The sequence below is a fragment of the Aeromicrobium duanguangcaii genome (genome assembly GCF_024508295.1).
In the GTDB taxonomy this organism is placed as follows: domain Bacteria; phylum Actinomycetota; class Actinomycetes; order Propionibacteriales; family Nocardioidaceae; genus Aeromicrobium; species Aeromicrobium duanguangcaii.
This window is the reverse complement of sequence record NZ_CP101990.1, coordinates 112,171-169,841: the sequence shown is the minus strand read 5'-3', so window position 1 is coordinate 169,841 and position 57,671 is coordinate 112,171. Positions and strand designations below refer to the sequence as shown.

Here is a 57,671-nt window from a genome sequence, read left to right as displayed (position 1 = left end):
ATCGAGGTCGACGGTGAACCGATCGGCATCGCCACCGAGTCCGCCGACGGCAAGAGCCTGTCGGTCTTCACCGCGGACGCCTCCGTGGTCGACGCGGACGACGTCGAGGCCGGCTGGTTCAGCAAGCCGTCGAACGCCCGCGTGAAGATGGCCACCGTCGACGAGATCGCCCAGGCCGATCCTGAGGCGCTCGACGCGAACCCCGCCTCGCTCGGCAGCTACGCGCACACCGAGGCCGTCTACAACTTCGGCGCGCAGTCGATCCCGCTCGCGGGCATCGGCGGCATCCGCGGCGAGCTGCAGGGCAAGGTCTACCTGCCCAAGACCGGCGGCCCCCGCCCCGTCGTGCTGCTGCTGCACGGCCGCCACACCTCCTGCTCCACCGGCACGGCCAACCCGAACCGCTGGCCCTGTGGACCGAACCAGATCAACATCCCGAGCTTCGCCGGCTACGACGACACGGGCCGCGCGCTGGCCAGCCACGGCTACGCCGTCGTGTCGATCTCGGCCAACGCGATCAACTCCAACGACAACCAGCTCGCGCTGGACCAGGGTGCCCAGGCCCGTGGTCAGCTGCTGCTCGACACCCTCTCGATGCTCAAGAAGGCCAACGAGGGTGCGGCGGTGAGCTACTACGACGCGCAGAAGGAAGCCGACGTCACCCTCGCGCAGGCGCTCGCCGACCAGAGCCCGCTGCCGGGCCTCTCCGAGGGCACCGAGGGCCTGGCCCCGGCCGACCTCGTGGGTCGCTTCGACTTCTCGAACATCGGCATGATGGGCCACTCCCGCGGCGGTGAGGGCGTCACCTCGGCCGCGACCCTGAACCAGGGGCTGGAGAACCCGTGGAACATCACGTCGATCCTGCCGTTGGCGCCGGTCGACTTCGCCCGCATGACGGTGCCGGACGTCGCGATGAACGTGATCCTGCCCTACTGCGACGGTGACGTCTCCAACCAGCAGGGCCAGCACATGCTCGACGACTCGCGCTACGCGTTCGACGACGACGTGCTGCGCAGCGGCGTGTGGATGATGGGTGCGAACCACAACTTCTACAACACCGTCTGGACGCCCGGGAAGTACGCCTACTCGGTCTCCGACGACTGGGGCGCGACCTCCACCGACGCCGTCTGTGGTCCCCGCTCGAGCACGAACATCCGCCTGAGCGCCGACGAGCAGTACGACGCGGGCACGGCCTACATGGCCGGCTGGTTCCGCCTGACCATGGGTGACGAGAAGCAGTTCCTGCCGATGTTCGACGGCTCCGCCTCGGTCCCCGAGGTGCTCGGCTCGGCCGACATCCGCAGCGTCTCCACGGCTCCGGCCTCGGCGCGCAAGACGATCGCGACGTTCGAGAAGGCCAGCTCGCTGGTCAAGGTCCAGGGGGCGGCCACGGCCACCGTCTGCGCCAGCGCCGCCGGCCGCACGACGACGCAGACCCTCCCGGCCTGCCCGTCGACCTCGATCGGCACGAGCGCCCTGCCGCACTGGACGCCCGCGTCCAACGGTGGGAACGTCCCGGCCACCCCGGTCACGAAGTTCTCGTGGACGGGCCTGGGCACCGCCTCGACGCCCAGCGAGGTCCGCGTGAACGTGCCGGCTTCGGCGCGCAACGCCTCCGACCTGGAGCGTCTGTCGGTCAAGATGGCCGCCGACGACACGGTGGCCTCGCGCACTGCTCTGTCGATCACCGTCGTCGACGGCTCGGGCAAGACGTACACGGCCCCGGTCGACGAGCTCAACCCGCTCGCGACCACCCGCCTGCCCGCCTCGACCAGCGCGCTGCTGAAGAAGATCGTCCTGCAGCAGGTCGACCTCCCGGTCGCCACACTGAAGGACGCCGGCCTGAACGTGTCGGACCTGCGTGAGGTCCGCTTCGGCGCCCTCGCCGGTCCGGACGCCCTCGCCGCCGGTGGCGTGTTCCTGTCCGACCTCGCATTCGAGAAGTCGGCGCTCGGCACCCTCGGCAGCAAGACGATGCCGACGATCAACGTCGACGCCCCCGTCGTCGATGAGGGCAACGCGCCGGGCACCGCGGACGTCGCGGTCTACCTCGACCGTGAGGCGTCCGTCCGGGTCACGGGCTACGTGTCGGTCCTCGGCTCGGCCACGGGTCGCGCCGGCATCGCCATGGAGAAGGTCACCTTCGCCCCCGGCGAGACCTGCAAGGTCGTCACGGCGCCGATCCTCGGCGACACCGCGACCAGCACGGCCAACTCCGCGTCGGTGAAGACCTCGGTCATCAACACGCAGGGCGCCGTCATGGGGACCAACGCCCTCGACTGGATGATCGTCCAGGAGGACGACGGCGTCACGGGCTCGGCGACGGCGCTGCCGTCGGCGGGCGTCCAGGGCGACGCGTGCGCCGAGCTGGCCGCCAAGGACGAGGCCGTCGAGGTCTCGGTCGGCGACAGCACGCCGCAGCCCGGCGAGAGCCTCACGGTGACCGCCGGCGGGTTCCGCTCCGGCGAGGGCGTGACGATCACGGTCGACGGCCTCGACCCGGTCGTCACGGCCGCCGACGCCACCGGCGTCGTGACCGCCGCGATCGCCATCCCCGACACCGCGACCCGCGGCGCCGCGACCGTCTCGGTCACGGCCAGCGGCACCGGTCGCACGGGCGAGACCTCGGTCTCGATCCTGGACGCGAGCGCGACGAGCCTGTCGATCTCGCCCGAGGCCCCGGCGATCAACGAGGCCGTCACCCTGACGGCGACCGTCACCGGCGGGGACACCACGGGCACCGTGGAGTTCCTGGACGGCGACACGTCGCTCGGCACCGCCGAGGTCGTGGACGGTTCGGCCACGCTCGAGGTGCCCGGCTTCAAGGCGGGTGCGCACACCCTCGTGGCGCGCTTCGTCGAGACCGGCGTCACCGCGGCTTCGGCCTCCAACCCGGTCGCCTTCACCCTGGTGAAGGGCAAGCCCACGATGGTCATGTCGCTCTCGAGCGCCTCGACCGTCTTCGGGAAGGCCGCGAAGTTGTCGGCGCGGGTCGGCGACGCGGACGGTGGCACGGTCACCTTCCGCTACGGCTCGGTCACCAAGGTGGTCCCCGTGGCCAAGGACGGCTCGGCCGCCCTGACGCTGCCGGCCACCCTGAAGCCCGGTCGCCACACGGTCTCGGCCGCGTACGACGGCACGGACCGCACCGAGGCCAGCGCGAGCATCTCGACGTCGCTGGTCGTGGCCAAGAAGGGCACCTCGGCGTCCGTCTCGGCACCGAAGTCGGTCAAGCCCGGCAAGGCCCTGCGCGGCAAGATCGCCGTCCGCGGCGGTGTGGCCGGCGTGGCCCCCACGGGCACCGCCAAGGTCTACGTCGCGAAGGCCAAGGGCGGCTACAAGCTGGCCAGGACGGTCCGCGTCCCGGCCTCGGGCAAGGTGTCCTACTCGGTGAAGGCGCCCAAGAAGCGCCAGAGCCTGCGGGTCAAGGTCGTCTACTCCGGTGACGTCAACTACGGGTCCAGCAACTCCACCGTCAAGGCGGTGCGCGTGCGCTGATCCCTCACGACGAGGCCCCGGCAGCGATCAGCTGCCGGGGCCTCGTCATGTCCGGGGACGGGATCGAGCGGGCCCACCCACGGGAAACGCCCCGGTCGCCGAGGCGACCGGGGCGTCCTGGGGACCGGCGACTAGCGCAGGACCCGCACCGAGCGCGGCGTGTACTTCACGACCGTCGTGTAGCCCGGCTTCTTGGCCGTGACCTTCACGCGGAGACGCTTGCCGGCGTCGGCCTTCTTGACCTTGTACGACTTCTTCGTCGCACCCGCGATGGGCTTGCCGCCGCGGTACCAGCGGTAGGTCAGCTTGGTGCCCGGGTCCCAGGTGCCCGCGTCGACCTTGAGCGTGCGGCCGACCTTCGGCAGCCCGACCTGGAACGGACGCGGCGAGCGCGTCATCCGGCCCGGAGCGGCCTTGACCGCCTTGCTGACCTTCGCGACCGGCGCCCAGCCGGACTTCGTGCCCGTCACGGCGACGGTGACGACCTTGCCGACGTCCTTCGCGGCGAGGCGGTAGGACGGCTGCGTGGCACCGGCGACGACCTTGCCGCCGACCGACCACTGGTACGCCAGCGCGGTGCCGGCCGGCCACGTGCCGGTCTGCGCCGTCAGAACCGTGCCGACCCGGCCCGCTCCGGTGACCGTCGGGACGGGCGCCGGGGTGAGGGGCTTCAGCGCGACCGCGTGGGTGAGCGTCGGCTCTCCCGTGCCGCCGGCCGTGGCCGGGGCCGCCGAGAGCGCGAGCGTTGCGCCGGACACGGCGTCGACCTCGACCGTGAACGATGCACGCGCCGTCTTCTCGCTCAGGACCCGCGGCACGGACCACGTCAGCGTGGTGCCGTCGAGCTCGAGACCGTCGCCGAGGGTGACGATCGACGCGTCGTCCAGGACATCGGACAGGTCGATCGTCGCCTTCGCGCCGCTCAGCGCGTGGACCGCGCGGTTCGTCGCCGAGACGGTGTAGGTGATCGCGTCACCCGTGTCGACGCTCCCGGGCACCGGGTCCGAGGACAGGCCCACGGCCCAGGCGTCGGGCTGCTCGGCCGTGGCGGTCGAGACGCTGCACGTGCCACAGAACGAACCCAGCGCGGTCGTGCTCGTCGTGATGGCGATCGAGCCGCCGGACGAGCTCTGCTTGACCACGGCGGGGATCGCGATCGTCGCGCTTTGGCCGGCCGGCGTCGCCGGAATCGTCCACGCGAGCTTTCCGCCGAGGTTCTTCACGCCCTCCGGGAGTTCACCGAGTCGAGCGTCGTCGAGCAGGTCGGCGACGTCGATCGTGACGGTCTGGCCACCGAGGGCGACCTTGCCGGTGTTCTGCGCGGTCACCGTGTGGACGACGGTCTCGCCGACGGCCACGGGCCCCTCGGAGTCCGAGGTGACCGAGAGGTTCCACTTCGACGGCCACGCCGGCTTGCTCGTCGCGTACAGCCACGGGTTCATCACCGAGGTGAGGTCCTTGCCTGCGATGCGCTGGGCCAGCTCCATGAAGTCGGCCGTCGAGGCGTTCGAGCCGTTGTTCTCGGCCACCCACGTCCGCAGGATCTCGCGCCACGTCTCGTCACCGACGATCGTGCGCAGCACCTCGTACGTCATGCCGCCGCGCGAGTAGACGTAGTTGAACAGGATCGTCGGGTCCGTGAAGCCGGCCAGCGGATAGCGCCACTGTGCGGCCGTCGCCGAGCTGGTGTTCCACGAGTTGAAGGACGTCGTCTCGGGCACCGCCGTCGCCGCGCCCGTCTCGTAGTTGTAGTACCGCGGCGCCAGATCGCCCGCGCCCTCGTTCAGCCACAGGTCGCTCCAGTCGGTGGGCGAGACGGCGTTGCCGAACCACTGGTGGGCGATCTCGTGGATGAGCGTGTTCTTGCTGACCGAGTTCTGGTAGAACGACCGGTCCTGCGTCTCCAGCGCGTAGCCGACGTTGATCCGGTCGACCACGGCGCCGGTCGCGACACCCGGGTACGGGCCGAAGTTCGACTCCATCCACCGCATGATGTCCTGCGTCTGCGCCAGGCTCGCCAGCGTGGTGTTGCGCTGGCTCGTCGTCATGGCCGCGTCGAGGAAGGTCCAGTCGCGGTACGTACCGCTCTCGAGCTCGATCACGGACTCGCGCACCTCGTACTTGCCGATGGAGACCATCGACAGGTACGGCACCATCTGGTTCGGCTGCTTCCAGTGCCAGGTCTCGAGAGCGCCGTTGCGGGTCTTGGCGTGCAGCGTGCCGTTGCTGGCCGCAGCCATGGACTCGCCGTCCATCTGACGCGGGATCGTCAGCTTGATGTCGTACTTCGCCTTGTCCTTGAGCGAGTTGTTGACCGGGTACCAGGTCATGGCGCCGACCGGCTCGTTCACGGCGGTGGCGCCGTCGTCACCGGCGATCCAGCCCTCGGGCGAGCCGTCCGGATCGATGTGCTTGACCGGGGTTCCGGAGTACTCCACGACCGTGGTGAAGTCGCCCTCGACCGGCTCGGCCGGCGTCACGATGAGCTTGTACTTCGTCACGGCGGGGTCGATGTCGCGCTCCCAGGTCGCCGGGACGCCGTCGACGGTGATCGAGTCGACGGTCAGCCCTTCGAAGTCCAGCGAGAACTCCGACAGCGGCGTCTTCGCCTCGGCGGTGATCTTCGCCGTCGCGTCGATCGTGCTGTCGGTGGCGACGGACGCGCCCGGCGTCCACGCGATGTCGAGGTCGTAGTGCAGGACGTCGTAGCCGCCGTTGCCGACGTGGGGGAACAACGAGTCGCCGGACGTGCGAGCACCCGGGACGGGATCGGCAGCGGAGGCCGTGGCGGTGGTCGTGCCGAGGGCGCCGACGCACAGGGCGCCGCTGAGGACGACGGCGGCGAACGCTCGGGCCGGACGCAGGGAGGGTGGTGAGAGGGACATCACAACTCTTTCGTGGGAGGAGAGGTGCGCTCATCCTGTCCAACTCCCGACCCGCGCGCCACGAATGTCGACAAGTTTCACGAGTTCGCAATATCCGAGGCGGCCGGACGCCCCTGCCTGAGATGCGAGAAGACCCCATTCGTGTTGGCATGGAGGGACGCAGAATCAAGAGGAAGGCTGAAGTCATGGGACTTGATGACAAGTTGAAGAACACCGCTGAGGACCTCAAGGGCAAGGGCAAGGAAGCCACTGGCAAGGCCAGTGACGACAAGAGCCTCGAAGCCGAGGGCAAGGGCGACCAGGCCAAGTCCGACCTCAAGCAGGCCGGCGAGAACGTGAAGGACGCGTTCAAGCACTGAGCACAGACCAATGACGAGGGCCCCGGGAATCATCAGATTCCCGGGGCCCTCGTACGTGGCGCTGGTGCGCTCAGATGGTCGGCGGCACCGTTCCGGTGGCTCCGGCCTCGCCCGTCGGGTACGTGGTGCCGGTCGTCGGCTGTCCCGGCGTCGTGTAGGTGGACGCGGTGTACGTCGGCTCGTCAGCCATCTTGGCCTTGACGAACGCGGCGATGCCCGCGATCCCGGCGGTGAGGAGCCCGACGAAGGCCACCTTCTTCACACCGGCGAAGCGCTGCTTCTTCTTGATGGGCAGCTTGTCGCTGACCTCGTCCGGCAGCTTGTCCACGAGACCGTCGCGCAGGTCGAGCAGCTCGGACTTCTCCGGCAGCTTCTCGAGCAGGTCGTCGCGCAGGGCCAGCCATTCGGCCCGGTCGGGGAGTCGATCGATCAGCTGGTCCTTCAGGTCCCGCAGGTCAGCGCCGTCCGGCAGCTGCTCCACGACGGTGTCCTTCACGCTCTTCTTGCCCTTGCCCACAATGGCTCCTTCGCACAGATGTCGTCGGACCCCCATCGTTGCTCACGACGGAGTCGTACGCACCTCGGAAGAACCTTCGAGCACGACCTCGGCGGCGTCCTTGTCGGGCCGCAGCCCCCGCCAGCTGGCGTGGCGCAGGTGCCCGGCGGGCGACCAGTCGCCGTAGACGACCTCGCCCACGACCTTCGGGGTCACCCAGGTCGCGTCGCGCGCGGCGGCCGACTCGACCTCGTCGACGAACGGCGAGGTCTTGCGGGTCAGCGGGTCCAGCAGCTGGCGCAGCCGCAACCGCTCGGCCTCGGTGAAGCCGGTCCCCACCCGGCCCAGGTACTGCAGTCCGCCCTCGACGGGGACGCCGAGCAGCAGGGAGCCGATGCCGCGGCCGCCCTTGCTGGGACGCCAGCCGCCGATGACGACCTCCTGGGCGTCCTGGTTCTTGATCTTCAGCCAGTCCGTCGACCGGGCCCCGGTCTCGTAGGGAGCCTTGCGCCGCTTGGCGACGACACCCTCCAGCTTGTGGCGGCGGCTGAGCGCGACCGCCTCGTCGAGTGAGCCGCCGTGCGCGGGCGGGACCTGGACCAGGTCGCCGTCGAGGTCGAGATTCTCCAGGGCCTCGCGGCGGTCGTCGTAGGACCGGTCGCGCAGGGACGTCCCGTCGTGCTCGACGAGGTCGAACACGAGCAGCCGCGGGGGCACGGTGCGCCGCAGCCGCTCGACATCGGCGGCCTTGGTGACGCCCATGCGCTGTTGCAGCCGTCCGAAGCTCGGCACGCCCGACGCGTCGAGCGCCACGATCTCGCCGTCGAGCACGGCGTCGAGCCCCAGCTGCGAGAGCTCCTCCACGAGCTCGGGATAGCTGGCGCTGACGTCGTTGTGGTTGCGCGAGAACAGCCGCACCTTCTCGCCGTTGACGACGGCGACGCACCGGATGCCGTCCCACTTCAGCTCGTAGGCCCAGTCGTCGCCCGCGGCGTCACGGGTGCCCGCCAGCACCGCCAGCATCGGCGACACGAACCCCGCGCGCGCGGTCTCCTCGGACTTCTTCGGCGCCCTCCCCTGCTTCGAGGCCGTCTTCGCCTTCTTCGGCGTGGGCTCGTTCTGCTCCTTCATGAGGTGGATCAGCCAGTTCTCACCGGTCTTGATCAGCGCGAGCCGCTTCGATCCGCCGAGCCCGCCGTCGCGGCTGCCGTGCAGCGTCGCGATGACCTCGTGGTCGTTCCACTTCTCCAGGTCGTAGTGACCGTGGTCCCAGATCGTGACGTGCCCGGCGCCGTACTCGCCCTTCGGGATGTCCCCGGCGAACGTGGCGTACTCCAGTGGATGGTCCTCGGTCTGCACCGCCAGGTGGTTGCCCGAGGACGACTCGGGCACGCCCTTGGGCAGCGCCCACGACACCAGGACGCCCTCGCGCTCCAGCCGGAAGTCCCAGTGCAGGCGGCTGGCGTGGTGCTCCTGGATGACGAAGATCGGGTCACCCGTGCGCCCGACGACGACGGAGTCCGGCACCGGCTCGGGCGTCTTCGCGGCGTCACGCATCGAGCGGTAGGTCGCCAGCCGATCGGTCACCGGCGCCGCCAGCGCGGCCATCGGGTCGCCGCGCTCGGCCAGCCGCGCGGGCACCTCGTCGATCGTCAGGTGGCGCAGGTTCTCATCGAGCTCGTCCCACTCGCGGGGCACGGCGACGGTGGGCTCGTCCCGTCCGCGCAGCGAGTACGGCGAGATGGTCGTCTTGGCGCCGTTGTTCTGGCTCCAGTCGACCAGCACCTTGCCCTGGCGCTTGGCCTTGGACATGTCGCTGACGACGAGCTCGGGCATGACCCCCTCGAGCGCCTGCGCGACCTGCTTGGCGAAGGCGTTGACGTAGTCGGAGTCGTGCTGGCCGTCCAACGGCGCGTACAGATGGATGCCCTTGCTGCCGCTGGTGACGGGCACGCACTCGAGACCGACGTCGGCGAGCAGCTCACGGGCTGCGTGGGCGACCTCGACACACTCGGGCAGGCCGACCCCCGGTCCGGGGTCGAGATCGATCACGAGGCGGTCCGGGTTCTGGGCCACCCCGGTGGCGTCGACCCGCCACTGCGGCACGTGCAGCTCGAGCGCGGCCACCTGGCCCGCCCACGCGAGATCGGCGACCGATTCGAAGATCGGATAGGTGTTCGTGTGCGACTTGTGCTTGATCGTGACCCGGCGGATCCAGGACGGCGCCGAGTCGGGCAGGTTCTTCTCGAAGAAGACCTGGGCGTCGTGGCCGGTCCCGTCGACCCAGCGCTTGCGGGTGACCGGACGGCCGGCCAGGTGCGGCAGCAGCCACGGGGCGACCTCGACGTAGTAGGCGATCACCTCGGCCTTCGTCGTCCCGGTCGCGGGATAGATGAGCTTGTCGCTGTTCGTGAGCCGCAGCAGACGCCCGTCGACCGTGACCGTCTGAGGAGCCGACCCCGCCATGACCTGCACCCCCTGCGTCGTACGCTTGACTTTCCACATTCTGAAGGAGCGAGCATGAACGTGCCCGATTTCTTCTCCGAGGTCGCTCTCGATCTGCACCAGCAGCCGACGACGGAGAAGACCGTCGATCTCATCACCGAGTACGCGAAGACCGCTGCGGACTGCAATGACGCGGGAATCATGCTCGTCCACAGCCGCGCTCGCATCGAGACCGCGGCGTCGACCTCATCGCGGGTCGCGCGCTCCCACGAGCTGCAGTTCGAGCTCGACGAGGGTCCGTGCCTCGACGCCATCGAGTCCGGTGGCAGCTTCCTCTCGTCCGACGTCGAGAACGACGACCGGTGGCCCCAGTGGGGTCCCTCCGTGGCCGAGCTCGGCATCCACAGCGCGATGAGCGTCCTGCTGGAGACCCGGGAGCGCCGCTACGGATCGTTGAACCTGTACGCGAATCGACGGAACGCCTTCGATGGCAACGACCTCGCCACCGCGATGATCTTCGCGCGCCATGCGTCGGTCGCGCTGGCGAACGCCCACCAGGAGGCAGGACTGCTCACCGCCATCGACGCCCGCAAGGTGATCGGCCAGGCGCAGGGCATCTTGATGGAGCGATTCGACATCGAGGCGGACCGGGCGTTCGACGTGCTGCGCCGCTACTCGCAGAACCACAACCAGAAGCTGCACTCCGTCGCGAACTGGGTCGTCGAGAACCGCAAGCTGCCGGTGACCGACTTCCCGCACACCGTCAAGGTCGAGCTGCCGGCCATGCCCAACGGCGACATCCAGACGATCTGAGTCAGGCCGAGGACTTCTTCTTCGCCGCCTTCTTCTTCGGCTTCTCGTCGCCCTTGCGGGCCTCGACGCTGCGCCGGAGGGCCTCCATGAGGTCGACGACCTCGCCGCCCTCGTCCTCCTGCTCGCCGAAGGTGGCCTCGCTGTCGATGCCCTCGCCGGCCTTCTGCTTGGCCTCGATCAACGTCTTCAGCTGCTCCTGGTAGTCGTCGGTGAACTGGCTCGCGTCGAAGTCGCCGGCGAGCGACTCGATCAGCTGGCCGGCCATCGCGAGCTCCTTCTGCGTCACCTTCGCGGTGTTCTCCAGGACCGGGAAGTCGGCGGTGCGGACCTCGTCGTCCCACAGCAGCGTCTGCAGGACGAGCACGTTGTCGCGCACCCGCAGGGCCCCGAGCCGGGTGCGCTGGCGCAGGGCGAAGGTGACGACGGCCGTGCGCTCGGTCTCCTCGAGCGCCTGCCGCAGCAGCGAGTACGGCTTGAGCGCCTTCTCCTCCGGCTCGAGGAAGTACGGGTTGCCCAGCCGCAGGACGTCGATCTGGTCGTCGGGCACGAACTCGACGACGTCGATCTCGTGGCTGCGCTCGGCCGGCAGCGACTTGAGGTCCTCGTCGGTCAGGACGATCGTCTTCTCACCGTCGTCGAAGGCCTTGTCGATGTGCTTGTAGGGCACGATCTCCTTGCAGATCTCGCACCGGCGCTCGTAGCGGATGCGTCCGCCGTCCTCGTCGTGGACCTGATGCAGCGACACGTCGTGGCTCTCGGTGGCGGAGTAGACCTTCACCGGCACGTGGACCAGCCCGAAACTGATCGCGCCCTTCCAGATGGCTCGCATCTGGCCAGTATCGGTCCTCAGCGGCGCCAGCGCGAGCGCTTGGACCCGTCGGCCACCGGTCGTTCGATGGGGACGTAGCCCGGCGCGTAGGGCTCCAGGTCCGGAACGCGCTCGTCCAACTGGTCCAGCGCGCGGGGCAGGTCGTCGAACGCCACCCCGGCCAGCTGGTTCGGTGAGAACCGCCACCAGGCCAGCTCCTGCAGCCGCTCGCGGGTCTGCGGATCGACCCGGTCGCGGATCGGGCGGGCGGGCACTCCACCCACGATCGAGTACGGGGCGACGTCGTCGGCCACCACCGCTCCGGCCGCCACGACGGCACCGTCGCCGATCGTGACACCGCGCAGGATCACGACCTTGGCACCGATCCACACGTCGTTGCCGACGACGGACGGCTCGCCGCGGAACGACGGCCGGCCGCCGGCCTCGGGGTCGATCACCTCGGAGCGGTCGGCCGACGGGTGCCACCCCCAGGTCGCCGCCTTGTACTGGAAGGAGTTCACCCCCAGCCAGGTCAGCGGATGTCCGGTCGCCCCGATCAGGACGTCGGGCGCGAACTCGCAGTAGCGACCGATCGTGGCCGACTGTGACTCGATGCCGTGGGCCAGGCTCGTGAACGCGCCGACCCGGGTGACGCCACCGCGGACCAGCAGATCGCCCAGCATCCGGATGGGCGGCTCAGCCAGCAGCTGGGACGACCCGACGACTCGCAATCCCTCGGTTCCGCGCGCGTGCTCGACCACGTGCGCCAGCCTAGGGCGTCGGTGGGCCGGCGACGCGTCGGTGGACCGCGTTACCTCCTCGCAATCCGGACACGGAACAATGACGGCCATGGCGTTTCTGCTGCGCGTCGAGCTTCCTGACGTCCCGGGCTCCCTCGGCGCACTCGCGACGGCTCTCGGTGGCGCCGGAGCCGACATCGAGGCGATCGAGATCGTCGAGCACCGACCCGACGGCGTCGCGGTCGATGACGTGCTCCTCGAACTGCCCCACACGGTCATGCCGGATGCGCTCATCACGGCGTGTCAGGGCCTCGAGGGGGTCCACGTCCACTGGATCAGCCGGTACAACGCGGGGGCCAACCTCAGCATGGACCTCGAGGCCGTCGAGGCGTTCACGAACGAGCCCGATCAGGCCATCGCCCGCCTGATCGAGGTCATCCCGTCGACGTTCCGCACCGACTGGGCGCTCGCGATCACTCCTGGAGAGGACGGCGCGCAGCTGCTGCACGGTTCGTCCGCCGCCCCGATGATCCTTCCCGACTGCGACGCGTGGCTGTCCGTCGAGCACGCGAGCCCGCTGCCGGACGTAGCCGCCTGGGACTCCACGGTCCTGGCGGGGTCGCCGGCCGTGACGCGCTCGGGCGCCCGGTTCTTCGTGGCCGTGGGTCGCCACGGCGGACCCGAGTTCCTCCCCTCGGAGATCGCCCGGATCGGCCACATGGTGTCGCTGGCCGCGTCGGTCCAGACCGACGGCGACTGACCTATTTCTGGTCGGTGACCGGCGTGTGGGCGTGGTGGAAACGGCCCAGCGCGTCCACCTCGGCCTCCATGGCCGGCACCGTCTTGCGGGTCAGCAGCCGCACGTAGGGCGTGGTGGCCGGCGAGTTCACGAACGCCTTGGTCCAGTTCGCCAGCAGCACGGCCTTCGGCACGTAGACCCGGCTCTTGCGCTTCGCCAGGCCGATGAGGATCTTCTCCGCACAGGTCTCAACGTCGGTAGTCGTGTTGGCCGGGTAGGGCAGCTTGGTCCGGATCGCCTTGAAGGACGGCAGGTCGGCCTCGGCGTTGCGAACGATGTCGGTGTCGATCCACGAGGGATGGCACAGGCCGACCTTGATGCCCAGGTGCGCGACCTCCTGCCGCATGGCGATGCCCAGCGCCTCGTTGCCGGCCTTGCTGGCCGCGTAGGCGCTCAGGCCGGCGATGTTGGAGAACGCCGCCAGCGACGAGACCACCAGGAGGTAGCCCTTCGTGCGCTCCAGGTGCGGGATGGCGTACTTGGCCGTGCGGAAGACCCCGTTGAGGTTGACGTCGATGACGCGCTCGAAGGCGGCGTCCTCGATCTGACGCACCGTGCCGTACGACGCGATGCCGGCGTTCGCGACGACGTGGTCGAGGCGGCCGAAGTACGTGGCCGCGGCGTCGATCGCGGCCTTGACCTCCTCGCTGCTGCGGACGTCGGCCTCCCACCAGGCGGCCGACTCGCCCAGCTCGTCGCTGAGCGAGGCCAGCAGATCGGGCTCGAGGCCGACGAGCGCGACGCGCCCGCCATGGGACACGTAGGCGCGGGCGACGGCTGCACCGATGCCGCGAGCCGCCCCGGTGATGAGGGCGACCTTGCCGGCGAAGTGCTGGGGCTTCAGAGAGGACATGGCGTCAAGATACCGCCGGTATGTGGAATGTGTCACCCGCGATGTCACATTCGGTGCCGTTCCCACGCGGATCACGGAGCCCGGTGCTCACGTGACGTACCTCATGGTCAAGGGGGAATCCGGGCGGGCTATCCTCTGCGAGATGAGCACCCCTCCACCCGAGCTCGGCTCGATGCGGATCGGCGTCGTCAAGGAATCCGCCCCCGGTGAGACTCGTGTCGCCGCGACGCCGGCGACCGTGAAGCAGCTGATCGACCTCGGTTATCTCGTCACCGTCGAGCACGGCGCCGGCGAGGCATCGAGCTTCACCGACGCCGCCTACGAGGCCGCCGGCGCGACGATCAGCGACAAGCCCGACACGTGGGCCAGCGACGTGATCTTCAAGGTCAACGCCCCCACCGAGATCGAGATCGCCCTCATGCTCGACGGCGCGACGCTCATCAGCATGATCAGCCCGGGCCTGAACCCGAAGCTGGTCGACACGCTGGCCTCGCGACCCATCACGGTCATGGCGATGGACGCGGTCCCGCGCATCTCCCGTGCCCAGTCGATGGACGTCCTGTCCTCGATGGCCAACATCGCCGGCTACCGCGCCGTCATCGAGGCTGCGCACGAGTTCGGCCGCTTCTTCACCGGCCAGGTCACCGCCGCGGGCAAGGTCCCGCCGGCCAAGGTCCTGGTCGCGGGCGCCGGCGTCGCCGGCCTCGCCGCGATCGGCGCCGCCTCCAGCCTCGGCGCCATCGTGCGCGCCACGGACCCGCGTCCCGAGGTCGCCGACCAGGTCAAGTCGATCGGTGGCGAGTACCTCGAGGTCGTCGTGCCCGACGAGGACAAGGAGGTCTCCTCCGACGGCTATGCCAAGGCCACCAGCGAGGCCTACGACAAGCGCGCCGCCGAGATCTACTCCGAGCAGGCCGCCGACGTCGACATCATCGTCACGACCGCGCTGATCCCGGGCCGCCCCGCGCCCCGCCTGATCACCGCCGCAGACGTGGCCACCATGAAGGCCGGCAGCGTCATCGTCGACATGGCGGCCGCACAGGGTGGCAACGTCGAGGGCTCGGTCGCCGGCCAGAAGGTCGTCACCGACAACGGCGTCACGATCCTGGGCTACACCGACCTGGCCGGGCGCCTGCCCACCCAGGCCTCGCAGCTCTACGGCACCAACCTGGTGAACCTGATGAAGCTGCTGACCCCGGGTAAGGACGGCCAGATCGTCCTGGACTTCGACGACGTCGTCCAGCGCGGCGTCACCGTCGTGCGCGACGGCGAGAAGACGTGGCCCCCGCCGCCGGTCCAGGTGTCGGCCGCGCCGGCCCCCGTGGCCGCCGCCGAGCCGGCTCCGGCTCCCGAGCCCAAGAAGCCCGTCAACCCGGCGGTCAAGGTCGGCGCGATCGCCGTCGGCGTGCTCGCGTTCCTGTGGATCCTGGCCAACGCGCCCGGGCAGCTGCCGCAGCACTTCACCGTGCTCGCGCTGTCGATCGTGATCGGCTATTACGTGATCGGCAACGTCCACCACGCGCTGCACACGCCGTTGATGAGCGTCACCAACGCGATCAGCGGCATCATCGTGGTCGGGGCCATGCTCCAGATCGGCGATTCCGACGCGGTGATCCGCGCCCTGGCCTTCGTCGCCGTGCTCGTCGCCAGCATCAACGTCTTCGGCGGTTTCGCCGTGACCCGACGCATGCTCAGCATGTTCTCGAAGTGAAGGGCTGATCCGTGACTGCCTCCTCCCTGGCCAATGCCGCGTACCTCGTCGCGGCGCTGCTGTTCATCCTCAGCCTCGCCGGCCTGAGCAAGCACGAGACGGCCCGCCGCGGTGTCGCGTTCGGCATCTCGGGCATGGCGATCGCGCTCATCGCGACGTTCATCCTGGTCGTCGACGGTGAGCCCGGCATCGGCCTCGTGCTGCTGATCGTCGCCATGGTCATCGGCGCCGCGATCGGCCTGTGGCGCGCCCGGCTCGTCGAGATGACCGGCATGCCCGAGCTGATCGCCCTGCTGCACTCGTTCGTCGGCCTGGCCGCCGTGCTGGTGGGCTGGAACGGCTACCTCGCGCACGGCGACTTCGCGACCCAGTCCCTCGAGGACATCCACAACGCCGAGATCTTCATCGGCGTGTTCATCGGCGCGGTGACGCTCACCGGATCGATCGTGGCCTTCCTCAAGCTGAGCGCCCGCATGAAGAGCGCCCCGCTGGTGCTGCCGGGCAAGAACTGGATCAACCTCGGCGCGCTGGTGCTGTTCGTCATCCTGACGATCGCGTTCGTCATCAACCCGTCCCTGTGGCTGCTGATCGCCGTCACGATCGTCGCGCTCGCCCTGGGCTGGCACCTCGTGGCCTCGATCGGCGGCGGCGACATGCCGGTCGTCGTGTCGATGCTGAACAGCTACTCCGGTTGGGCCGCGGCCGCGTCGGGCTTCCTGCTCGGCAACGACCTGCTGATCATCACCGGCGCCCTCGTGGGCTCCTCGGGCGCCTACCTGTCGTACATCATGTGCAAGGCGATGAACCGCTCGTTCATCTCCGTGATCGCGGGCGGCTTCGGCATCGAGGCCGGACCGTCGGACGACACCGACTACGGCGAGCACCGCGAGACCACCGCCGAGGCCGTCGCCGAGATGCTGTCGGACGCCAAGTCCGTCGTCATCACGCCCGGCTACGGCATGGCCGTCGCCCAGGCGCAGTACCCGGTCGCGGACCTGACGAGCCGCCTGCGCGAGAAGGGCGTCGACGTCCGCTTCGGCATCCACCCCGTCGCCGGTCGCCTGCCCGGGCACATGAACGTGCTGCTGGCCGAGGCCAAGGTCCCGTACGACATCGTCCTGGAGATGGACGAGATCAACGACGACCTCGCCGACACCGACGTCGTGCTGGTCATCGGCGCGAACGACACGGTCAACCCGGCCGCCTCGGAGGACCCGACCTCGCCCATCGCGGGCATGCCGGTCCTGCACGTCTGGGAGGCCAAGAACGTCATCGTGTTCAAGCGCTCGATGGCCGCCGGCTACGCGGGCGTCCAGAACCCGCTGTTCTTCCGCGAGAACAGCCAGATGCTGTTCGGCGACGCGAAGGACCGGGTCGAGGACATCATCAAGGCCCTCTGAGAACGGCCCGCCCCCGGCGGGCGAGATGTGTAGCGATGCGCACCCTTTCCGAGCGGAAAAGGTGCGCATCGCTGCATTTCAGCTGCTGACGGACTCGATCTCGGCGCGCAGCCAGGACTTCAGGTCGTCGGGAGCGAAGCTGGCGTCGACCGCGGCCGTCGCCAGCGCCCGGAGTCCTGCCTCATCGAGCCCGAGCAGCTCGGCGGCGATCTCGTACTCGGCGTTGAGCGTGGTGCCGAACATCGGCGGGTCGTCGGAGTTGATCGTGACGGTCACCCCGGCCTCGACGAGCGTCGGCAGCGGGTGCTCCTCCAGCGAGGCCACCGAGCGCGTGCGCACGTTCGACGTGGGGCACACCTCCAGCACGATCCCGTCGGCGACGAGGCGCTTCATCAACGCGGGGTCCTGCGCGGCCGCGATGCCGTGACCGATGCGCTCGGCGCCGAGGCCGTCGATGCTGTCCCAGATCGACTGCGGGCCGGTCGACTCGCCGGCGTGCGGCACGCTGTGCAGCCCGGCAGCGCGGGCGGCCGCGAAGTGCGGCGCGAACTGCGGCCGGGGCACGCCGATCTCGGGTCCGCCCAGCCCGAAGCCCACCAGGGCGTCGGGCTGCAGGCGCAGCGCCGTGTCGAGGGTGACGTCGGCCGCCGGCAGCCCGGACTCGCCGGGGATGTCGAAGATCCACTGCAGGGCGGTGCCGAAGTCACGCTCGACGGCGCGCCGGGCGTCCTCGATGGCCTCGACGTAGGCCTCGGCGGCGATCCCCCGCGCGATCGACGTGTACGGCGTCATCGTCAGCTCGGCGTACCGCACGTTCTGGGCCGCGAGGTCACGACCGACCTCGTGGGTGAGGATCCAGATGTCCTCGGGCGTGCGCAGCAGGTCGACGACCGAGAGGTAGACCTCGATGAAGTGCGCGAAGTCCGTGAACGTGAAGTACTCGGCCAGCGCCTCGGGATCGGCCGGCACGGGCGAGTCCGGGTGCCGCGCCGCCAGCCGCGCCACGGTGTCCGGTGCGGCTGAGCCCACGTGGTGGACGTGCAGCTCGGCCTTGGGCAGCGACGCGACGAAGTCCTGCATCAGTCGACGATGCCGTACAGCCGATCCCCGGCGTCGCCCAGCCCCGGCACGATGTAGCCGTTCTCGTCGAGGCGCTCGTCCAGGCCGGCGCTGAAGAGCTGGATCGGCACGTCGATGTGCGCCGTATCCCGCTCGAGCCGCTCGATGCCCTCGGGAGCGGACAGCAGGGTGATCGCGATGATCTCCTTGGCGCCGCGCTGCACGAGGAAGTCGAACGCCATCGCCAGGGTGCCGCCGGTGGCCAGCATGGGATCCAGGACGTAGCACTGGCGGCCGTCGAGGCGATCGGGCAGACGCTCGGTGTAGGTCTCGGCCTGCAGCGTCTCCTCGTTGCGGATCATGCCCAGGAAGCCGACCTCGGCGGTGGGCAGCAGCCGCTGCATGCCCTCGAGCATGCCCAGCCCGGCGCGCAGGATCGGCACGACCAGCGGACCGGGGCTGGTGAGGCGCACACCCTCGGTCGTGACGAGCGGCGTGGTGACCTCGATCGGCTCGACGCTGACCTCGCGCGTGGCCTCGTACGCCAGCAGCGTGACGAGCTCCTCGGTGAGGCGACGGAAGGTCGGGGAGTCGGTTCGCGCATCGCGCAGGACCGAGAGCTTGTGGGAGATGAGGGGGTGGTCGGCGACATGGACACGCATGGGTCGAGGGTAGCGGCCGCGTGCGGACGTCTGTCACCATCGCAGGGTGGCCGAGGACGATGTGGACTTCGTGATCGCCGCGTACCGCGACGACGGGGCGTGGACCGTGGTCGAACTCCCGGCCCGACTGGGCGAGGACTTCGAGGCCTTCTCCGACGCCCTCAACCGGTTCCCCTCCGACGTCGGCGTACTCGGCATGGCGTCGGTCAACGACGACTTCTTCGTGATCGTGCGCCGCAGCGGCGACCACGTGCGCGCCCTGCTCTCGGACGCCACCGCGGCGTGGGACTGGTCGATCGCCGTGGACCTGGCCGAGCTGGTCGACGCGCCCGACGGTGACGAGGAGCCCGTGCCCGTCGGCGATCTCGAGATCGTCAGCGACCTGGGCCTGGCGTCGGTCGAGCTGGGGCTGCTGTGCGACGACGACGACCTGTTCCCCGACGAGGCGCTCGCCTACCTGGCCGACAAGCTCGGCTTCGGCGACCAGTTCGAGGCGATCGTCGGGTGACCTGGGTCCCGTTCATGCAGCGGGCGCTCGAGCTGGCCCGCGAAGCCGCGGCCGGCGGCGACGTCCCCGTGGGTGCGGTCGTGGTGCACGACGGCACGATCATCGGCGAGGGCCGCAACGTGCGCGAGCGCGACGCCGACCCCACCGGTCACGCCGAGGTCGTGGCGCTGCGCGAGGCCGCCCGCCACCTGGGCCGCTGGCGGCTCGACGGCTGCACGCTCGTCGTATCGCTCGAGCCGTGCACGATGTGCGCCGGCGCGCTCGTGGCCGCCCGGGTCGACCGCCTCGTGTTCGGCGCCTGGGACGACAAGGCCGGGGCCGTCGGGTCCCTCTGGGACGTCGTGCGCGACCGGCGCCTCAACCACCGCCCCGAGGTCCTGCCCGAGGTGCTCGCCCCCGAGTCCTCCGTGCTGCTCCGTTCGTTCTTCGGCCGCTGACGGACCGGTCGGAATATCCAGCGCCGCCGTGCGTTCATTAGTTGAATCTTTAACTATATGCTGGGAGACTGGACCCATGAGCAGCATGCAGATCGGCATCTTCACCGTCGGCGACGTCACGACCGACCCCACCAACGGCACGACGCCGAGCGAGCACGAGCGCATCAAGAACACCGTCGCGATCGCGAAGAAGGCCGAGGAGGTGGGCCTGGACGTGTTCGCCACGGGCGAGCACCACAACCCGCCCTTCGTTCCCTCGAGCCCGACCACGACGCTCGCGTACATCGGCGCGCAGACCGAGCGCATCATCCTGTCGACCTCGACCACGCTCATCACCACGAACGACCCGGTGAAGATCGCCGAGGACTACGCCGCGCTGCAGCACCTCGTCGACGGCCGCATGGACCTCATGCTCGGCCGCGGCAACACCGCTCCGGTGTACCCGTGGTTCGGCAAGGACATCAGCAAGGCCGTCGAGCTGACGATCGAGAACTACCAGCTGCTGCGCAAGCTCTGGTCCGAGCCGGTCGTCAACTGGGAGGGCAAGTTCCGCACGCCGCTGCAGGGCTACACCTCGACGCCGGCGCCGCTCGACGGCGTCGCGCCGTTCGTGTGGCACGGCACGATCCGCACGCCCGAGGTGGCCGAGCTGGCCGCGTTCTACGGTGACGGCTACTTCGCCAACAACATCTTCTGGCCGAAGGAGCACTACATCCGGCTGATCAACTTCTACCGGCAGCGCTACGCCCACTACGGGCACGGCACTGCGGAGCAGGCGATCGTCGGTCTCGGCGGCCAGTTCTTCATGCGCAAGAACAGCCAGGACGCGGTCAACGAGTTCCGGCCGTACTTCGACAACGCGCCGGTCTACGGCCACGGTCCGAGCATGGAGGACTTCACCGAGCAGACGCCGCTCACGGTCGGCAGCCCGCAGCAGGTCCTGGAGCGCACGCTGGCGTTCGCGGACTACTTCGGCGACTACCAGCGCCAGCTGTTCCTCGTCGATCACGCGGGCCTGCCGCTCAAGACGGTCCTCGAGCAGCTCGACCTGCTCGGCGAGATCCTGCCCACCATGCGCGCCGAGTTCGATGCGCGGCGTCCGACGAACGTGCCGGACGCTCCCACCCACGCCGCGCGCGTTGCCGCGCGCGACGCCGCCCTGACCGAGGAGGTCTCGGTATGACCAGGATCGTCGCCCTGTCCGCGGGCGTCGGCGAGCCGTCGACCACGCGCCTGTTGGCCGACCGGCTCGCCGCGGCCGCCGGCACCGCGCTCGGTGGCGCGAGCATCGAGGTCGTCAACCTGCGCGAGCTCGCGCACGAGATCACCGACGCGGCCCTCACCGGGTTCGCCGCGCCTCGGCTGCAGCACGTCTACGACCAGGTCGGCGAGGCCGACGCGTTGATCATCGTCGTCCCGACGTTCAAGGCCTCGTACCCCGGCCTGTTCAAGTCGTTCGTCGACGCCCTCGACAACGACGCGCTGATCGGCAAGGTCGTGCTGCTCGCGGCGACGGGCGGCACGGCGCGTCACTCGATGGTGATCGACTTCGCGCTGCGTCCGCTGTTCGCGTACTTGCAGTCGGTCGTCGTGCCGACCGGGGTGTTCGCGAGCCCGCACGACTGGGGCTCCGCGGGCGAGGGCACGCTGCAGAGCCGGATCGAGCGCGCCGCCGGCGAGATGGCGAGCCTGCTCGGCGGTCAGGGATCGGGTCGGTCGAAGGACGACGGGATCGATCTCTTCAGCGAGACGATGCTCTCGATCAGCCAGCCCGACTGACCGGTTCGATCCGTCTGTTCACGGTGCCGCGGCCGTCACGACCGCGGCACCTGTGAGCACGACGGCGACGAGGGCGTGGAGGAGCCGCTGCTCCCAGAGCACGGCGGTGAACTCGCGCAGCACCGCAGCCGCCCACAGCCGCGGGCGGGTCGAGGCGCCGAGGCCGTAACCGGCCAGCCCGACGTCGCGCATCAGCATGGCCGCCCGGAAGGCATGGAAGTCGTTCGTCACGACGGCGAACCGACCGTGCTCGATCCCGTGCTCGGCGGCGATCTCGGCGCTGAACCTCAGGTTCTCGTCCGTCGAGGTCGACCGGTCCTCGCGCCAGACGAGCGAATCGTCGACACCACGACCCAGCAGGTACCGAGCCATCGCCACGGCCTCGGGCACCGTCTCGTCCGGCCCCTGCCCCCCGGAGCAGATCACGTGGGTGTCGCGACCTCGGGACCGCGAGCGGCCCAGCGCGACCAGCGCTCGATCGAGCCGTGACGCCAGCACCTGGCTGACCCGGTCGCCGTGCAGCCCTGCGCCCAACACGATGACGACGTCGACTGGCGGGACCCAGCGGCGCACGACGCGGCCGTACACGGCGCCGTAGCCGACGAAGGCCACGAACAGGGAGGCGACGTAGAACGCCGGCGTGCCCAGCACGAGCAGCCACCCGGCCAGGTCCTCGGCCTGTTCGGCCCGGACCCACTCGAGAGCCGCGCAGTAGCCGAGCGCGACGGCTCCGAGCGCGACGGCGACGCCTCCGACGCGGGAACGGCCCGGCTGGCGCCGCATCGTCAACCCGCCGAGGATCGCGAACATCGCCAGGGCCAGGAGCGCGAGGACGAGCACCACGATCAGGCCGTCCAGACCCGCGAGCGCCACCACCGCGACGCCCCCGGCGAGCAGCGCGAGGACGCCGACCGAGAGGCTCCGCGGCTCACGCCATGCCGCCACCGCGGTTGCCACCACGAGCAGCGCCACGAGCGTCCAGATCACGCCCTGACCCTAGGGCCGAGTCGCCCGTTCCGCCCCGATTGGGTCGCAGCGGGGTGACTGCCGTAAACTCCTCGGCGGTGGCGTGTCCGAGCGGCCTAAGGAGCACGCCTCGAAAGCGTGTGTGGGTTCACGCCCACCGTGGGTTCAAATCCCACCGCCACCGCCAGCAGCACCAGAGCCCCCGTCGAGCGCGAGCCCGGCGGGGGTTCTGTCATTCTCACTCCTGCGTCGCCTGAGTCCCACCAGTCACAGCGTCCGTGGGACGGGCACCTCCGCTCTGGGAAAAACGCCTCCGCGACCACACGGGGCGTGCTTGACTTCCGCGAACTTCAAGCCCTCTCGAGACGGAGCTCTCATGCGCAGCCCCACCCGCCGACTCACCACCCTGCTGGCGTTGGTCGTCGCGTTCGTCCTGCCCACCCAGATGCTCGCCATGACGTCGGCGTCCGCTGCGCCCGTCTCGACGAAGGTCTCGGTGAAGACGAGCGCCCGCACCCTGGCGCCCGGCGCTGTGGTCACGCTCTCGGGCAAGGTCGCGAAGGCGAAGAAGCGCGAGCGCGTGTACGTCCAGCGCAAGGTCGGCAAGAAGTGGCGCGCCGTGAAGTCGGTGCGCACGAACGCCCGCGGCGTCTACCGAGTGAAGTTCAAACCCGCCACCGGCACCCACAGCTACCGTGTGCTGAAGAAGAAGTCGAAGCGCCTCAAGGCGGCGAAGTCGCGCACCGTCAAGCTCACCGTGCGCACCGGACCGCCCACGCGCCTGCGCATCACCTTGACGACGCCCGACGGCCTGCCCGCGCAGGTGCTCGTCAAGGGACCGACGACGACGCGGGCCGTCAAGCCCGCCGTCGGCACCTCGACCACGCGCACGCTCGACGTCAAGCCCGGCACCTACACGCTCACTGCGGTGTCCTCCCTCCGCGAGGGCCGTGACCACCGCCCCACCCGGACCACCACCAAGCTCACCGTGCCGCGCGGCGCCACCGCCGCCTCTGCGTTCGCCTGGAAGGTGGCCCCTCCGGTCGCCGGCCTCGAGGTCACGGACACGACGGCCGATTCGGTCTCGCTGGCCTGGGCCTCGAAGGACGAGACCGAGTACGTGCTCCGCCGCAGCGCCGGCGACCGCGCCCCGGCCACTCGCGACGCCGGCACGGCCGTGTACTCCGGCACCGATCGGTCCGTGACCGATGGCGGCCTGGCATCGGGCACCGACTACAGCTACAGCCTCTTCACCCTCGTCGACGGCGCCTGGCAGGGCCCGGTCTCGGTCACGGCGGGCACCACCCGCGCGGGTACGGGCGCCGACTCCGCCGCGGGCTTCGCACTGGCGCCGCGCGCCGTGCTCGGTGACGCCGGCGACGTGGTCACGCTGCGCTCCGGGCAGGTCTGGGTCCGGTTCGCCGCCTCGCGTCCCGCGCCCGTCCTCGGTGCCGGTGTGGGTCTGCCCGCCTCCGCCGCCGTCCCCGGCGGCTATCTCGGCACGATCGCCGAGATCGATCCCGACGGCCGCACCGTGCGCCTGGCTCCCGCAGGCCTCGCCGACGTGTTCAGCCACTACAGCGCCGAGGGCAGCTACGCATCCGACCCGGTGTCCATGGAGGAGATCACGTACGGCGACTACGTGCCGCCGGCGCCCGAGCCCGGCGAGGAGCCCGCCCCGGCACCGGCCGAGCCGCCCGGCGAGGGGCCGGCAGCCGCCCTGCGGGCCCCGTCCGCTCGCAAGGCTCCCGGGCCGTCGCACCGCGACCTCAAGCCTCCGGCAGCGGTGAAGCGCACGTCCCCGGTCCGCCCGGCAGCCATGCCGAGCAGCGACCTGAAGGACTGCATCAGCTACAACGCCTTGGACCTCAAGGTCGGCATCACCCCGACCTTCGACGCCACCGGCGACTTCGACGTGGACGTGCACAGCAAGACCGTCGGCCTGTGGGACCTGGCCGTCGACGTCCCGCACGCAGCCTCCATCGACGTCTCCTCAGCCCTCACCGTCGGCGGCCTGGTGGACGTCGACGTGGCCAAGGAGCTCTCGTGCCTGCTCGGCATGGACGACTTCTACCGCCAGATCGTCGCCTACCCGGTCCCGATGGGGATCAAGTACTCCGGCGGCCTCGAGATCTCGGCCCAGGGCAAGCTCTCGCTCCACGACTGGGGCTTCGACGCGACTGCAGGCTTCAAGGCTCACGCCCGCATCGGCACGGAGCCGGACTTCGGCTCCGAGCCCATCCACGAGGGAAACATGTACGCGCCCGACGTCGCGGGTGAGATCGGCCTCGAGGTCGCGGTCGTCGGTGAGTTCACCCTCGGCCCGGCTGCGGGAACCGCCGATGCCGGCGTCATCGCGGGGGCCGGCGGTCGGCTCGCCCTCCTGAAGGGTGCCGTGTCCGGGCAGTTCGGCGATCCGGCGCGGGGCCAGGAGCGCTGCCTGGAGTTCACGCTCGGGGGCGAGGGCGCGGTGAGCCTGGACGCCTCGGCGTGGCTCGGCCCGCTGGAGGCGAGCGCCTCATGGGAGGTCCTGGGTGGCGAGTGGGACTACATCGACCCGCTGCGGTGGCCCGAGCGCTGCATCATGGACTCCGAGCTCGGCGACGGCGACATACGTGCGACGCTGCGGTGGAGCAACGGCACGGACTACGACCTGCACGTGACCGATCCAGCCGGGGAGACCGTCTACTACCGGGCACCGACGTCGGCCTCGGGCGGCGAGCTCGACCACGACATCATCCCGGGCTGCTCGCAGGAGACCGCAGACGGCAGCTACATCGAGAACATCAACTGGGACGACGGGGAAGCGCCCTCGGGCACCTACCATGTGCGTGTCGACGAGTACGCGGGCTGCGGCACAGGATCGCGCACGTGGTCGCTCGAGGTCTACGTCAAGGGACGGCGGGTCCTGTTCGAGTCGGGTGCCGGCTCGAGCCAGACCTACTCGTTCGAGGTCGCGCCGCGCGGTTGAGCGCGGCGGGGAGGAGGTGCGCGTGGCCGAGGACTATCTCCGTGAGGCGGTCAGGCGCGACCCGCGCACCGTCCCCGGCTTCACGCGCGCCGTCGAGCTCGGGCTGACTCCTCAGATCCCGGCCGAGCCCCCGACGCCCGTGACGTCGAACTCGCGCCACCTCCTGCTCGCCATCGCCGGCACGTCATTCGGCCTGCTCCTCGTGGTGCTCCTGCTCGCGAACGGCACGCAGGCGCCCCCGTGGCTCCTGGGGGTCGTCTCGGCCGTCGTGTTCGCGGTCGTCGTCGCCATGTTCGTCCGGCTCCGTCGGATCATGTGGGACGAGATCATGGCCGGCTACTGCCGCACCGACTACATGGTCGCCCTGTTCAGCCGTGACCCCGAGTACCGGTTCCCGGCCAACCGCATGCGGGGTGCGCCGTGGGACCTTCGCGGGCTGTGGCGCCTGGCCGACGACGGCTCCGTCGTCGTCGAGCCCGACCGATCAGTGCTGCCGCCCGGGCGCTATCCCTCCCCGAACCGGCCGGGCCAGCTGGAGCTCTGGACGGGAAGCGCGTGGGCCTACCGGTACGAGGAGCCCCGCGTCCCGTTCCTGTGAGCTCCGTTCAAACGCTCGCCGCTGTGGCCGACAGAACGTCGTAGGCTGAGCATTCCACCGGGAGAGGCGGTCTCGCATGTGCTTCTCGATCGAGGCCGACGTGGTCGCGGGCGTGGCCCTTCTCCCCGTCGCAGCCCTGTCTCTTCGCGAGGTTCGGCACGTGCGGGAGGTGCCGTTCGCTGCGCTTCCGCTCCTGTTCGCCCTCCACCAGCTCACCGAGGCGCTCGTCTGGGCCGGGCTGGACGGTCACGTCTCGGCGAATGTCGAGCAGGCAGCGGCACTGGTCTACGTGCTCTTCGCCTTCCCGGTGCTGCCGACCCTGGTACCGACCGCCGTACTGCTCCTCGAGCCGAAGGGTGCACGCCTGCGGGTGGCACCGTTCGTCGCCCTCGGTCTGGTGGTCTCTGCCCAGCTGATGTACTTCGTGCTCAGCGGGCCGCTCACCGTCACGGAGCGTGCCCATGCCGTGCTGTACGGGGTCGATCTCCAGCACGGCATGTTCTGGGCCGTGCTCTACGTCGTTGCCACGGTCGGGCCGGCGTTGTTGTCGGGCTACCCGTCCATCGTGGCCTTCGGTGCGCTCAACCTGGTGGGGCTGTCACTGGTCGCCCTCATCTACCGCGAGGCCTTCGCCTCGCTCTGGTGCGTCCTCGCGGCTCTCCTGTCGGTGATGGTGCTGCTGCACATGTATCGCCGGCGGCGCCTGCCCGACCAGCACCGGCTCCACGGACAGCCGCTGGAGCCTGTCCACTGAAGCCCGGCGTGAGCGCCGAGGAGCAGGCCCCTCAGCCCACGACGGCGAGGCTGGAGACGAACGTCCGGGTGCTCAGGACTCCCCTGAGCCCGCTCAGCGTCGTGGAGTTCCGCAGTCGGCCGGTCGCGAGGTCGTAGTCCTCCACCGCGACCCTGCCGGACTCTCCACGCAGCACCACGGTCAGCGACCCGGCAGCCCACGTGGCGACGAGGTCACTGGCGGCGCGGGCACGAGGGCTGAGTCGCCCGGTGACGCGCACCGACCGACTCCCCAGATCGATCGCCAGGATCTCGCCATCGGCATCCACGGCGAAGATCGACCCGTCGTGGAGGTGTCCTGCGAACAGGGCGTGGGCACCCTGGGGCACGTGGGCACCCGCCTCCGACGGCTCCTCCACCCCAGCGCGAGTCACGAAGAGGGCCGTGGACTCGCGCCGTCCCGTCCGGGGATCGATCGACACGAGGTGAACCTCGCTCTTGACGCCCGGACGGATGGTGGCGGGCTCGTCATCGCCGCTGCGCGCACTCACCTCCACCAGGTGGTGCAGCCGGCCGTCGTGGCGGAACAGCTCGCTGACGAGGAGGTCGCCGCTCAGGCGCCGACCGTCCGGCTCGCGGCGCAGCAGGGTCGGCCACTGACTGACGGTCTCGGTCCGCCCGGTCGTGAGGTCGGTGCGGAGGAGGGTGACGGTGGTGCCGGGCTCGTCACCGTCGGTCGTGGCCACCCACACCGCGTCCTCCGACACGGCCGTCGCCTCGGGAAGCGCTGGCCATGCGCCGGTCGTCATGCCTCGTCCGTCCTGCTCCCACGCCACGCCGCCCGACATCACCCGGACGCACGATCCGTCGGCTCGCACCGTGGTCGCATGTCCGTAGCCGCCCGGCCCGGGAAGGGCCTGTCGCTCGGCACCACGGCCGTCGATCCTGAGTGCCGCGTCCGCGGTCTGGGCGCACAGGATCCCGCGACGACCGCCCAGCTCGGCCTCCGGATCGGCGTCGAGATCGAGGAATCGCGTCGTGCCGTCCTCGTCGACGATTCCCAGCCGAGCGGGATGCCCGGCCTTGGCGTCGTAGGGCGAGACCAGCAGCACCAGCCGGGCACCGCCCAGGCCGTCTCGCTGGACGTCCTGCCACGTGATCGGGTTCGCGCCGACGCCGGGCGGACCGTCGGCGACGCTGAGCCCGCCCGCCACGGGTGCACAGGCGGACAGCACCGCCGCGACGACCAGGCCCGTCACGACGGCCCCCACCCCACGCACCCGCATCGTCACGTCCGTCCCGTCCAGCTCGATTCGCTGGAGCGTACCGGCGTGCGGGCGCGTCGGGCCGGGTTTCAGCCGATCTCGGCCAGGCGCGGGGCGACCTTCTCGCCGAACTCGGTGACCCAGCGGACCGGGTCGGGGCCCTCGGGCTGGACCGAGACCGTCTCGATGCCCAGGGCGGCGTACTGCTCCATCTGGGACAGGAAGGCGTCGGGATCGGCGACGGGGTCGCCCGGCGGCAGCATCGTGCGGTGGATCTCGGCGGGATCACGACCGACGTCCTCGCAGTGGCGTTCGAGCACCTCGAGCTTGTGCTTGATGCCGTCGACGCCGATCGGGAAGAGGTTGCACGCATCGCCGTACTGGGCGACCAGGCGCAGCGTCTTCTTCTCACCCTGGCCGCCGATCATGATCGGCGGATGCGGCTTCTGGATCGGCTGAGGCTGGCAGATCGTCTCGGCCAGCTGATAGTGCTTGCCCTCGTACGGGCCGTCGTCGTCGCTCCACATCTGGTGGACGATCTGCAGCGTCTCCTCGAGCCGCTCGAAGCGCTCGCCCAGCGGCGGGTACGGCACGCCGAGCGCGTGGTGCTCGCGCTCGTACCACGCGGCGCCGAGGCCCAGGATCGCCCGGCCGCCCGACAGGACATCGAGGGTCGTGACCGTCTTGGCCAGCAGTCCGGGATGGCGGTAGGTGACGCCGGTGACGAGCAGCCCGAGCTTGACCCGCTCGGTGACGCCGGCCAGGAAGCCCAGCGACGTGTAGCCCTCGAGCATCGGGTCCTCGGATCGGCCGACGTTCTCCATCTGGAACCAGTGGTCCATCAGGGTGACCGCGTCGGCACCGATCTGCTCGGCCGTCCGAGCGGTCTCGGCCAGGGTGGGCCCGAGCGTGTCGGGCTCACCGGGCAGGGTGAAGTTGTAGACGTGAACGCTGAATCGCACGACGTCAGCGTAGGCACGACTCCACGATCGGCGCTATCGCTGCGCGGTCCGTGAGGTCGACCGCGGGGTCGCTCAGGACCTCCAACATCGCCTGGTCGTCGGGCGTGCGAGCACGCTTCCCCGTCAACGCCTTGCGCACGCCCGACATCATCGACCGCTCGACCATGTTGAGCCGGTCGCGGTCCATCGCGCCGCGCAGATGGAAGACCTCGAGCCGGTCCCGCAGCGAGGCCTCGAACTTCGCGGCGACCAGCTCGTCGCGCTTCGTGGAGAGGTCCGGGTCGCTCAGGCCCACCGTCACGAGCACCCAGCGGGTCGAGCCGCCGATCTGCATCGCGTCCTTGAGCACGCCGCTGTCACGCAGCATCGGCCCGTAGATCGCGGCACAGAAGACCACGAGGTCGTGCTCGGCCAGCTGGGCGGGCGAGACCTCGTCGGAGGCCGCGACGGGCGCGTCCAGCGCCTCGGCGATCCACTCGGCGTAGCGGCGCGCGGAGCCGTACTTGGAGGCATGCACCACCAGGATGTCCACTCCTCGAGACTAGGCCCTGCGCGGTTCATCGGCGGGGAGAGCGGCTGCTCCCGGTAGGTTGATCGCGTGACCACGCGCCGGCTGCTGCTCGTCAACGGGCCCAACCTGAACCTGCTGGGCACCCGTGAGCCGGCCGTCTACGGCACCGAGACGCTCGACGACGTCGAAGCGCTCGTCACCGAGGCCGCCACGGCACGCGGGTACGAGATCCGGGCGATCCAGAGCAACCACGAGGGCGTGCTGATCGACGCCATCCACGAGGCGCGCCACGACTGCACCGGGATCGTGATCAACCCCGGTGGGCTGACCCACACCTCCGTCGTCCTGCGCGACGCGCTGTCGGGCGTGGCCCTGCCGGTGGCCGAGGTCCACATCTCCGACGTCATGGCCCGCGAGCCCTTCCGGCACCACTCGTACGTGGCCGACGTCGCCGTCGTGCACGTCGTGGGCCGGGGCGTGCCGGGCTATCGCGAGGCCACCGAACGCCTCATCGACCACATCGACGGCCGTTAGGATCACCCCACCGATGCGAGGGAGAGGGGTGTGGTGAGCGCCCACGACCTCGACGTCATCCTGCTGGTGGGGTCCGGGGTCCTCATCCTCGCGGTGCTCGCCGTGCGCCTCTCGGTCGGCGTGGGCCTGCCGTCCCTGCTGATGTACCTGGCCCTGGGGATCCTCATCGGCTACGACGGGGCCGGCGTCCAGTTCGCCGACGCGAACCTCGCGCTCATGCTGGGCCTGTCGGCACTGATCCTGATCCTGGCCGAGGGCGGCCTGACCACGAACTGGTCCCAGATGCGACCATCCCTGGGGCTGGGCGTGCTGCTGGCCACCCTGGGCACCTCGCTCAGCGTCCTCATGGTGGCCGCCGGCGCGCACTGGATCTTCGGCCTCGAGTGGGAGCTGGCCGTCCTCATCGCGGCGGTCCTGTCCCCCACGGACGCCGCGGCGGTCTTCTCGGTGCTGCGCTCGGTACCGCTGAAGCGGCGGGTCTCGGGCGTTCTCGAGGCCGAGTCCGGACTCAACGACGCCCCGATCGTCGTCCTGGTCACGGCGATCAGCGTCGGAGAGATCAGCCACTACGGCCCGGCCGGCTTCTTCGCGCTCGTCGTCTTCGAGCTCGTCATCGGCTCGTTGATCGGCCTGCTGGTCGGTGCCGGGGGCGCCAAGCTGCTGCGCCGAGCCGCACTGCCCGCGGCCGGTCTCTATCCGCTCGTCGTGTTCGCCATGACCGTACTGGCCTACGCGCTGGCCGCGACGATCCACGCCAGCGGCTTCGCGGCCGTCTACGTCGCGGCCGTCGTGCTGGGCAACACGGAGCTGCCCCACCGCTCGGCCACGCGATCGTTCGTCGAGGGTATCGGCTGGCTGGCGCAGATCGGCCTGTTCGTCATGCTGGGCCTGCTCGTGCATCCCAGCGACATCGAGGCGTGGCACATCGGCGTGGGCGTCGGCATCGGTGCGCTGCTGACCTTCGTCGCCCGGCCAGCCTCGGTGGCGGCGTGCGCGGCGTGGTTCCGCGTCGGCTGGCGCGAGCAGCTCTTCATCAGCTGGGCCGGGCTCCGTGGGGCGGTCCCCATCGTGCTGGCGACGATCCCGCTGGCGAACGGCGTCTCGCACTCGATCGACCTGTTCAACACGACGTTCGTCGCGGTCGTCGTCTACACGATCATCCAGGCCGGGCCGCTGGGCTGGCTGGCCCGCTGGTGCGGAGTGGAGACCGACCGGGGACGCGAGGTCGAGATCGACGCCGCACCCCTCGAACGGGTCTCGGCCGACCTGCTGCAGATCCACGTGCCCTCGGCCTCGCGACTGGCCGGGGTCGAAGTGGGCGAGCTGCGGCTGCCTCGCGGAGCCTCGGTCACCATGGTGGTCCGCGACGACTCGACGCTGGTGCCGCACCGCACGACCCGCATCCTGGTCGGCGACGACCTGCTCATCGTCACCACGCGCGACCAGCGCGAGGAAGTCGAGCGACGACTGCGCTCGGTGGCCCGCCACGGCCGGCTAGCGGGGTGGGACCTCGATCCGCGGACCCGCCGGAGCGACTGAGCTACGGCAGCGTGATGGCCGGGACGCAGACGGACACGTCGCGGCCCGCCTTGATCTTGGTGTTCGAGTCCTTCTTCAGACCCTCGTACTTCGGGCCGATGAGGATCGAGATGCCGTCCTCCATCTCGAAGTCGGCCGGGACGCGCTCGACCTTGCCCTCGAACTGCGCGGCCACGAGCCGGACGCGGGGGTCGTCGGGGTCGGTGGTGAGGACCGTGACGTTCTTGGTCCGCACCTTGCCGGGGTTGTTCTTGGCCACGCCGCCGAGGAATCCCTTGCGCTCGAGGTTGATCTTCACGCGGTTGGCCGCGCCGGTGCGGCGGCTGGAGTTGTACACATGGACCATCACCAGGTTGCTGCTGAGCACCTCGCCTCGCGCGACCTTCTTGATCTCGCAGGCGGGCTCGTCGGCGACGGACTCGGGACTGGCGAACGAGAGCTTGATGCCCAGCATCGTGCCCATGACGAAGATCCCTGCGGCGGCCATGACGACCAGCCGTTGTGCGGCCTTGTTCACGTGTTCTTCCCGATCGTGTGGACGCGAGCGTGGACCATGGTGCGCTGCTGCAGCGCCGCCCGGAGCGCGCGGTGCAGACCGTCCTCGAGGAAGAGCTCGCCCTTCCAGCCCACGACGTGCGCGAACAGATCACCGAAGTAGGTCGAGTCGCTGTCGAGCAGGGTCTCGAGGTCGAGCGTCTTCTTCGTGGTGGTGAGGTCGTCGAGACGAACCTGGGTGGGCGCGATGGCAGCCCAGTCCTGCTGGGTCAGTCCATGATCGGGGTAAGGTCGCCCGTCCCCCACGCGGCGAAAGGTCACGCCGTCAGTCTAAGGGGCCCGCCGCAAAACGGGACCACTGTCCGAACCACGGTGCGTCCGGCCCGATTCTCGTCCCCGGTCGGGGCGCCGGACTGCAACTAGCCTGAGCACATGAGCCCCACCGAGCCCTCGGCCGACGACGTCGCCGCAGCGAGGGAGGCGGCCGCCGCGGCCCGGGCAGCCGCCGAGGAGGCGCAGCGGCACGCGGACGAGCTGGCCGCCGCCGCCGAGGCCGCCGAGGCCGGGTCGGCGCCCGAGGCGGACCCCGCCGAGAGCGAGCAGGCCGCACGCATCCGGGCGGGCTACGCGTTCGACGGTCCCGCCCTGGAGATCGGCGCCCTCGTCGAGAACGGCGAGCCCCGCGCCGACGTCCCGGTGCGCATCCCCTTCGCGATGCTGAACCGGCACGGCCTCGTCGCGGGGGCGACCGGCACCGGCAAGACGAAGACCCTCCAGGTCCTCGCGGAGCAGGTGGCCGCCGGCGGCGTGCCGGTGTTCGCGGTCGACATCAAGGGCGACCTGTCGGGCATCGCCACCCCGGGCGAGCCGAGTGACGCGCTCCTCGAGCGCACCCGCGGCATCGGCCAGGACTGGCAGCCGACCGCCTCGCAGACGGAGTTCTACTCGCTCGGCGGCCGTGGCACCGGCGTGCCGATCCGGGCCACCGTCGACGCGTTCGGCCCGATCCTGCTGGCGAAGGTGCTCGAGCTCAACGCCACCCAGGAGTCGTCGCTGTCGCTGGTCTTCCACTACGCCCGCAAGGCCGAGCTGCGACTGGTCACGCTCGAGGACCTGCGCGCCGTCCTGGCGTTCCTCGACAGCGACGAGGGGAAGCCCGAGTTGAAGGCCGTCGGCGGCCTCTCGAGCGCCACGGTCGGCGTGATCCTGCGCGAGCTGATCACCTTCGCCGACTCCGGCGCGGACGTGTTCTTCGGCGAGCCGGCCTTCGACGTCACGGACGTCCTGCGGACCTCGGAGTCCGGCGCCGGGATCGTCTCGCTGCTCGAGGTCCCGGGCGTCCAGGATCGTCCCGAGCTGTTCTCGACCTTCCTGATGTACCTGCTGCGCGAGCTGTTCTCGACGCTGCCCGAGGTCGGCGACACCGAGCGGCCGAAGCTGGTCTTCTTCTTCGACGAGGCGCACCTGCTGTTCAAGGACGCCTCGAAGGACTTCCTCGAGATCGTGGTCCAGACCGTGCGCCTGATCCGGTCGAAGGGCGTGGGCGTCTTCTTCGTCACCCAGACGCCGAAGGACGTGCCGGACGACGTCCTGGCCCAGCTCGGGTCGCGGATCCAGCACCAACTGCGCGCCCACACCCCTCAGGACGCCAAGGCGCTGAAGGCCACCGTCTCGACCTATCCGAACTCCGACTACGACCTCGGCGAGGTGCTGACGCAACTCGCGACCGGCGAGGCCATCGTGACCGTGATGAACGAGAAGGGCGCCCCGTCGCCGGTCGCGTGGACGCGGGTCCGCGCGCCGCAGGGCTCGATGCAGCCGACGCCCGCCGAGACGATGGCGGCCGCCGTGGCCGCCTCGCCGCTGACGGCCAAGTACGCCACCGTGACGTCGAGCGACGGCGCGGCGAGCGTGCTGGGCGAGCGCACGAAGGCGGCGTCCGACGCCGCCGCGGAGGCTGCCGCAGCGGAGGCCGAGCGCGAGCGCGCGGCGCGAGAGGCTGAGAGACTCGAGCAGGATCTCGCCCGATCCAGAACCAGGAGCACGGGCACCCGACGCCGCACGTCGCGCCGGATGTCCCCCATGGACCGGGCGATCGGCGAGGCGAGCCGCACGGCCGCCCGCGAGATCGTCAAGGCCATCTTCAGGAAGAAGCGGTGATCAGATGTTCATGAGGGCTTCGCGGACCGCGACGGGCCTGGCCCTGTCGGCCGGCCTGCTCGCACCGGCGCTGGCGAGCGTCCCGGCCCAGGCGGCCGAGCCGAGCTACGTCACGAAGAAGATCGTGATCGGCAAGAGCCACCAGGGCCGCAAGATCGTCGGCTACTACCGGGGCCACCCGGACGCCAAGCGCGTCCTGCTGATCCTGGGCCAGATGCACGGCGACGAACCGGCCGGACGCAAGACGGCGCTGCACGCGATCAAGCGGGTCAAGCCCAAGGCGGGCACCGGGCTGTGGATCATCCCCACGATGAACCCCGACGGCGCCGCGAGGAAGACCCGCACGAACGCGCGCGGCGTCGACCTCAACCGCAACTGGCCCACGAGCGGCTGGATCAAGGGCAAGAAGGGGCGCACGTACGGCGGCGCCAAGAAGGCCAGCGAGCGCGAGACCCGCGCCATGATGGCGTTCCTGAAGAAGTACAAGCCGGACTACATCACCTCGCTGCACCAGCCCTTGAAGGGCATCGGCAAGGCCGGCAAGGACGTCGCCTTCGAGAAGCGCCTGGCCAAGGAGCTCAAGCTCAAGCGCAAGTACTTCGGCGTCGCCCAGGGCAAGGGCACCTCGCCGACGCTGACCGGTTGGTACAACCGTTACCACGGCAAGCACGGGACCGCGCTCACCGTCGAGTACGGCCGCAAGCCCAGCGCCGCCTTCGTGAAGGGCTCCAGCCGCGGCCTCATGCGTGCGGCGCGCGTGCACCCCTAGGAACGCAAGGACCCCTCGCGTACCCGGCAGGGACCACTGACCCTTGCTGCATTCCTGCCCTGGGGGAGTTGGGTGATGTGCCGCCACGCGAGGGGCTGCACACCAATATACGGGTCGGGCTCCAGCCGCGTGACGGACCCCGGAGACCCGCGGCGTGGAGACCTGCACAGGATCTTCACGATTCGTCCCCGCATCCCGCCCATCGGGCCTCCTAGGTTGGGGGCATGACCGCACGCCGCATCCTGCTCGTCGAGGACGAGCCGACCATCGGGGCCGCCGTGAGCGACCGGCTGACCGCCCACGGTCACGAGGTCGTGCGGGCCTGGGACGGGCCCGGCGCGGTGGCGGCGTTCGAGAAGCACGAGCCCGACCTGGTGGTGCTGGACGTGATGCTGCCCGGCTTCGACGGGCACGAGGTGTGTCGCCGGATCCAGGCCGTGCGCCCCGTCCCGGTGTTGATGCTCACCGCCCGCGACGACGAGGCCGACGTGCTGGTCGGGCTCGCGGTCGGCGCGGACGACTACCTGACCAAGCCGTTCCGCATGCGCGAGCTGGTGGCGCGCGTGGCCGCGCTGCTGCGCCGTGTCGACCGCGCCGCCGAGCTGGCGGCCGCGCCCGAGCCCGTGCGCACGTGGGGCGACCTGCGGCTCGACGTGGGCGCGCGGCGGGTGTGGATCGCACAGGACGAGATCCACCTGACGCCCACCGAGTTCGACCTGCTGGTGTGCCTCGCCGCCACCCCCGGCGACGTCCTGTCCCGCGAGCGGCTGCTGGCCGAGGTGTGGGGCTGGGCCGAGGCCTCGGGCACCCGCACGGTCGACAGTCACGTCAAGGGTCTGCGCGCCAAGATCGGCGCCGACCGGATCCGCACGGTGCACGGTGTCGGATACGCGCTCGACGTCGAGGCGAACCGATGAGCGGCCCTCTGGACCCGATCCGGTCGGTCAAGTTCAAGCTGGGACTGCTGGTCGCCGCCAGTGTCTCGGTGGCGGTCGTCGTGGCCACGTTCGGCGCGGCCAACGACGTCCCGATCTGGCTGACCAGCCCGGTGACGGTGACGCTCGCGCTCGCCGTCACGCAATTGCTCGCGGCGGGGATGACCTCGCCGTTGCGGCAGATGACGGTGGCGGCATCGCGGATGGCTCGCGGCGAGCACCGCACCCGGATCACCGACACCTCCCGCGACGAGATCGGCGATCTGGCCCGCGCCTTCAACGCGATGGCGGCCGAGCTGGAGCAGGTCGAGCGGCAGCGCCGCGACCTCATCGCGAACGTCAGCCACGAGCTGCGCACCCCGCTGACCGCGATGTGCGCCCTGCTGGAGAACCTGGCCGATGGTGTGAGCGAGCCCGACCCCACCGCCCTGCGCAGCGCCCTGGCCCAGGCCGAGCGCCTCTCGGCCCTCGTGTCCGACCTGCTCGACCTCTCGCGGCTGGACGCGGGCGCGGCGCCCATGGAGCCCGAGCCGGTCGAGGTCGCGGACCTGCTCGAGTCGGCGGCCGACGAGTTCCGCTACGACGACCGCGACGTCACGATCACCGTGACCGTCGAGCCGGTGGACCTCGCCGTCGAGGCCGACGCGTCCCGGCTGCGCCAGCTGGTGGCGAACCTCGTCGACAACGCCCTGCGGCACTCCCCTGCGGGCGGCACCGTCTCGTTGCGGGCGACGGCGGACGACGACGACTGGCGACTCGAGGTCGCCGACGAGGGGCCGGGCGTGCCGGCCGAGTCGCGCGACCGTGCGTTCGAGCGCTTCGGCACGCTCGCCGAGACCGAGGGCGGCGGTGGAACCGGCCTGGGCCTGGCCATCGCCCGCTGGGTGACCGACCTGCACGGCGGTTCGATCGGCTTCGTCGATCCCGAGGACGGGCGCCCGGGCGCCCGCGTGCTGGTCACCGTCCCCCGTCATCCGTCCCCCGTCCCGACGGGTACCCCGAAGGAGATCCCCGTGGCCTCGACCTGCTCGCCCGCGTCACCGCCCCCGCAGCCGCCTCTGACGCCGCTGCCGTCCATGACCGACTCGCTCTTCGGCGGCTTCTGGCCCGACCGCGGCACGCCCGGACGACCGCGCCTGCTCGGCTGGGCGCTCGGGGTGGGCGTCCTGGCCGGCATCGCGTTGCCGTTCAACGACCTCGGGGTGGGCACCTTCCTGGTGCTGATGGCCGCCGGGCTGCTGATGCTGTTCGCGAGCCCCCGGCGCCGTGAGCCGTTCACCATCGCCTGCGCGGCGCTGTGCACGGCCTTGGCCTCGGTCGCGGTGATCCGCGACGCCGAGTGGATCGTCATCTTGTGCCTGATGGCCGGCGGCGGCCTCGCGACCGTTGCCCTCACCGGCGCACGCCGGGTGCCGGCATTCGTGATCTCGGCGATGGCGTGGCCCCTGGCCGGTCTGCGCGGCCTGCCGTGGCTGAGCCGCACGCTGCGGACCCTGACCGGGACCGGCAACGGCATCGCCGTGCTCCGCACGGTCCTGTGGTCGGTGCTCGGTGTCGTGGTGTTCGCCGCTCTGTTCATGTCGGCAGACGCTCTCTTCGCCGAGTGGTTCGGCGCTCTGGTGCCCGACCTCGGTTCGGCCGACTTCGCGGTCCGGCTGTTCGTGGCCGTCGCCATCGCGGGCATCGCGCTGGCCGGCGCCTACTTGGCACTGAATCCCCCTCGGGTCGAGACCGTGCGGTGGGACAGCCGCCCCGTGGCGAAGCGCTTCGAGTGGCTCGTGCCGGTGCTGGTGATCGACGCGGTGTTCATCGCGTTCCTGGTGGCGCAGGCCGCCGCCATCTTCGGCGGTCGCGCCTACTTCGAGCGGACCACGGGGCTGACCTACGCCGAGTACGTGCACCAGGGCTTCGGGCAGCTGACGGTCGCCACGGCGCTGACCTTGCTGGTCGTCTGGGCGGCCTCGCGCAAGGCCCCGCGCGAGACGGTGACCGACCGGGCCTGGCTGAGGGGTGCCCTCGGCCTGCTGTGCGTGATGACGCTGCTGGTGGTGGCGTCGGCACTCCACCGGATGTCGCTCTACCAGGAGGCGTACGGCTTCACCCAGCTGCGACTGCTGGTGGACGTCTTCGAGGGCTGGCTGGGCCTGCTGGTGCTGGCCACCCTCGCGGCGGGCTGGCGGTTGCGGGGCACCTGGCTGCCGCGGTTCGGACTGCTCAGCGGCGTGGCGCTGCTGCTCGGGATCGCCGCCATCAACCCCGACGCGTGGATCGCCGACCACAACCTCGACCGCTACGAGTCCACCGGCAAGGTCGACTGGTACTTCCTCGCGCAGCTGTCCGACGACGCCGTGCCGACCCTCGAGTCGCGCCTCGGCGCCGACCGCGACTGCGTGCTGACGACGGTCCGGCCCGAGCCGGGGAACTGGCTCGAGTGGAACCTCGGTCGCAGCCGCGCGGAGGCCCTGGGCGTCACCACGAGTGTCAACGCGTTGTACGACGATCCGTGCCCGGGACAGACCGACGACTGACCGGGACGGGGCCGATTCGCCGCGCGCAGCGCGGCCCACGTAGACTCTCCGGCGGAGGATTCGCATAGTGGCCTAGTGCGCTCGCTTGGAAAGCGGGTTGAGTGAAAGCTCTCAGGGGTTCGAATCCCCTATCCTCCGCCACCGAAGCCGGTGCCTTGAGATCGCAGCAGATCTCGGGTGCCGGTTTCGTCGTTCTGGCACTTGGCGAAGTGGACACTGCATCCCACCGGCCCAGCCGAAGTGAGGATTTCATCGAACAGCTCTTCCGCAGCGTCCGACCTCGCTATGTTCCGGTCATGGATACGCCAAAGGCCGACACCGTGACGGTCGCCGGTCGATCGGTGCAGAACCCCGCCGAAATCATCGTGAACTATCTGCTTCGCCACGGCGGGACGATCGCACACTACGACGTGCTCGCCGGAACGCTTGCCGACACCATCACTCCACCGGCGGTCAAGGCGACCCGAAAGATCAGTTCCCGGATCAGCGAGGAGCAATCCGCCTGGTTCACGAGAAGGGGTGCCTCAGCCCCATGGCGTCTGGTGCCCATCGATGCCGATCTGCGGAACGCCGATCCCATCGTCGAGGACGGTCTTTACGACGCGGCACTCTGCCTATGGAGGCACTTCGCGGACGACGCGCCTAAGTACGTCGGCACCGCAAAGATCTCGAAAGTGCTCTTCCTGATGCGGCCGCGAATGTACCCGATCCTCGACAGCAGACTCATGGGTTTGTATCGGTCCGCTGCGGCCGTCTCGGCGCGGGAGTCAGTGGCAGCTCGCCCTGACCTCGGTCCCGTGAAGCGCATCTTCTGGGAAGCCATCCGCCGTGACCTCGTGGCCAGTACCGCCGGGCTCGCGGCCCTCCGGACGCACGTGGCCACGACCCACCCCGATCACGCGGAGACAGTCGAGCAACTGTCGGACCTGCGGCTGCTCGACATGCTGACGTGGACACAGAGCTGACATCACGGCCGCATGCCCCCCCCCCCGGTTTTCCGACCCGCTCCCTTCAGCTGTTCCGAGAGGCTCTCCGGGTACCGGTACCAGTTTCGCGCCGTGTCCAGCCGCCAGCAGATGCGGACTTCGCCGATCCGTGCGACCGTCGTCCGAGACAAAACGGCCTGCGCACTCGCGCGGACCGTCCCCAAGGGAAGGGACCCTGACATGTACTTCGGTGGCTCCATTGCTCTCATCGCCATCGGCGCGATCCTCGCGTTCGCGGTGCAGGACACCATCTCCGGCATCGACCTCACCATGATCGGCTACATCCTGATGGCCGCCGGCGCGCTGGGCATCGTGCTCACGCTCATCGTCAACTCGCAGCGCGACCGCGGCGTCCGCGACGGCGGGCGCGACGACCTCCCGCCTGCACGCTGACCCGTCACCACCGCGCCTCCACGCCCGCCGGAAGCATCTGCGTCCGGCGGGCGTTGACGCGAACATGCGTGGTGAATACAAGGTCCCCGGCGGCAAGCTCGTCGCGGTCGACCTGGAAGTACACAACGACCGATTGAGCGACGTCAGCGTCTCGGGGGACTTCTTCCTCGAGCCCGAAGAGGCGCTCCTCGACATCAATGCGGCCCTGACGGGGCTGTCCGTGGACGCCTCCGTCGAACAGCTCACGTCCGCCATCGAGGGCGCGGTGGACTCCCACACCGCCTTCATCGGGTTCACCCCCGAGGCCGTCGGCATCGCCGTGCGGCGCGCCCTGGGCAAGGCCACCGGCTGGCACGACCACACCTTCGACGTCATCGGCCCGGTCACGATGGACCCGGCGATGCACGTGGCGCTCGACGAGGTCATCGGCCGCGAGGTCGCCGAGGGCACCCGTCCCCCGACGTTCCGGTTCTGGGACTGGGACAGCCCGCTGGTCGTCATCGGCTCGTTCCAGAGCTATGCCAACGAGATCGATCCCGAGGGTGCGGCCAAGCACGGCATCAACGTCGTGCGGCGCGTGTCCGGCGGCGGGGCGATGTTCATGGAGCCGGGCAACACCATCACCTACTCGCTCGTGGTCCCGAACTCGCTCGTCGAGGGCCTGAGCTTCGAGCGCTCGTACTCGTTCCTGGACGACTGGGTGATCGAGGCGCTGGCCGAGGTGGGCGTGAAGGCGCACTTCGTGCCGCTCAACGACATCGCCAGCGACGCGGGCAAGATCGGTGGAGCGGCGCAGAAGCGGCTCGCGGCCGGCGCGGTCCTGCACCACGTCACGATGGCCTACGACATCGACGCCGACAAGATGGCCGAGGTCCTGCGGATCGGCCGCGAGAAGATGAGTGACAAGGGCACCCGGTCGGCCAACAAGCGCGTCGACCCCATGCGCTCGCAGACCGGCCTGTCGCGCGACGCGATCATCGACGCGTTCCTGCAGACGTTCCGTCGCCGCTACGCCACGCACGAGTCGGACTACACCGAGGCCGAGCTGGCCGAGGCGCGCGAGCTCGTCGACGCCAAGTTCTCGACGCCGGAGTGGACCCACCGCGTCCCGTGACCCCGTGACGCAGAACCGCCCCTGACCCGAGGAGGGTCAGGGGCGGTTCTTGCGTGCGGTGGAGCCGAGACTCAGCCGATCGGGTCGAACACGTCGTGGTCGCCGACGGTGGCGGCAAGGCGCGCGCGGTGGAAGTCCGCGTCGCCGATCAGGTGCTGGATCGCGATGAGGCGGCTGGCGTAGTGGCCGACCGAGTACTCGGCGGTCATGCCGATGCCACCGTGCAGCTGGATCGAGTCCAGGCCGATGTGGCTGCCCGCGACGCTGACCTGCAGCGCCGAGTGCGAGGCCGCGGTGGCCAGCTGCTCGGGCGTCGTGTCCTCGTCGGCCGCGACGATCGTGGCCCACATGATGGTGCTGCGGGCCAGCTCGAGCGCCACGTACATGTCGGCGGCGCGGTGGTTCAGCGCCTGGAACGTGTTCAGCGTGACGCCGAACTGCTTGCGCGTCTTGAGGTAGCCGACCGTCGTGGTCAGCGCCGTCTCCATCGCGCCGAGGGCCTCGTGCGCGTAGGCGATGCGAGCGCGGTTCAGCGCGATCTCGATCGCGGCGGTCTGGTCGCCGCCCTCGCCCAGCTGCACCGCGGGGGTGTCGCCGAACGTCACGGTGGCCGCGCGACCGCCGTCGTTGGTGATCGTGGTCTCGACCGCCGTGGCGCCCTCGACCAGGAACACGCCCGTGCCGCCCTCGGGCAGCGCGGCGGTGACGAGCAGCAGATCGGCGCGCTCGGCCTGGACGACCGGGGCCTTGACGCCGTTGAGCACGCCGTCGGCGAACGTCACCGCGGACGCGTCGGCCGACCAGCGGCGACCGGGCTCCATCCACGCCAGGATCGGCAGGATCTCGCCACCGGCCACGGCGTCGAGGTACTGCTTCTTCTGCTCGTCGGTGCCCAGCGCGTCGATGAGGCCGCCGGCCAGGACGATCGCCTCGACGAACGGCTCGGGCGCGATGACCTTGCCCAGCTCCTCGGCGGCCAGCGAGACCTCGACGGGGGTGGCCTCGAACGGCAGGCTCAGCACGCCCATCTCGGCGAGCTTCTCCCACGCGGTGAAGCCCGGGTCCGTCGCGGTGGCCTCGCGGCGCGCCTCGGAGGACTCGTAGACGTTGGTGATCAGACCGCGGACGGCCTTGACGAGAGCCTTCTGCTCCGAATCGATGGTGAAGTCCATGTCACAGTCCCAGGATCGTGCCGGCGATGATCTGGCGCTGGATCTCGTTGGATCCGCCGTAGATCGACACCTTGCGGTTGTTGAGGAAGATGCGGGTCTCACGACTCGTGATGGCCGCCGGGCCCTCGAGGTCGACGAAGAGATCCGAGACGGCCTGCGTCAGCTGCGAGCCCTTGATCTTCAGGACGCTCGACGCCGGGTGCGGCTTGTCGCCGGACGAGCCGGCGGCCACGCGCAGGGCGGTCAGCTCGAGCGCGTTCAGCTGGTTCTCCAGATCGACGATCCGCGACTTGTACTGGTCGAAGACGCCCATCTGCTTGGCCTTGTCCTTGGCCGTGGCCAGATTGCGCTGGCTGGCGCCGACCTGGGCGATGCCGACGCGCTCGTTGCCGAGCAGGAACTTGGCGTACGTCCAGCCCTTGTTCTCCTCGCCGACCAGGTTCTCGACCGGGACGCGCACGTTGTCGAAGAAGACCTCGTTGACCTCGTGGCCGCCGTCGATCAGCTCGATCGGGCGGACGGTGAGGCCCTCGGTCTTCATGTCGATCAGCAGGAAGCTGATGCCCATCTGCTTCTTGGGCGCATCGGGATCGGTGCGGACGAGGCAGAAGATCCAGTCGCCGTACTGGCCGAGCGTGGTCCACGTCTTCTGGCCGTTGACGACGTAGTGGTCGCCGTCGCGCACGGCGGTGGTGCGCAGGCTGGCGAGGTCGGAGCCGGCGTCGGGCTCGGAGAAGCCCTGGCTCCACCAGATGTCGAGGTTGGCGGTCGCCGGGAGGAACCGCTCCTTGATCTCCTGCGAGCCGAAGGTCGCGATGACGGGGCCGACCATGGAGGCGTTGAACGCCAACGGCGGGATGACGCCGGCCAGCTGCATCTCCTCGTGCCAGATGTGGCGCTGGAGCTGGGTCCAGTCCTTGCCGCCCCACTCGACCGGCCAACCCGGAACGGCGAGCCCTGCGGCGTTGAGGGCCTGCTGCGACCGGACGATCTGGTCACGGGTGATCTCACCGTGGTTGATCATCGTGTCGCGGATGTCCTGCGGAACCTGGGTGGTGAAGAACTCACGCATCTCCTCGCGGAATGCCTGGTCCTCGGCTGACAACTGAAGTCTCATGAGTGCCCCTTCGCACTAAGCGCTTGCTTACCGGTGAGAATACTGTGCAACTCCCGTTGACACCAGCGAGTCACTTCCGTTTCGACTTGGCGCGGAACGGGCCCACGAGCCGCGGTCCGGAGAGCCGGCGCTCGAGCCGGCGGGTCTCGCGCCCGAGCGGCTGGGCGGCGTACTCACCCAGGATCACGCCCGCCGCCAGCGCGACCGCGACGGCCGTGGCGGTGATGCCCGAGGAGATGCCCGAGAGGTTCTCCTCGGCCAACTGGGCCAGCGAGCGATAGATCGTCAGACCGGGCAGCAGCGGCACGATCGCCGGGACGACCATGACCAAGGCCGGCACCCGCAGCCAGCGCGACGCCGGGTAGCTGACCACACCGATGACGAAGGCCGCGATCGCCGCGCCCCAGGGCCGGTCGAGCCCGTTCTGCACGAGGGCCGACGCCAGGGCGCCGGCGGCCGCTCCGATCACGGCGATCGCGGGCACCGACGACCACGGGGCGTACGACGCCACCGCGAAACCGGCGGCGGCGATGCCCGCGCCGATGGTCACGTACGGCAGGTGTGACAGGTCGGGCCAGATCGTCCCCGAGCCGAGGTCGACGCCGAGCATCCGGCCCACCATCAGGCCGCCACTGACGCCCGCCACGATGCCGGCGGTGGCCAGCAGGACCTCGAGCAGCCGCGCCACGGCCGTGAGGTGGTAGCCCGTCAGCGCGTCCTGGATCGCGCCCATGAGGCCCAGCCCGGCCAGCAGCACGACGATGTTGGCCGCGATGACCAACGACGGCGGCGCGGGCAGCGAGAGCGCCGCGGCCGACACGGCGATCAGCGAGGCACAGAGCCCACCGACGACCTGGATGTAGAAGTCGGGCAGGCGGCGCACCTCCAGCGGACGCCGGAGCAGCTCGATGGCGACCGCCGCGACGAAAGCGGTGAGACTGACGAACAACCCGCCGCCGAGCATCAGCGCCACGCCGGCACCGACCAGGCCCGAGGACCCGATCACGACCGCGCGAGGTCGCGCGTGACCACTGGTGGCGATCGCCGAGAGGCGCGACCGCGCCTCGTCGAGATCGATCTCGTTCGCGAGCAGCTCGGCGACCAGCCGGTCGACGGCGGTGACGTCCTCGAAGTCGGTCTCGCGGCGGACGACGTTGCGACGCAGCAGCAGCGGCGGCTCGTCGAGCTCCTGGTCGTGGACCATCGTCAGCATGATGTGGGTGACGTCGACGTAGGTGCCGCGCAGTCCGAGGTGGTGGCAGATCGACGACATCGTGGCCGACACGTCGGCCGTTCCGGCGCCGTTGGACAGCAGCATCTCGCCCACCCGGAGGGCGAAGTCCATGATCCTCAGCGTCTGAGGTGCCGAACTACTCATGGGTCCACCATGTCGGACGACGCAGAACGGCGGACAGGGCCTCAGCCCTGCCCGCCGTCGCGGACGCTCAGCGCGCCGGGATCACCGCCGTTTCAGCACCTTGCTGACGACCGGATGCCCGTTCTTCCAGCCCAGCTTGCCCACGTAGAGGTGCTTGGGCCCCTGCCCACGCTTGAACCCGGGCTCCTGGCCGTTCCAGAACAGCGCCCACGTGCCCGGCGAGGTGGCGATCGCCTGGCCGTTGCCCTGACCCCACGTGTTCGTGCCCGCCGGGAAGGTCACCCGGCGGGCGGTCGTGGGCCAGCCGCTCCACAGGCTCCGGTTGGTGCGCGACTGCGTCCAGTACCGGTCGTGCGTGCCGTACCAGCCCCAGGACGTGAACAGCACGTACTTGCCACCGCGGTGGATCAGGGAGGGGTTCTCCTCGATGTACCGGTGGCGCTTGCTGGTCAGTTGGACGCTGCGTCCGTTCCGGTTGACCGGATTGGCGATGACCTGGTTCGGCCGGGCCGGGTTCAGCGCCACCATCCGGATCGTCGTGTGCCAGTACTTCTTGCCCTTCTTGGTGTACCCGTGCGACGTCTTGTAGGTCAGCACGGTCTGGCCGTTCACCACGGCGGGAGTGGCGTCGATCAGGCTCGTCGTGCCCTCGTTCGCGATGAAGTCCTTCGCCTTGGTGCCGCTGCCCTTGAAGCAGGAGAGCGGGCGCGCGTCGGGGACGAACGGCCCGGTCAGACGCGTCGAGGTGCCCGTGCCGATGCAGCGCTGCGAGCCGCGGCCGGGGACCAGCGCGGAGTAGAAGACCACCCACCGGCCGTTGGTGCCCCGGATGATCGACGGCGCCCACACCGTGCGCTTCTGCTTGGCCGACTTCGCCCACGCGGGCGTGCCGGTCAGCAGCGTCGTGCTGGTTCGCTTCCACGGACCGTTCGGCTGCGGAGCCGTGGCGAAGGCGCCCGGCTTGTTCCACGAGGTCGTGTGGGTCATGACGTAGCCGCCCGACGGCAGCTTGGCCACGCCCGGATTGGCCCACTTCGTGAGGATCGGGGCGTCCGGACCGGCCGCCTGGGCGGCGGGGGCGGTGAGCGCTCCGGCCCCGAGGACGGCCACGGCGGAGACGGCGGCGAGGACGAGGCGCCGGTACGGACGATTCATGGCTTTCTCCCGAATGCAGGGACCGGCGGGCCGGTCGATTCGGAGTCTAATCACGGGCTGCGTCCGTTCGAGTGATTATGAGGACCAGTGCGTGGACGCGCCGTTCCCGGCCTACGCTGGGGGCGCCAACGGACGTCGCAAGGAGCACCATGACCGGCTGGACCGAGGACATCCTCCAGGACCCGTACGAGCAGCTGACGCTGGACCTGGGCACCGACCCCGACGGTGAGGGCGCCATCCGCGCCACGCTGGTCCGCCGACGCTTCGAGGGCGAGCCGCGGGCCGCCGTCATCTACGTCCACGGGTTCTCGGACTACTTCTTCCAGACCGAGCTGGCCGAGTTCTACGCCGATCGCGGCTACGCCTTCTACTCACTCGACCTGCGCAAGTGCGGCCGCTCGCTGGACCAGGGCCAGACGCCCCACTTCGTGTCGGACCTGGCCTTCTACGACGCCGAGCTCGACGAGGCCCTGCGCATCGTCCGCTCCGAGGTGCCGGACGTGCCGATCGTGCTCTCGGCGCACTCGACCGGCGGCCTGGTCCTGCCCCTGTGGCTCGATCGGATGAACCTGCTGCCCGGCGGCACGCGCGCCCGCGGCATCGCCGGGATCGTGCTCAACAGCCCGTGGTTCGACCTGCAGGGGCCGGCGTGGATGCGCACGGTGGGCACGACCGTCGTCCGCGGCGTGGCGAAGGCTCGGCCCCTCGACCGGATGAAGCTGCCCTTCACCGACTCCTACGGAGCGAGCCTGCACTCGTCCCGCGGCGGCCAGTGGGACTACGACATCGCGTGGAAGCCGCTGGAGGGCTTCCCGGTGACGTACGGCTGGATGGGAGCCGTGCGGCGCGGTCACGCCCAGCTGCACCGCGGCCTGGACATCGGCGTCCCGTCGCTCGTGCTGCGGTCGCACCGCACGTGGTTCAGCCGCAGCCACCACGCCAAGACCGACACCTCCGACGCCGTGCTCGACGTGCGGCAGATCGTGCGCTGGTCCGGGTGCCTCGGCGACGCGGTCACGTCCCTGCCGGTCCACGGCGCGCGCCACGACGTCTACCTCTCGAACGACGAGCCCCGAGCCGAGGCGTATCGCCTGACCGCGGAGTGGCTCGACCGCTGGATCCCGTGACGCGCACGATCGGGTTCGACCTGGACATGACGCTGATCGACTCGCGTCCGGGGATCCGCGCCGTGTACGAGGAGCTGTCGCGTCAGACGGGCGTGTTCATCGACGCCGAGCTGGCGGTGTCGCGGCTCGGTCCTCCGCTGACCTGGGAGCTGGAGCACTGGTTCCCGGCCGAGGCCGTGCCCGAGATGTTCACCCGGTACCGCGCCATGTACCCCGAGATCGCGATCCCCCGGGTCCTCGCGATGCCCGGTGCCGCCGAGGTGCTCACGGCCGCCCGCGAGCTGGGACGCGCGGTCGTCATCACCGCCAAGGCCGGCGACAACGCCGCGCTGCACCTCGACCACCTCGGCCTGCCGTACGACGCCGTGATCGGCGACGCCTGGCGCGAGCAGAAGGCCGAGGTGCTGGTGCGCGAGTCCGCCGACACCTACGTGGGCGACCACGTGCACGACATGGACGCGGCGCGCATCGCCGGCGTCACCGGCATCGGGGTTCCGTCGGGGCCGTGCTCGGCGGACGAGCTGCGGGCCGCCGGGGCCGACCACGTGGCGCCCGACCTGGCGGCCGTCGTCCCCTTGCTCGCCCGCCCGTGAGGGATCTCGCGCGCGCTTCGTCCGAGCGACGCTGATTCCGCCGTAGGGATCGACAATCGCCCGGAACGGCAACGGGTGGGGCTGAAGTGACATACGCTCGCCACGCCCGGGAAGAACTTTCCTCACTCTCCACTCGTCGGAGTCCTGATGCTGCAGCGTCGCCACCTGCTCGTTCCCGCCGTCCTCGCTCTCCTGCTCGGCTCCGCCGTGCCGGCCGTCGCCGACGACGCGCCTCCCACCACCGAGGCCGTTGCGGAGGCCACGGTCGAGCCGACCACCGAGCCCACCGAAGAGCCCACCGCCGAGGCCACCGAAGAGCCCACCGCCGAGGCCACGACGGCGCCCACGACGGACCCGACCGCGGAGCCTTCCCCGGAGCCCACCGCGGAGGCGGCACCGGCGGCCCAGCCGAACCGCGCGCGCGCGCCGAAGGCCGTCGCGAAGCAGCTCGAGGCAGTGGCCGCACCGAGCACCGTCACCACCGCCACCGCGCTCACCGACGCCCTCTCCGCGTGCGAATCCGGTGACGTGATCACCCTCGGCGCCGACATCACCCTGACGACGGCGGCGACGACGGGCTGCGACCTCACCCTCGACCTGGCCGGCCACGCGCTCGTCGTCCCGAGCATCGTCGTCTCCGCGGACCGGCACCTCACGATCGACGACTCCGCGACCGGCGGCACACTCACCGCTGCGAGCTCCTCGATCTTCGAGGCCGGGATCCAGGTCACCGACGCCCGCCTCACGATCAACGGCGGCACCATCAGCGCCACCGGTGCGAGGTACGCCGCCGGCATCGGCGGTGGCGGTGAATGGGGGAACGACGGCGGCAACAGCGGGATCATCACGATCAACGGCGGCACCGTCACCGCCCAGGGCGGTTACTACTCGGCTGGCATCGGCGCCGCCGGCTGGGGCTTCGGGCAGGTCATCACGATCAACGGCGGCACCGTCACCGCGGACGGCGGCGACGGTGGAGCCGGCATCGGCAGCGGCTACAACCGCCCCTTCGAGTCGATCGCCATCACGGGCGGATCGGTCACTGCCGCGGGCCACGGCGGGGGCGCCGGCATCGGCACGTCCATCTCGAGCGACACGGGCGGCTCCATCAGCATCGGCGCCGGCGCACAGGTCACCGCCGACAGTGACACCGGCAGCGCCATCGGCGGCGGCGAGCACGGCGCGGGGCGCGGGACGGTCAGCATCAACGGCACCGCCCGCGTCACCGGCACGCTCGACACCTCGATGTCGACCTTCTCGGTCGGGGCAACGGGTCGACTCGTCGGCTCCACCACGAACGAGGCCGCCGGACCGCGGCTCATCGGCGACGCCCAACTCAACCCCAACGTGGTCCACAACGCCGGCGTCATCGCTCCCACCTCCGTGGCCCCCGAGGTCCTCATCTCCGGCCACCACTACACGGTCGTCGCGTCCACCGGAACCGTCACCGTCTACGCGCCGAGCATCGAGGCCGGATTCGGCGCGCTGCCGGCTGCCCCGGCCCGACGCGGCGTCGACGTCTTCGCCGGCTGGAGCCATGGGGGAGATCCCATCGGCGCCACCACGACCCTGCCGGGCTCGAGCACCGACGGCGAGCCCGTCACGATCGCACTGGATGCCGACTGGGACGAGGGAGTCGCGTCCTTCGATCCCGCCGGCTCCGTTCGCCTGATCGCCGGCAACGACCCGGTCGACCTCGACCTGGGACTCGTCGACGGCCACGGCGATCCCGTGACGGTCGACCCCTCCGACTGGGACCTCAGCGTCCCGGCCGACCTGGACCTCGCCCACGACGCCGACGGCTGGCACCTCACGGGCGCGCGCCCGGGGTCGGCCACGATCACGGCCACCACCGAGGCCGCCGGCCGCGACTACACCGCCACGCTCGAGGTCACCGTCACGGCAGGCCCCGTCGCATCGATGGACCTCGACTTCGCCGGCCAGGCCAAGCAGGGCGAGACGATCACGATGAGCGTCTCGAGCACGGACGCCCGCGGCTTCGACACCGGCGACGTGACCGACGACGTGACCTTCACCAGCTCGGTCGCCAGCGACGTCATCGACGGCAACCGGATCACGTTCCCGCACGCTTCGCCGCACATCGTCACCGCGACGCACGCCAACGGCACGACCGCCACGTTGCGCGTCGAGGTCACGCCGGCGGCGGCCACGCCCACCGACGCCGAGTCCACCGACGCCGAGCCCGCCGACGCGGGGTCCACGGGCCGCCAGAATGACGAGAAGGCCACGGCTGCACTGGCCGACACGGGCTCCGCGACCTCCCCGTGGTGGCTGGCGGCGGCGCTCGGTCTGGTGCTCGCTGGCGCAGCGGTCGTGCGTCGCGCACAGCGACGCTGACCACTGTCGGGGCGGGCGTCTAGGGTGGTCTTCGTGGACGCACCCCTGGCCCTGTATCGGCGCTACCGACCCGAGACGTTCGCCGAGGTCATCGGTCAGGACCACGTGACCGCTCCGCTGCGTCACGCCCTGGCCAACAACCGGGTCAACCACGCCTACCTGTTCAGCGGTCCGCGCGGTTGCGGCAAGACCACCAGCGCCCGGATCCTGGCGCGCGCCCTGAACTGCGAGAAGGCGCCGATCTCCGATCCGTGCGGCGAGTGCCAGAGCTGCCGCGACCTCGCGCGCGGCGGGCCGGGCAGCATCGACGTCATCGAGATCGACGCGGCCAGCCACGGCGGCGTCGACGACGCGCGCGACCTGCGCGAGCGGGCGTTCTTCGCCCCGGTCAGCAGCCGGTACAAGGTCTACATCATCGACGAGGCCCACATGGTCTCCCCGCAGGGCTTCAACGCGCTGCTCAAGCTCGTCGAGGAGCCGCCGCCGCACCTGAAGTTCATCTTCGCCACGACCGAGCCCGACAAGGTCATCGGCACGATCCGCTCGCGGACCCACCACTACCCGTTCCGCCTCGTCCCGCCCAAGCTGCTCGGCGACTACATGCTCCAGCTGTGCCAGAGCGAGAACGTGCGCCTCGAGCCCACCGCGCTGCCCCTGGTCGTGCGCGCCGGCGGCGGCTCCGTCCGTGACTCGCTCAGCGTGCTCGACCAGCTTCTCGCCGGCTCGGGCCCCGACGGCATCACCTACGACCTCGCCGTCCAGTTGCTCGGGTACACCCCCGACTCGCTGCTCGACGAGGCGATCGAGGCCTTCGCCGTCAGCGACGCGGCGACCGTGTTCGGCGTCGTCGACAAGGTCATCGAGTCCGGCCAGGACCCGCGCCGCTTCGCCGAGGACCTGCTCCAGCGCTTCCGCGACCTGGTGATCCTCAAGGCCGTCCCGAACGCCGCCGAGACGGGACTGCTCGAGACGCCCGCCGATCGCACGGCCGTTCTGACGCGCCAGGTCGCGGGCTTCGAGCCCACCGAGCTGACGCGCGCCGCCGACCTGGTCAGCACGGCCATCACCGAGTTCCGTGGAGCCACCGCTCCGCGGCTGATGCTCGAGCTGATGTGCGCGCGGATCCTCGTGCCCGGCGCCGACAACTCCGTCGAGGGGTTCCACGCCCGGCTCGACCGGCTCGAGCGACGCCTCTCCGGAGCCGCTCCGGCGGCCGAGACCGTTGCCAGCCCGCCGCCCGCCCCGGCACCTGCCCCTGTCCAGGCCCCTGCCGCGCCTGCACCCGCGCCCGCGCCCGCCGCTGCACCTGCCCCCACGCCCGCTCCGGCGCCGGCCTCCCCTCCTGCCGCCGAGGCACCGGCCGAGCGCGACGAGCCGCGTCCCGAGGCGCCTGCCGAGATCACCCCCGTCGCACCGGATGCCGCGCCCGCGGCCGAGGTCACTCGTCCGACTGAGCCCGCCCCGGCTCCTGCGGCCGAGACCCCGGCACCCGCACCCGCCTCCACTCCCGGCCAGCTCACGACCGCCGACGTCCGGCGGATGTGGCCCCAGGTGCTCGACCGCGTCCAGCACCTGCGCCGCTTCACGTGGGTCATGCTGAGCCAGAACGCCCAGGTCGCGGCCCTCGACGGCTCCACGCTGACGCTCGCCCTGGTCAACACCGGTGCCCGCGACTCGTTCGTCAAGAGCGGCTCGGACCAGATCGTCCAGCAGGCGCTGTCCGACGTGATGGCCGTCCAGTGGCGCATCGAGGCGATCGTCGATCCCTCCGCCACGCCCACCGGCACCACGGCGGCCCCCGCCGCGGCGCCCTCGGCCCCGGCCGCCCCGCACGAGTCCCGGGTGCCCGAGTCGGTCCGCGAGGCGCTGCGCCAGGGTCCCGTCCCCGTCGAGCGGGTGAACCCCGACGCCGGCGTCGACCCGAACGACCCGGTCGTCGACGACGGCTCGCAGGATGCGGAGGCGCTCCTGGCCGAGCACCTGGGGGCCGAGGTCATTGACGAGACCCCCTACCGCTGAGCCCTCGCCTGTTCCGGTCCGCCGCCGGCTCGACCTGACCGCCCGCCCCACCGAGGTCCTGCGCCGGCTCCGGGGTCGCGACCGCCTCGTCGCCCTGCTGGGCGCGTGGCACCAGGGCGAGGCGCTGATCGCCTGCGAGCCCACTCGCCTGCTGCAGACGTGGGACGACGTCGAGCTGCCTCGGCTGGACGCCGACGGCTTCGGTGGCGGCTGGATCGGCGCCTGGGGCTACCGCCTCGGCCACCAGGTCGAGAGCCTCCCCGAAGGACCGCCGCGGCCCCTTCCGCAGCCCGACCACCGCGTGGGGTTCTACGACCTCGTGCTGCGGCAGGTGCGCGGCACCTGGTGGCTGGAGTCGGTCGGCGACCCCGGTCCCGCACGGATCGAGGAGCTCATCGAGGCCGTCAGCGCACCGGCGAAGGAGGAGCCGTTCGCCGTCGGCGCGTTCGACATGACGCCGAGCCCTCAGGCCCATCGCGAGGCCGTGGGGCGGGCCCTCGAGCACATCGCGGCCGGCGACATCTTCCAGGTCAACCTCTGCGCACGGCTCGAGGCTCCCTACGACGGTGATCCCCTCGACGCGTTCTGCGCCGGCGTCGAACACCTGCGGCCCGCGTACGCCGCGTACGTCTCGTCCCCCGAGGGCGCGCTGGCCAGCTTCTCGCCCGAGCTCTTCCTGCGCCGGACCGGCGACGAGGTCCTCACCTCCCCGATCAAGGGCACCGCTGCCCTGTCGACCGATCCGCTCGACCTCGAGGCCTCGGCCAAGAACCGCGCCGAGAACGTGATGATCGTCGACCTGATGCGCAACGACCTCGGCCGCGTCGCCGTGCCCGGCTCGGTCCGGGTGCCCGCGCTGAACCGGGTCGAGCGACACACCGTCTGGCACCTGGTCTCCGACGTCGTCGCCCACCTGCCGTCCGGTACCGGCGACGGCGCCCTGTTGCGCGCGACGTTCCCGCCGGGCTCGGTCACCGGCGCCCCCAAGGTGCGGGCGATGGAGCTGATCGCCGAGCTCGAGACGACCGGGCGTGAGGCCTACACCGGCACGATCGGCCACGTCAGCGCCACCGCCGGCCTGGAGTTGAACGTCGCGATCCGCACCTTCGAGTTCGCGACGGCTGCCGACGGCGCCACCCGGGTGTGGCTGGGGGTCGGCGGCGGCATCGTGGCCGACTCCGATCCGGCCGGTGAGTACGTCGAGTGCCTCGACAAGGCCCGCCCCCTGATCGAGGCGATCGGCGGCCGGCTCGACCTGGTCGCGCCGCAGCGGCCGGCCACCCCCGAGGTGGCGCCTGACCGGAAGTCGAGTCGCCCCGTCGACCTCGACCGCGGGATCTTCGAGACGGTCCTGGTGCTCGACGGGCGCGCCGTCGACCTCGACGCCCACCTCGCCCGCCTCGACGCCAGCGTCCGCGCCGTCCACGGCACCACGGTGCGGGCCGGGCTGGAGGACGCGGTGCACGCTCGGGTCGCCGGTCTCACCGGACCCCACCGGCTGCGCGTCGATGCCGTGCCGTGCCGCGGGGACGTCGAGATCTCGATGGAGACCGCGCCGCTCACGCCCACCGAGCCCACCTGGTCGCTCGGGCCGCGAGTCGTGCCCGGCGGCCTCGGCCCGCACAAGTGGGCCGACCGCGGGCGCGTCCCGGTCGTCCCGGATCACGAGCCGCTCGTGACGGACACCGACGGATCGGTGCTCGAGACAGCCCGTGCGAGCCTCTTCGCGGTGCTGGACGACGGTCTGCACACCCCGGCGCTCGACGGACGGCTGCTGCCCGGCACGGCGCGGGGCCGCGTCATCGAGCTGGCGTCCGCGCTGGGCCTGCCCGTCCTGCAGCGCCGGATGACCCTCGACGACCTCACCGCCGCGACCGAGGTGTTCGCCACCAACGCCCTGCGCGGCATCGTGCCGGTCACCTCGTGCGAGGGCGTCGGCCGGTGGGCCGCCGGACCCGTCACCGCCCGGCTCTCGAGCGCCCTTGAGCACCGCGAGCCTGCACAGCACTCGCCGGCAAGGTCGACCGGCCCTTTGACGCCTGCCCGGGTGCTGTTCATCGACAACTACGACTCGTTCGTGTTCAACCTCGCCCAGTACGTCGGCGAGCTGGGCGCCCGCACCGAGGTCGTGCGCAACGACGAGGTCGGCGTCGACGAGCTGCTGGCCGGCGACTTCACCCACGTGGTCGTCTCACCGGGTCCGGGCACCCCGGCCGACGCGGGGATCAGCGCCGAGGTCGTGCAGCGCTTCGGGCAGCACACGCCCGTGCTGGGCGTCTGCCTCGGACACCAGGTCATCGGCGAGGTCTTCGGGGCGCGGGTCGTCCGCGCCGATCAGGTCGTGCACGGCAAGTCCTCGCTCGTCCACCACGAGGGCCGCGGCGTCTTCGCCGCCCTGCCCTCGCCGTTGGTCTGCGCGCGCTACCACTCCCTCGTCGTCGAGGACGTCCCAGAGACGCTCGAGGTCACCGCTCGCACGGGTTCCGGCGTGGTGATGGGCCTGCGCCACCGCACGCTCCCGATCGAGGGCGTGCAGATGCACCCCGAGTCGATCCTGACCTCGCACGGCCACGACCTGCTGGCGAACTTCCTGCGCCGCTGACGGTTTGCCACAATGGGCGCACGGCCCCGCAGGCCGCCGGACGAGTGGAGTCGTACCCGGATCGCGACAAGACGGCCACGAAGGAGTGCGTCATGTCCTGGATCGTCCTGGTGATCTCCGGCCTGTTCGAGGCCGTGTGGGCCACCGCCCTGGGTCGCAGCGAGGGCTTCAGCAAGCTCGGCCCCACTCTCGTGTTCGCGGGCGCCCTGGTCGTCAGCATGGGCGGCCTCGCCTGGGCCATGCGCGACCTGCCGGTCGGCACCTCGTACGCCGTCTGGGTCGCCATCGGTGCCGCCGGCACCGTGGCCTACGCGATGATCACCGGCACCGAGCCCGCGTCCGTGGCCAAGATCGCGTTGCTGCTCGGCCTCGTCGGGTGCGTCGTCGGGCTGAAGATGCTGGACCACTGACTAGGCTGGCGACGTGTACGAAAGTGTGATTCAGGACCTCATCGACGAGCTCGGACGTCTGCCGGGCATCGGCCCGAAGAGCGCCCAGCGGATCGCCTTCCACCTGCTCGACGCCGATCCCGACGACGTGAAGCGCTTCGCGCAGACCCTCGTCGACGCCAAGACGAAGGTCCTGTTCTGCTCGGTGTGCGGCAACGTCACCGTCGACACGACGTGCCGCATCTGCGCCGATCCCCGCCGCGACGAGACCGTGCTGTGCGTCGTCGAGGAGAGCAAGGACGTCATCGCGATCGAGCGCACGCGCGAGTTCCGCGGCCGGTACCACGTGCTCGGCGGCGCGATCAGCCCCATCGCGGGCATCGGACCGGACCAGCTGCGCATCAAGGAGCTGCTGCTGCGGCTGCAGGACGGCACCGTCACCGAGGTCATCATCGCGACGGACCCCAACCTCGAGGGCGAGGCCACCGCGACGTACCTGATGCGGATGCTGGTGCCGATCGGCCTGCGCGTCACCAAGCTCGCCAGCGGCCTGCCCGTCGGCGGCGACCTCGAGTACGCCGACGAGGTCACCCTCGGGCGCGCCTTCGAGGGCCGCACCGCCGTCGGCTGACCGTCTCGGATTCCCCCGTCCGGCGCCCGGACGGCAGGCCGGGGCGCCGGACCCCGGGGGCTAGACTGACGCAGGCGCAGCGTGGCGTCGTCCCACTGCGCCTGCAGACCCCTCTGAAGCAAGGAACATGTCCATGGGCATCGTCGTGCAGAAGTACGGCGGCTCGTCGGTGGCGGACGCCACCAGCATCAAGCGAGTCGCCAACCGCATCGTGGCGACCAAGAAGGCCGGTCACGACGTGGTCGTCGTCGTGTCCGCGATGGGCGACACGACCGACGAGCTGATCGACCTCGCGAACCAGGTGTCGCCGCTGCCCCCGGGCCGCGAGCTCGACATGCTGCTGACCGCCGGCGAGCGAATCTCCATGGCGCTGCTGGCCATGGCGATCGAGACGCTCGGCCAGGAGGCTCGCAGCTTCACCGGCTCGCAGGCCGGCGTCATCACCGACGACGTCCACGGCAAGGCCAAGATCATCGACGTCACGCCCGGTCGCCTGCAGTCGGCGATCGACGACGGCGCGATCGTCATCGTCGCGGGCTTCCAGGGCGTCTCGCAGACCACGAAGGACATCACGACGCTCGGTCGCGGCGGCTCGGACACCACCGCCGTCGCCCTCGCCGCGGCGCTGGACGCCGACGTCTGCGAGATCTACACCGACGTCGACGGCATCTTCACCGCCGATCCCCGGATCGTGCCCACGGCCAGCCGTATCCCGGCGATCTCCTACGAGGAGACGCTGGAGATGGCCGCCAACGGCGCCAAGATCCTGCACCTGCGGTGCGTCGAGTACGCCCGCCGCAACTCCATGCCCATCCACGTGCGGTCGTCGTTCAGCGACAAGACCGGCACGTGGGTCGTGGCCAGTGAAGACGTCAGCAAGTACACGGAAGAAGGACAGGCGATGGAGCACGCGATCATCTCCGGGGTCGCCCACGACCGCAGCGAGGCCAAGATCACCGTCGTCGGCGTGCCCGACAAGGTGGGCTACGCCGCCGCCGTCTTGCGCGCCCTGGCCGAGGCCCAGATCAACATCGACATGATCGTCCAGAACGTGTCGGCCGCCGCCACGGCGCTCACCGACATCTCGTTCAGCCTGCCCCGGGACGACGGCCAGGCCGCGATGACCGCGCTGGCCCGCCTCAAGGACCAGATCGGCTTCGAGCGCCTGCAGTACGACGACAGCATCGGCAAGGTCTCGATCGTCGGCGCCGGCATGCGCTCGCAGCCCGGCATCACCGCGACGTTCTTCGAGGCGCTGGCGTCGGCCGGCGTCAACATCGGCATGATCTCGACCTCCGAGATCCGCATCTCGGTCGTCGTCGGCGAGAACGAGGTCGACGCCGCGGTCAACGCCGCCCACGAGGCCTTCGGCCTGGGCGCGGCCGACACCGAGGCCGTCGTGTACGGAGGGACCGGACGATGAGCGCACGCATCGGAGTCGTCGGCGCGACGGGCCAGGTCGGCGCCGTCATGCGCCAACTGCTGGAGGAGCGCGACTTCCCCGCCGAGTCCGTCCGCTTCTTCGCCTCGGCGCGCTCGGCGGGCAAGACCCTGCCGTTCCGCGGCCAGGAGATCGTCGTCGAGGACACCGCCACCGCGGACGTCTCCGGCCTCGACATCGCGCTGTTCAGCGCCGGCGCCACGATGAGCAAGGTGCAGGCCCCGCGCTTCGCCGAGGCGGGCGTCACCGTCATCGACAACTCGTCGGCCTGGCGCAAGGACCCGAACATCCCGCTGGTCGTCAGTGAGGTGAACCCCGGCGCGATCCCCGCCGGGGACGGCCCGCGCGGTCGCGGCATCATCGCGAACCCGAACTGCACCACGATGGCCGCGATGCCGGTCCTCAAGCCGCTGCACGACGCCGCGGGTCTCGTCCGGCTCACCGTCAGCAGCTACCAGGCCGTGTCCGGATCGGGCCTGGCCGGCGTCGAGGAGCTGCACTCGCAGGCCCTCGCCACGGTCGAGAAGGCCGACGCGCTGACCCACGACGGTCACGCCGTGTCGTTCCCCGAGCCGGTCAAGTACGTCAAGCCGATCGCGTTCAACGTGGTCGCGCTGGCCGGCTCGATCGTCGACGACGGCTCGAACGAGACCGACGAGGAACAGAAGCTGCGCAACGAGTCGCGCAAGATCCTCGGCCTGCCCGACCTGCGGGTCGCGGGCACCTGCGTGCGCGTGCCGGTCTTCACGGGCCACTCGCTGTCGATCCACGCCGAGTTCGCCGACGACATCACGCCCGAGCAGGCGACGCAGATCCTGTCCTCGGCTCCCGGCGTGCAGCTGGCCGACGTGCCGAACCCGCTCGACGCGGCCGGCCAGGACCCCAGCTTCGTCGGCCGGATCCGTCAGGACCGGTCGATCGAGGGCAACAAGGGTCTGGTCCTGTTCGTCACCGGCGACAACCTGCGCAAGGGCGCCGC

General features: G+C 70.6%; 49 protein-coding genes, 2 tRNA genes, 1 other RNA gene and 1 riboswitch (2 of these 53 only partly in view). Of the genes, 33 read left to right on the top strand and 19 right to left on the bottom strand.

Annotated elements, in window-relative coordinates; translation table 11 throughout:
- On the top strand, positions 1-3,498 hold the 3' portion of the coding sequence (locus NP095_RS00835) for an Ig-like domain repeat protein (RefSeq protein WP_232418130.1). Its footprint begins 195 nt before the window's first position; only the last 3,498 of its 3,693 coding nucleotides appear in the window; the start codon falls outside the window, past its left edge; it ends in the stop codon at positions 3,496-3,498.
- A 131-nt stretch (positions 3,499-3,629) separates the two neighbouring features.
- On the opposite strand, the gene NP095_RS00830 is transcribed toward NP095_RS00835, so the two are convergent.
- Positions 3,630-6,383 carry a M1 family metallopeptidase gene (locus tag NP095_RS00830; protein WP_232418131.1) on the bottom strand — a complete coding sequence of 918 codons (2,754 nt, stop codon included), beginning with the start codon at positions 6,381-6,383 and terminating at the stop codon, positions 3,630-3,632.
- A gap of 185 nt (positions 6,384-6,568) precedes the next feature.
- Here NP095_RS00830 and NP095_RS00825 point away from each other — a divergent pair, with 185 nt between their 5' ends.
- Positions 6,569-6,742: a CsbD family protein gene (locus NP095_RS00825; protein ID WP_232418132.1), complete on the top strand. Its 174-nt coding sequence runs from the start codon at positions 6,569-6,571 to the stop codon at positions 6,740-6,742.
- Positions 6,743-6,812: 70 nt separating this feature from the next.
- On the opposite strand, the gene NP095_RS00820 is transcribed toward NP095_RS00825, so the two are convergent.
- Positions 6,813-7,259, bottom strand: a complete 447-nt coding sequence (locus tag NP095_RS00820; RefSeq protein ID WP_232418133.1) for a hypothetical protein — start codon at positions 7,257-7,259, stop codon at positions 6,813-6,815.
- Between the two features lie 42 nt (positions 7,260-7,301).
- Positions 7,302-9,704: an ATP-dependent DNA ligase gene (locus tag NP095_RS00815; RefSeq protein WP_256766103.1), complete on the bottom strand. Its 2,403-nt coding sequence runs from the start codon at positions 9,702-9,704 to the stop codon at positions 7,302-7,304.
- Between the two features lie 54 nt (positions 9,705-9,758).
- Between NP095_RS00815 and NP095_RS00810 the strand changes: the two genes are divergently transcribed.
- The gene (locus NP095_RS00810) at positions 9,759-10,496 is read left to right on the top strand and encodes a GAF and ANTAR domain-containing protein (RefSeq protein WP_232418135.1); all 738 of its coding nucleotides are present in this window, start codon (positions 9,759-9,761) and stop codon (positions 10,494-10,496) included.
- Between the two features lies 1 nt (position 10,497).
- On the opposite strand, the gene ku is transcribed toward NP095_RS00810, so the two are convergent.
- Together ku and NP095_RS15230 are read right to left on the bottom strand one after the other, a co-directional pair.
- On the bottom strand, positions 10,498-11,325 hold the full coding sequence (ku, locus tag NP095_RS00805) for a non-homologous end joining protein Ku (protein WP_232418136.1): 828 nt from the start codon (positions 11,323-11,325) through the stop codon (positions 10,498-10,500).
- Between the two features lie 17 nt (positions 11,326-11,342).
- Positions 11,343-12,065 (bottom strand): DapH/DapD/GlmU-related protein, encoded by a 723-nt coding sequence (locus tag NP095_RS15230; protein WP_306173271.1) that lies wholly within the window; start codon positions 12,063-12,065, stop codon positions 11,343-11,345.
- A 97-nt stretch (positions 12,066-12,162) separates the two neighbouring features.
- Here NP095_RS15230 and NP095_RS00795 point away from each other — a divergent pair, with 97 nt between their 5' ends.
- The gene (locus NP095_RS00795) at positions 12,163-12,804 is read left to right on the top strand and encodes an ACT domain-containing protein (RefSeq protein WP_429726114.1); all 642 of its coding nucleotides are present in this window, start codon (positions 12,163-12,165) and stop codon (positions 12,802-12,804) included.
- A gap of 1 nt (position 12,805) precedes the next feature.
- Here NP095_RS00795 and NP095_RS00790 read toward each other — a convergent pair whose 3' ends face one another.
- Positions 12,806-13,696 carry an SDR family oxidoreductase gene (locus NP095_RS00790; RefSeq protein WP_232418138.1) on the bottom strand — a complete coding sequence of 297 codons (891 nt, stop codon included), beginning with the start codon at positions 13,694-13,696 and terminating at the stop codon, positions 12,806-12,808.
- Positions 13,697-13,868: 172 nt separating this feature from the next.
- On the opposite strand from NP095_RS00790, the gene NP095_RS00785 reads away from it, so the two are divergent.
- Both NP095_RS00785 and pntB read left to right on the top strand, forming a co-directional pair.
- Positions 13,869-15,407 carry a Re/Si-specific NAD(P)(+) transhydrogenase subunit alpha gene (locus NP095_RS00785; protein WP_232418568.1) on the top strand — a complete coding sequence of 513 codons (1,539 nt, stop codon included), beginning with the start codon at positions 13,869-13,871 and terminating at the stop codon, positions 15,405-15,407.
- Positions 15,408-15,418: 11 nt separating this feature from the next.
- Positions 15,419-16,807 (top strand): Re/Si-specific NAD(P)(+) transhydrogenase subunit beta, encoded by a 1,389-nt coding sequence (pntB, locus tag NP095_RS00780; RefSeq protein ID WP_232418139.1) that lies wholly within the window; start codon positions 15,419-15,421, stop codon positions 16,805-16,807.
- Between the two features lie 78 nt (positions 16,808-16,885).
- Here pntB and NP095_RS00775 read toward each other — a convergent pair whose 3' ends face one another.
- Together NP095_RS00775 and upp are read right to left on the bottom strand one after the other, a co-directional pair.
- Entirely contained in the window at positions 16,886-17,887 is a 1,002-nt protein-coding gene (locus NP095_RS00775) for an adenosine deaminase (RefSeq protein ID WP_232418140.1), read from the bottom strand.
- Positions 17,887-18,528, bottom strand: coding sequence for a uracil phosphoribosyltransferase (gene upp, locus NP095_RS00770; protein WP_232418141.1), 642 nt, complete (start codon positions 18,526-18,528; stop codon positions 17,887-17,889). The genes NP095_RS00775 and upp overlap by 1 nt, the downstream gene beginning before the upstream one ends.
- A gap of 46 nt (positions 18,529-18,574) precedes the next feature.
- Between upp and NP095_RS00765 the strand changes: the two genes are divergently transcribed.
- The 4 genes from NP095_RS00765 to NP095_RS00750 all read left to right on the top strand — a co-directional run bounded on the left by NP095_RS00765 (position 18,575) and on the right by NP095_RS00750 (position 21,252).
- Complete coding sequence (locus NP095_RS00765) at positions 18,575-19,036, top strand: tRNA adenosine deaminase-associated protein (RefSeq protein ID WP_232418142.1); 462 nt, start codon at positions 18,575-18,577, stop codon at positions 19,034-19,036.
- Between the two features lie 14 nt (positions 19,037-19,050).
- Positions 19,051-19,473 carry a tRNA adenosine(34) deaminase TadA gene (gene tadA / locus NP095_RS00760; protein WP_232418570.1) on the top strand — a complete coding sequence of 141 codons (423 nt, stop codon included), beginning with the start codon at positions 19,051-19,053 and terminating at the stop codon, positions 19,471-19,473.
- Between the two features lie 85 nt (positions 19,474-19,558).
- A complete protein-coding gene (locus NP095_RS00755) occupies positions 19,559-20,656 on the top strand; it encodes an LLM class flavin-dependent oxidoreductase (RefSeq protein WP_232418571.1) in 1,098 nt (365 codons plus the stop codon).
- Positions 20,653-21,252, top strand: coding sequence for a CE1759 family FMN reductase (locus NP095_RS00750; protein ID WP_232418143.1), 600 nt, complete (start codon positions 20,653-20,655; stop codon positions 21,250-21,252). The genes NP095_RS00755 and NP095_RS00750 overlap by 4 nt, the downstream gene beginning before the upstream one ends.
- Positions 21,253-21,270: 18 nt before the next feature.
- Here NP095_RS00750 and NP095_RS00745 read toward each other — a convergent pair whose 3' ends face one another.
- Positions 21,271-22,239, bottom strand: a complete 969-nt coding sequence (locus tag NP095_RS00745; RefSeq protein WP_232418144.1) for a YdcF family protein — start codon at positions 22,237-22,239, stop codon at positions 21,271-21,273.
- A gap of 76 nt (positions 22,240-22,315) precedes the next feature.
- Here NP095_RS00745 and NP095_RS00740 point away from each other — a divergent pair.
- From NP095_RS00740 to NP095_RS00725, 4 genes are all read left to right on the top strand, one after another.
- Positions 22,316-22,405 (top strand) — tRNA-Ser (locus NP095_RS00740).
- Positions 22,406-22,594: 189 nt separating this feature from the next.
- Entirely contained in the window at positions 22,595-25,189 is a 2,595-nt protein-coding gene (locus NP095_RS00735; RefSeq protein ID WP_232418145.1) for a hypothetical protein, read from the top strand.
- A gap of 22 nt (positions 25,190-25,211) precedes the next feature.
- Entirely contained in the window at positions 25,212-25,787 is a 576-nt protein-coding gene (locus NP095_RS00730) for a hypothetical protein (RefSeq protein ID WP_232418146.1), read from the top strand.
- A 76-nt stretch (positions 25,788-25,863) separates the two neighbouring features.
- Positions 25,864-26,541 (top strand): DUF6629 family protein, encoded by a 678-nt coding sequence (locus tag NP095_RS00725; protein ID WP_232418147.1) that lies wholly within the window; start codon positions 25,864-25,866, stop codon positions 26,539-26,541.
- Between the two features lie 31 nt (positions 26,542-26,572).
- Here the strand turns inward: NP095_RS00725 and NP095_RS00720 are convergent, their stop codons facing one another.
- The 3 genes from NP095_RS00720 to NP095_RS00710 form a co-directional block, all read right to left on the bottom strand.
- The gene (locus NP095_RS00720; RefSeq protein ID WP_232418148.1) at positions 26,573-27,811 is read right to left on the bottom strand and encodes a hypothetical protein; all 1,239 of its coding nucleotides are present in this window, start codon (positions 27,809-27,811) and stop codon (positions 26,573-26,575) included.
- 62 nt (positions 27,812-27,873) lie between these two features.
- Positions 27,874-28,746 (bottom strand): LLM class F420-dependent oxidoreductase, encoded by an 873-nt coding sequence (locus NP095_RS00715; protein WP_232418149.1) that lies wholly within the window; start codon positions 28,744-28,746, stop codon positions 27,874-27,876.
- Positions 28,747-28,750: 4 nt separating this feature from the next.
- On the bottom strand, positions 28,751-29,278 hold the full coding sequence (locus NP095_RS00710; RefSeq protein ID WP_232418150.1) for a flavodoxin domain-containing protein: 528 nt from the start codon (positions 29,276-29,278) through the stop codon (positions 28,751-28,753).
- A gap of 66 nt (positions 29,279-29,344) precedes the next feature.
- Here NP095_RS00710 and aroQ point away from each other — a divergent pair, with 66 nt between their 5' ends.
- Both aroQ and NP095_RS00700 read left to right on the top strand, forming a co-directional pair.
- On the top strand, positions 29,345-29,791 hold the full coding sequence (gene aroQ / locus NP095_RS00705) for a type II 3-dehydroquinate dehydratase (RefSeq protein WP_232418151.1): 447 nt from the start codon (positions 29,345-29,347) through the stop codon (positions 29,789-29,791).
- A 33-nt stretch (positions 29,792-29,824) separates the two neighbouring features.
- The gene (locus NP095_RS00700; RefSeq protein WP_232418152.1) at positions 29,825-31,330 is read left to right on the top strand and encodes a potassium/proton antiporter; all 1,506 of its coding nucleotides are present in this window, start codon (positions 29,825-29,827) and stop codon (positions 31,328-31,330) included.
- Between the two features lies 1 nt (position 31,331).
- On the opposite strand, the gene NP095_RS00695 is transcribed toward NP095_RS00700, so the two are convergent.
- Positions 31,332-31,847 (bottom strand): LytR C-terminal domain-containing protein, encoded by a 516-nt coding sequence (locus tag NP095_RS00695; protein ID WP_232418153.1) that lies wholly within the window; start codon positions 31,845-31,847, stop codon positions 31,332-31,334.
- Positions 31,844-32,146 carry a type II toxin-antitoxin system VapB family antitoxin gene (locus NP095_RS00690; RefSeq protein ID WP_232418154.1) on the bottom strand — a complete coding sequence of 101 codons (303 nt, stop codon included), beginning with the start codon at positions 32,144-32,146 and terminating at the stop codon, positions 31,844-31,846. The genes NP095_RS00695 and NP095_RS00690 overlap by 4 nt, the downstream gene beginning before the upstream one ends.
- 111 nt (positions 32,147-32,257) lie before the next feature.
- Between NP095_RS00690 and NP095_RS00685 the strand changes: the two genes are divergently transcribed.
- A complete protein-coding gene (locus NP095_RS00685) occupies positions 32,258-33,985 on the top strand; it encodes a helicase HerA-like domain-containing protein (protein ID WP_232418155.1) in 1,728 nt (575 codons plus the stop codon).
- A gap of 10 nt (positions 33,986-33,995) precedes the next feature.
- Complete coding sequence (locus NP095_RS00680) at positions 33,996-34,754, top strand: M14 family zinc carboxypeptidase (RefSeq protein ID WP_232418156.1); 759 nt, start codon at positions 33,996-33,998, stop codon at positions 34,752-34,754.
- A 3-nt stretch (positions 34,755-34,757) separates the two neighbouring features.
- Here NP095_RS00680 and ffs read toward each other — a convergent pair.
- Positions 34,758-34,854: signal recognition particle sRNA small type (gene ffs, locus NP095_RS00675), an RNA gene on the bottom strand.
- 124 nt (positions 34,855-34,978) lie between these two features.
- Here ffs and NP095_RS00670 point away from each other — a divergent pair.
- The 6 genes from NP095_RS00670 (at position 34,979) to NP095_RS00645 (ending at position 40,710) form a co-directional block, all read left to right on the top strand.
- The gene (locus tag NP095_RS00670) at positions 34,979-35,671 is read left to right on the top strand and encodes a response regulator transcription factor (protein WP_232418157.1); all 693 of its coding nucleotides are present in this window, start codon (positions 34,979-34,981) and stop codon (positions 35,669-35,671) included.
- Complete coding sequence (locus NP095_RS00665) at positions 35,668-38,217, top strand: DUF4153 domain-containing protein (RefSeq protein ID WP_232418158.1); 2,550 nt, start codon at positions 35,668-35,670, stop codon at positions 38,215-38,217. Before NP095_RS00670 ends, NP095_RS00665 begins: the two co-directional genes overlap by 4 nt.
- A 53-nt stretch (positions 38,218-38,270) precedes the next feature.
- Positions 38,271-38,358, top strand: a tRNA-Ser gene (locus NP095_RS00660).
- Between the two features lie 14 nt (positions 38,359-38,372).
- Entirely contained in the window at positions 38,373-39,182 is an 810-nt protein-coding gene (locus tag NP095_RS00655; RefSeq protein WP_256766102.1) for a DUF6308 family protein, read from the top strand.
- A 93-nt stretch (positions 39,183-39,275) separates the two neighbouring features.
- On the top strand, positions 39,276-39,596 hold the full coding sequence (locus NP095_RS00650) for a DUF6458 family protein (protein WP_232418160.1): 321 nt from the start codon (positions 39,276-39,278) through the stop codon (positions 39,594-39,596).
- 64 nt (positions 39,597-39,660) lie between these two features.
- Positions 39,661-40,710 carry a lipoate--protein ligase family protein gene (locus NP095_RS00645; RefSeq protein ID WP_232418161.1) on the top strand — a complete coding sequence of 350 codons (1,050 nt, stop codon included), beginning with the start codon at positions 39,661-39,663 and terminating at the stop codon, positions 40,708-40,710.
- Positions 40,711-40,781: 71 nt separating this feature from the next.
- Here the strand turns inward: NP095_RS00645 and NP095_RS00640 are convergent, their stop codons facing one another.
- From NP095_RS00640 to NP095_RS00625, 4 genes are all read right to left on the bottom strand, one after another.
- Positions 40,782-41,882 (bottom strand): acyl-CoA dehydrogenase family protein, encoded by a 1,101-nt coding sequence (locus NP095_RS00640; RefSeq protein WP_232418162.1) that lies wholly within the window; start codon positions 41,880-41,882, stop codon positions 40,782-40,784.
- Between the two features lies 1 nt (position 41,883).
- The gene (locus NP095_RS00635) at positions 41,884-42,999 is read right to left on the bottom strand and encodes an acyl-CoA dehydrogenase family protein (RefSeq protein WP_232418163.1); all 1,116 of its coding nucleotides are present in this window, start codon (positions 42,997-42,999) and stop codon (positions 41,884-41,886) included.
- Positions 43,000-43,069: 70 nt separating this feature from the next.
- The gene (locus NP095_RS00630) at positions 43,070-44,344 is read right to left on the bottom strand and encodes a threonine/serine exporter family protein (RefSeq protein ID WP_232418164.1); all 1,275 of its coding nucleotides are present in this window, start codon (positions 44,342-44,344) and stop codon (positions 43,070-43,072) included.
- A 114-nt stretch (positions 44,345-44,458) separates the two neighbouring features.
- Positions 44,459-45,532: a glycoside hydrolase family protein gene (locus tag NP095_RS00625; RefSeq protein ID WP_232418165.1), complete on the bottom strand. Its 1,074-nt coding sequence runs from the start codon at positions 45,530-45,532 to the stop codon at positions 44,459-44,461.
- 149 nt (positions 45,533-45,681) lie between these two features.
- Here NP095_RS00625 and NP095_RS00620 point away from each other — a divergent pair, with 149 nt between their 5' ends.
- The 9 genes from NP095_RS00620 to NP095_RS00580 form a co-directional block, all read left to right on the top strand.
- Entirely contained in the window at positions 45,682-46,659 is a 978-nt protein-coding gene (locus NP095_RS00620; protein ID WP_232418166.1) for an alpha/beta hydrolase, read from the top strand.
- Positions 46,656-47,252, top strand: coding sequence for an HAD family hydrolase (locus NP095_RS00615; protein WP_232418167.1), 597 nt, complete (start codon positions 46,656-46,658; stop codon positions 47,250-47,252). The genes NP095_RS00620 and NP095_RS00615 overlap by 4 nt, the downstream gene beginning before the upstream one ends.
- 147 nt (positions 47,253-47,399) lie before the next feature.
- Positions 47,400-49,610: a hypothetical protein gene (locus tag NP095_RS00610; protein WP_232418168.1), complete on the top strand. Its 2,211-nt coding sequence runs from the start codon at positions 47,400-47,402 to the stop codon at positions 49,608-49,610.
- A 3-nt stretch (positions 49,611-49,613) separates the two neighbouring features.
- The gene (locus tag NP095_RS00605) at positions 49,614-51,629 is read left to right on the top strand and encodes a DNA polymerase III subunit gamma and tau (protein ID WP_439647417.1); all 2,016 of its coding nucleotides are present in this window, start codon (positions 49,614-49,616) and stop codon (positions 51,627-51,629) included.
- Positions 51,607-54,231, top strand: a complete 2,625-nt coding sequence (locus tag NP095_RS00600; RefSeq protein WP_232418169.1) for an aminodeoxychorismate synthase component I — start codon at positions 51,607-51,609, stop codon at positions 54,229-54,231. The genes NP095_RS00605 and NP095_RS00600 overlap by 23 nt, the downstream gene beginning before the upstream one ends.
- Positions 54,232-54,247: 16 nt before the next feature.
- A riboswitch (guanidine-III (ykkC-III) riboswitch) is annotated at positions 54,248-54,313 on the top strand.
- A gap of 10 nt (positions 54,314-54,323) precedes the next feature.
- Entirely contained in the window at positions 54,324-54,641 is a 318-nt protein-coding gene (locus tag NP095_RS00595; RefSeq protein ID WP_232418170.1) for a DMT family transporter, read from the top strand.
- A 13-nt stretch (positions 54,642-54,654) separates the two neighbouring features.
- Entirely contained in the window at positions 54,655-55,251 is a 597-nt protein-coding gene (gene recR, locus NP095_RS00590) for a recombination mediator RecR (protein WP_232418171.1), read from the top strand.
- A gap of 133 nt (positions 55,252-55,384) precedes the next feature.
- Entirely contained in the window at positions 55,385-56,674 is a 1,290-nt protein-coding gene (locus NP095_RS00585) for an aspartate kinase (protein ID WP_232418172.1), read from the top strand.
- A protein-coding gene (locus tag NP095_RS00580) for an aspartate-semialdehyde dehydrogenase (RefSeq protein ID WP_232418173.1) crosses the window boundary here: on the top strand, positions 56,671-57,671 show its 5' portion. It continues 37 nt past the right edge of the window; 1,001 of the gene's 1,038 nt are visible here — the first part of the coding sequence; its start codon is at positions 56,671-56,673; the stop codon falls past the right edge of the window. The genes NP095_RS00585 and NP095_RS00580 overlap by 4 nt, the downstream gene beginning before the upstream one ends.

What these genes read in the sequence shown, in the direction of transcription:
- NP095_RS00790 (WP_232418138.1), bottom strand. Translation starts at nt 13,696, where the DNA reads ATGTCCTCTCTGAAGCCCCAGCACTTCGCCGGCAAGGTCGCCCTCATC.
- NP095_RS00825 (WP_232418132.1), top strand. Translation starts at nt 6,569, where the DNA reads ATGGGACTTGATGACAAGTTGAAGAACACCGCTGAGGACCTCAAGGGC.
- NP095_RS00830 (WP_232418131.1), bottom strand. Translation starts at nt 6,383, where the DNA reads ATGTCCCTCTCACCACCCTCCCTGCGTCCGGCCCGAGCGTTCGCCGCC.
- NP095_RS00815 (WP_256766103.1), bottom strand. Translation starts at nt 9,704, where the DNA reads ATGGCGGGGTCGGCTCCTCAGACGGTCACGGTCGACGGGCGTCTGCTG.
- NP095_RS00735 (WP_232418145.1), top strand. Translation starts at nt 22,595, where the DNA reads ATGCGCAGCCCCACCCGCCGACTCACCACCCTGCTGGCGTTGGTCGTC.
- NP095_RS00585 (WP_232418172.1), top strand. Translation starts at nt 55,385, where the DNA reads ATGGGCATCGTCGTGCAGAAGTACGGCGGCTCGTCGGTGGCGGACGCC.
- NP095_RS00610 (WP_232418168.1), top strand. Translation starts at nt 47,400, where the DNA reads ATGCTGCAGCGTCGCCACCTGCTCGTTCCCGCCGTCCTCGCTCTCCTG.
- NP095_RS00680 (WP_232418156.1), top strand. Translation starts at nt 33,996, where the DNA reads ATGAGGGCTTCGCGGACCGCGACGGGCCTGGCCCTGTCGGCCGGCCTG.
- NP095_RS00620 (WP_232418166.1), top strand. Translation starts at nt 45,682, where the DNA reads ATGACCGGCTGGACCGAGGACATCCTCCAGGACCCGTACGAGCAGCTG.
- NP095_RS00810 (WP_232418135.1), top strand. Translation starts at nt 9,759, where the DNA reads ATGAACGTGCCCGATTTCTTCTCCGAGGTCGCTCTCGATCTGCACCAG.
- NP095_RS00640 (WP_232418162.1), bottom strand. Translation starts at nt 41,882, where the DNA reads ATGGACTTCACCATCGATTCGGAGCAGAAGGCTCTCGTCAAGGCCGTC.
- NP095_RS00685 (WP_232418155.1), top strand. Translation starts at nt 32,258, where the DNA reads ATGAGCCCCACCGAGCCCTCGGCCGACGACGTCGCCGCAGCGAGGGAG.
- NP095_RS00750 (WP_232418143.1), top strand. Translation starts at nt 20,653, where the DNA reads ATGACCAGGATCGTCGCCCTGTCCGCGGGCGTCGGCGAGCCGTCGACC.
- NP095_RS00595 (WP_232418170.1), top strand. Translation starts at nt 54,324, where the DNA reads ATGTCCTGGATCGTCCTGGTGATCTCCGGCCTGTTCGAGGCCGTGTGG.
- NP095_RS00635 (WP_232418163.1), bottom strand. Translation starts at nt 42,999, where the DNA reads ATGAGACTTCAGTTGTCAGCCGAGGACCAGGCATTCCGCGAGGAGATG.
- NP095_RS00630 (WP_232418164.1), bottom strand. Translation starts at nt 44,344, where the DNA reads ATGGACTTCGCCCTCCGGGTGGGCGAGATGCTGCTGTCCAACGGCGCC.
- NP095_RS00725 (WP_232418147.1), top strand. Translation starts at nt 25,864, where the DNA reads ATGTGCTTCTCGATCGAGGCCGACGTGGTCGCGGGCGTGGCCCTTCTC.
- NP095_RS00775 (WP_232418140.1), bottom strand. Translation starts at nt 17,887, where the DNA reads ATGCAGGACTTCGTCGCGTCGCTGCCCAAGGCCGAGCTGCACGTCCAC.
- NP095_RS00755 (WP_232418571.1), top strand. Translation starts at nt 19,559, where the DNA reads ATGCAGATCGGCATCTTCACCGTCGGCGACGTCACGACCGACCCCACC.
- NP095_RS00645 (WP_232418161.1), top strand. Translation starts at nt 39,661, where the DNA reads ATGCGTGGTGAATACAAGGTCCCCGGCGGCAAGCTCGTCGCGGTCGAC.
- tadA (WP_232418570.1), top strand. Translation starts at nt 19,051, where the DNA reads ATGCAGCGGGCGCTCGAGCTGGCCCGCGAAGCCGCGGCCGGCGGCGAC.
- NP095_RS00665 (WP_232418158.1), top strand. Translation starts at nt 35,668, where the DNA reads ATGAGCGGCCCTCTGGACCCGATCCGGTCGGTCAAGTTCAAGCTGGGA.
- NP095_RS00625 (WP_232418165.1), bottom strand. Translation starts at nt 45,532, where the DNA reads ATGAATCGTCCGTACCGGCGCCTCGTCCTCGCCGCCGTCTCCGCCGTG.
- NP095_RS00670 (WP_232418157.1), top strand. Translation starts at nt 34,979, where the DNA reads ATGACCGCACGCCGCATCCTGCTCGTCGAGGACGAGCCGACCATCGGG.
- NP095_RS00785 (WP_232418568.1), top strand. Translation starts at nt 13,869, where the DNA reads ATGCGGATCGGCGTCGTCAAGGAATCCGCCCCCGGTGAGACTCGTGTC.
- ku (WP_232418136.1), bottom strand. Translation starts at nt 11,325, where the DNA reads ATGCGAGCCATCTGGAAGGGCGCGATCAGTTTCGGGCTGGTCCACGTG.
- upp (WP_232418141.1), bottom strand. Translation starts at nt 18,528, where the DNA reads ATGCGTGTCCATGTCGCCGACCACCCCCTCATCTCCCACAAGCTCTCG.